This is a genomic window from Microcoleus sp. A6-C6 (assembly GCF_036705955.1).
Classification (GTDB): domain Bacteria; phylum Cyanobacteriota; class Cyanobacteriia; order Cyanobacteriales; family Microcoleaceae; genus Microcoleus.
The window spans coordinates 1-57,671 of sequence record NZ_JAUBVR010000028.1 but is presented as its reverse complement, the minus strand read 5'-3'; the positions used below and the strand labels follow the sequence as shown (position 1 = coordinate 57,671).

The 57,671-nt window shown below is 46.7% G+C and carries 48 protein-coding genes and 1 tRNA gene (1 of these 49 running past the window's edge); 23 read left to right on the top strand and 26 right to left on the bottom strand.

The annotated features are described in order from the left end of the window. Positions 1-242, bottom strand: partial view of a hypothetical protein gene (locus QUB52_RS13660; protein ID WP_332973388.1) — the 5' portion only. Its footprint begins 172 nt before the window's first position; the window shows 242 of its 414 coding nt (coding positions 1-242); the start codon lies at positions 240-242; the stop codon falls past the left edge of the window. A 306-nt stretch (positions 243-548) separates the two neighbouring features. Here QUB52_RS13660 and QUB52_RS13655 point away from each other — a divergent pair, with 306 nt between their 5' ends. From QUB52_RS13655 to QUB52_RS13620, 8 genes are all read left to right on the top strand, one after another. Further along, entirely contained in the window at positions 549-1,097 is a 549-nt protein-coding gene (locus tag QUB52_RS13655) for an excalibur calcium-binding domain-containing protein (protein ID WP_332966442.1), read from the top strand. 128 nt (positions 1,098-1,225) lie between these two features. Continuing rightward, a complete protein-coding gene (gene radC, locus QUB52_RS13650) occupies positions 1,226-1,957 on the top strand; it encodes a RadC family protein (RefSeq protein ID WP_265239449.1) in 732 nt (243 codons plus the stop codon). Between the two features lie 317 nt (positions 1,958-2,274). Continuing rightward, positions 2,275-2,619: a DUF1815 family protein gene (locus QUB52_RS13645; protein WP_106149494.1), complete on the top strand. Its 345-nt coding sequence runs from the start codon at positions 2,275-2,277 to the stop codon at positions 2,617-2,619. A gap of 1,121 nt (positions 2,620-3,740) precedes the next feature. Then, positions 3,741-4,220, top strand: a complete 480-nt coding sequence (locus QUB52_RS13640; protein ID WP_265239448.1) for a DUF4079 domain-containing protein — start codon at positions 3,741-3,743, stop codon at positions 4,218-4,220. 330 nt (positions 4,221-4,550) lie between these two features. Continuing rightward, positions 4,551-7,151, top strand: coding sequence for a ComEC/Rec2 family competence protein (locus QUB52_RS13635; protein WP_332973386.1), 2,601 nt, complete (start codon positions 4,551-4,553; stop codon positions 7,149-7,151). A 60-nt stretch (positions 7,152-7,211) separates the two neighbouring features. Next, positions 7,212-7,298, top strand: a tRNA-Ser gene (locus QUB52_RS13630). An 82-nt stretch (positions 7,299-7,380) separates the two neighbouring features. Further along, positions 7,381-7,596 (top strand): hypothetical protein, encoded by a 216-nt coding sequence (locus QUB52_RS13625; RefSeq protein ID WP_265239220.1) that lies wholly within the window; start codon positions 7,381-7,383, stop codon positions 7,594-7,596. Positions 7,597-8,095: 499 nt separating this feature from the next. After that, positions 8,096-9,469 carry an ABC transporter substrate-binding protein gene (locus QUB52_RS13620; protein ID WP_332973385.1) on the top strand — a complete coding sequence of 458 codons (1,374 nt, stop codon included), beginning with the start codon at positions 8,096-8,098 and terminating at the stop codon, positions 9,467-9,469. Positions 9,470-9,557: 88 nt separating this feature from the next. Here the strand turns inward: QUB52_RS13620 and QUB52_RS13615 are convergent, their stop codons facing one another. Then, positions 9,558-10,733, bottom strand: a complete 1,176-nt coding sequence (locus QUB52_RS13615; RefSeq protein WP_332973383.1) for an RNA-guided endonuclease InsQ/TnpB family protein — start codon at positions 10,731-10,733, stop codon at positions 9,558-9,560. Between the two features lie 369 nt (positions 10,734-11,102). Here QUB52_RS13615 and QUB52_RS13610 point away from each other — a divergent pair, with 369 nt between their 5' ends. After that, complete coding sequence (locus QUB52_RS13610) at positions 11,103-11,291, top strand: hypothetical protein (protein WP_332973381.1); 189 nt, start codon at positions 11,103-11,105, stop codon at positions 11,289-11,291. A 226-nt stretch (positions 11,292-11,517) separates the two neighbouring features. Here the strand turns inward: QUB52_RS13610 and QUB52_RS13605 are convergent, their stop codons facing one another. From QUB52_RS13605 to QUB52_RS13580, 6 genes are all read right to left on the bottom strand, one after another. After that, entirely contained in the window at positions 11,518-12,993 is a 1,476-nt protein-coding gene (locus tag QUB52_RS13605; RefSeq protein WP_332973380.1) for a dihydrolipoyl dehydrogenase family protein, read from the bottom strand. A 220-nt stretch (positions 12,994-13,213) separates the two neighbouring features. Continuing rightward, positions 13,214-14,347 carry a threonine-phosphate decarboxylase CobD gene (gene cobD / locus QUB52_RS13600; protein ID WP_332973378.1) on the bottom strand — a complete coding sequence of 378 codons (1,134 nt, stop codon included), beginning with the start codon at positions 14,345-14,347 and terminating at the stop codon, positions 13,214-13,216. Positions 14,348-14,362: 15 nt separating this feature from the next. Beyond that, positions 14,363-14,656 carry an HU family DNA-binding protein gene (locus QUB52_RS13595; RefSeq protein WP_265239215.1) on the bottom strand — a complete coding sequence of 98 codons (294 nt, stop codon included), beginning with the start codon at positions 14,654-14,656 and terminating at the stop codon, positions 14,363-14,365. Between the two features lie 907 nt (positions 14,657-15,563). After that, positions 15,564-18,020, bottom strand: coding sequence for an AMIN domain-containing protein (locus QUB52_RS13590; RefSeq protein WP_332973376.1), 2,457 nt, complete (start codon positions 18,018-18,020; stop codon positions 15,564-15,566). Positions 18,021-18,282: 262 nt separating this feature from the next. Then, positions 18,283-19,080 carry a pilus assembly protein PilO gene (locus tag QUB52_RS13585; protein ID WP_265239213.1) on the bottom strand — a complete coding sequence of 266 codons (798 nt, stop codon included), beginning with the start codon at positions 19,078-19,080 and terminating at the stop codon, positions 18,283-18,285. Next, positions 19,077-19,994 (bottom strand): PilN domain-containing protein, encoded by a 918-nt coding sequence (locus tag QUB52_RS13580; protein WP_265239212.1) that lies wholly within the window; start codon positions 19,992-19,994, stop codon positions 19,077-19,079. Before QUB52_RS13580 ends, QUB52_RS13585 begins: the two co-directional genes overlap by 4 nt. Here QUB52_RS13580 and QUB52_RS13575 point away from each other — a divergent pair. Next, on the top strand, positions 19,993-20,163 hold the full coding sequence (locus QUB52_RS13575; protein WP_265239211.1) for a hypothetical protein: 171 nt from the start codon (positions 19,993-19,995) through the stop codon (positions 20,161-20,163). The genes QUB52_RS13580 and QUB52_RS13575 overlap by 2 nt on opposite strands. 240 nt (positions 20,164-20,403) lie before the next feature. Here the strand turns inward: QUB52_RS13575 and pilM are convergent, their stop codons facing one another. Continuing rightward, positions 20,404-21,498, bottom strand: coding sequence for a type IV pilus assembly protein PilM (gene pilM, locus QUB52_RS13570; protein ID WP_265239210.1), 1,095 nt, complete (start codon positions 21,496-21,498; stop codon positions 20,404-20,406). Positions 21,499-21,553: 55 nt separating this feature from the next. Beyond that, the gene (locus tag QUB52_RS13565) at positions 21,554-21,691 is read right to left on the bottom strand and encodes a hypothetical protein (protein WP_265239209.1); all 138 of its coding nucleotides are present in this window, start codon (positions 21,689-21,691) and stop codon (positions 21,554-21,556) included. A gap of 187 nt (positions 21,692-21,878) precedes the next feature. Between QUB52_RS13565 and QUB52_RS13560 the strand changes: the two genes are divergently transcribed. Further along, the gene (locus QUB52_RS13560; protein WP_265239208.1) at positions 21,879-23,162 is read left to right on the top strand and encodes an ABC transporter substrate-binding protein; all 1,284 of its coding nucleotides are present in this window, start codon (positions 21,879-21,881) and stop codon (positions 23,160-23,162) included. A gap of 47 nt (positions 23,163-23,209) precedes the next feature. Here the strand turns inward: QUB52_RS13560 and QUB52_RS13555 are convergent, their stop codons facing one another. Continuing rightward, positions 23,210-23,641 carry a type II toxin-antitoxin system VapC family toxin gene (locus QUB52_RS13555; protein ID WP_332966421.1) on the bottom strand — a complete coding sequence of 144 codons (432 nt, stop codon included), beginning with the start codon at positions 23,639-23,641 and terminating at the stop codon, positions 23,210-23,212. Next, positions 23,638-24,366 (bottom strand): hypothetical protein, encoded by a 729-nt coding sequence (locus QUB52_RS13550; protein WP_265239206.1) that lies wholly within the window; start codon positions 24,364-24,366, stop codon positions 23,638-23,640. Before QUB52_RS13550 ends, QUB52_RS13555 begins: the two co-directional genes overlap by 4 nt. A gap of 440 nt (positions 24,367-24,806) precedes the next feature. On the opposite strand from QUB52_RS13550, the gene QUB52_RS13545 reads away from it, so the two are divergent. Beyond that, positions 24,807-25,382 (top strand): Uma2 family endonuclease, encoded by a 576-nt coding sequence (locus QUB52_RS13545; protein ID WP_332973374.1) that lies wholly within the window; start codon positions 24,807-24,809, stop codon positions 25,380-25,382. 58 nt (positions 25,383-25,440) lie between these two features. On the opposite strand, the gene QUB52_RS13540 is transcribed toward QUB52_RS13545, so the two are convergent. From QUB52_RS13540 to QUB52_RS13530, 3 genes are all read right to left on the bottom strand, one after another. Next, entirely contained in the window at positions 25,441-25,899 is a 459-nt protein-coding gene (locus QUB52_RS13540; RefSeq protein ID WP_332966417.1) for an Imm30 family immunity protein, read from the bottom strand. Continuing rightward, positions 25,899-26,186: a hypothetical protein gene (locus tag QUB52_RS13535; RefSeq protein ID WP_332973373.1), complete on the bottom strand. Its 288-nt coding sequence runs from the start codon at positions 26,184-26,186 to the stop codon at positions 25,899-25,901. Before QUB52_RS13535 ends, QUB52_RS13540 begins: the two co-directional genes overlap by 1 nt. Before the next feature lie 233 nt (positions 26,187-26,419). Then, entirely contained in the window at positions 26,420-27,706 is a 1,287-nt protein-coding gene (locus QUB52_RS13530) for a bifunctional folylpolyglutamate synthase/dihydrofolate synthase (RefSeq protein ID WP_332973372.1), read from the bottom strand. A 103-nt stretch (positions 27,707-27,809) separates the two neighbouring features. Here QUB52_RS13530 and QUB52_RS13525 point away from each other — a divergent pair, with 103 nt between their 5' ends. Further along, positions 27,810-28,790, top strand: a complete 981-nt coding sequence (locus QUB52_RS13525) for a DNA cytosine methyltransferase (RefSeq protein ID WP_332973370.1) — start codon at positions 27,810-27,812, stop codon at positions 28,788-28,790. 92 nt (positions 28,791-28,882) lie between these two features. Here the strand turns inward: QUB52_RS13525 and QUB52_RS13520 are convergent, their stop codons facing one another. The 4 genes from QUB52_RS13520 to rsmI form a co-directional block, all read right to left on the bottom strand. Beyond that, positions 28,883-29,467, bottom strand: coding sequence for a hypothetical protein (locus QUB52_RS13520; protein WP_265238588.1), 585 nt, complete (start codon positions 29,465-29,467; stop codon positions 28,883-28,885). After that, on the bottom strand, positions 29,464-29,961 hold the full coding sequence (locus QUB52_RS13515) for a DUF4365 domain-containing protein (protein WP_265238587.1): 498 nt from the start codon (positions 29,959-29,961) through the stop codon (positions 29,464-29,466). Before QUB52_RS13515 ends, QUB52_RS13520 begins: the two co-directional genes overlap by 4 nt. Before the next feature lie 56 nt (positions 29,962-30,017). Then, on the bottom strand, positions 30,018-31,235 hold the full coding sequence (locus tag QUB52_RS13510) for a glycosyltransferase (RefSeq protein ID WP_332973369.1): 1,218 nt from the start codon (positions 31,233-31,235) through the stop codon (positions 30,018-30,020). A gap of 81 nt (positions 31,236-31,316) precedes the next feature. Further along, positions 31,317-32,198, bottom strand: coding sequence for a 16S rRNA (cytidine(1402)-2'-O)-methyltransferase (rsmI, locus tag QUB52_RS13505; protein WP_332973367.1), 882 nt, complete (start codon positions 32,196-32,198; stop codon positions 31,317-31,319). 50 nt (positions 32,199-32,248) lie between these two features. Between rsmI and QUB52_RS13500 the strand changes: the two genes are divergently transcribed. After that, positions 32,249-33,112, top strand: coding sequence for a sugar kinase (locus QUB52_RS13500; RefSeq protein WP_332973366.1), 864 nt, complete (start codon positions 32,249-32,251; stop codon positions 33,110-33,112). Positions 33,113-33,337: 225 nt separating this feature from the next. Further along, positions 33,338-34,471, top strand: coding sequence for a cupin-like domain-containing protein (locus QUB52_RS13495; RefSeq protein ID WP_332973365.1), 1,134 nt, complete (start codon positions 33,338-33,340; stop codon positions 34,469-34,471). Between the two features lie 303 nt (positions 34,472-34,774). Here the strand turns inward: QUB52_RS13495 and QUB52_RS13490 are convergent, their stop codons facing one another. Continuing rightward, positions 34,775-35,746 carry an IS110 family transposase gene (locus tag QUB52_RS13490; protein WP_332973363.1) on the bottom strand — a complete coding sequence of 324 codons (972 nt, stop codon included), beginning with the start codon at positions 35,744-35,746 and terminating at the stop codon, positions 34,775-34,777. A 629-nt stretch (positions 35,747-36,375) separates the two neighbouring features. On the opposite strand from QUB52_RS13490, the gene QUB52_RS13485 reads away from it, so the two are divergent. The 4 genes from QUB52_RS13485 (at position 36,376) to QUB52_RS13470 (ending at position 45,854) form a co-directional block, all read left to right on the top strand. Continuing rightward, positions 36,376-37,254, top strand: a complete 879-nt coding sequence (locus QUB52_RS13485; RefSeq protein WP_332973362.1) for a 3'(2'),5'-bisphosphate nucleotidase CysQ family protein — start codon at positions 36,376-36,378, stop codon at positions 37,252-37,254. Between the two features lie 57 nt (positions 37,255-37,311). Continuing rightward, positions 37,312-37,509 carry a hypothetical protein gene (locus QUB52_RS13480; RefSeq protein ID WP_265238576.1) on the top strand — a complete coding sequence of 66 codons (198 nt, stop codon included), beginning with the start codon at positions 37,312-37,314 and terminating at the stop codon, positions 37,507-37,509. Continuing rightward, positions 37,506-37,775: a type II toxin-antitoxin system RelE family toxin gene (locus QUB52_RS13475; protein ID WP_332973360.1), complete on the top strand. Its 270-nt coding sequence runs from the start codon at positions 37,506-37,508 to the stop codon at positions 37,773-37,775. Before QUB52_RS13480 ends, QUB52_RS13475 begins: the two co-directional genes overlap by 4 nt. Before the next feature lie 396 nt (positions 37,776-38,171). Then, positions 38,172-45,854, top strand: a complete 7,683-nt coding sequence (locus tag QUB52_RS13470) for a DUF4347 domain-containing protein (RefSeq protein WP_332973359.1) — start codon at positions 38,172-38,174, stop codon at positions 45,852-45,854. A 432-nt stretch (positions 45,855-46,286) separates the two neighbouring features. On the opposite strand, the gene dprA is transcribed toward QUB52_RS13470, so the two are convergent. From dprA to QUB52_RS13455, 3 genes are all read right to left on the bottom strand, one after another. After that, on the bottom strand, positions 46,287-47,438 hold the full coding sequence (dprA, locus tag QUB52_RS13465) for a DNA-processing protein DprA (RefSeq protein WP_332973358.1): 1,152 nt from the start codon (positions 47,436-47,438) through the stop codon (positions 46,287-46,289). Positions 47,439-47,600: 162 nt separating this feature from the next. Beyond that, entirely contained in the window at positions 47,601-48,269 is a 669-nt protein-coding gene (locus QUB52_RS13460; RefSeq protein WP_332973357.1) for a YdcF family protein, read from the bottom strand. Between the two features lie 180 nt (positions 48,270-48,449). Continuing rightward, complete coding sequence (locus QUB52_RS13455; protein WP_332973355.1) at positions 48,450-49,100, bottom strand: DUF2301 domain-containing membrane protein; 651 nt, start codon at positions 49,098-49,100, stop codon at positions 48,450-48,452. Between the two features lie 84 nt (positions 49,101-49,184). Between QUB52_RS13455 and QUB52_RS13450 the strand changes: the two genes are divergently transcribed. Beyond that, the gene (locus QUB52_RS13450; RefSeq protein WP_265238566.1) at positions 49,185-49,847 is read left to right on the top strand and encodes a hypothetical protein; all 663 of its coding nucleotides are present in this window, start codon (positions 49,185-49,187) and stop codon (positions 49,845-49,847) included. On the opposite strand, the gene QUB52_RS13445 is transcribed toward QUB52_RS13450, so the two are convergent. Continuing rightward, positions 49,844-49,999 (bottom strand): hypothetical protein, encoded by a 156-nt coding sequence (locus QUB52_RS13445; RefSeq protein ID WP_332966396.1) that lies wholly within the window; start codon positions 49,997-49,999, stop codon positions 49,844-49,846. The genes QUB52_RS13450 and QUB52_RS13445 overlap by 4 nt on opposite strands. Positions 50,000-50,110: 111 nt before the next feature. After that, positions 50,111-50,866: a DUF561 domain-containing protein gene (locus QUB52_RS13440; RefSeq protein WP_332973354.1), complete on the bottom strand. Its 756-nt coding sequence runs from the start codon at positions 50,864-50,866 to the stop codon at positions 50,111-50,113. Between the two features lie 217 nt (positions 50,867-51,083). Between QUB52_RS13440 and QUB52_RS13430 the strand changes: the two genes are divergently transcribed. The 3 genes from QUB52_RS13430 (at position 51,084) to QUB52_RS13420 (ending at position 56,916) form a co-directional block, all read left to right on the top strand. Further along, positions 51,084-52,238, top strand: coding sequence for an AAA family ATPase (locus QUB52_RS13430; RefSeq protein ID WP_332966392.1), 1,155 nt, complete (start codon positions 51,084-51,086; stop codon positions 52,236-52,238). Beyond that, positions 52,235-52,840: a DUF4276 family protein gene (locus tag QUB52_RS13425; protein ID WP_332973353.1), complete on the top strand. Its 606-nt coding sequence runs from the start codon at positions 52,235-52,237 to the stop codon at positions 52,838-52,840. The genes QUB52_RS13430 and QUB52_RS13425 overlap by 4 nt, the downstream gene beginning before the upstream one ends. A 290-nt stretch (positions 52,841-53,130) precedes the next feature. After that, positions 53,131-56,916 (top strand): PAS domain S-box protein, encoded by a 3,786-nt coding sequence (locus tag QUB52_RS13420; RefSeq protein ID WP_332973351.1) that lies wholly within the window; start codon positions 53,131-53,133, stop codon positions 56,914-56,916. A gap of 180 nt (positions 56,917-57,096) precedes the next feature. On the opposite strand, the gene QUB52_RS13415 is transcribed toward QUB52_RS13420, so the two are convergent. Continuing rightward, the gene (locus QUB52_RS13415) at positions 57,097-57,417 is read right to left on the bottom strand and encodes a WGxxGxxG family protein (RefSeq protein ID WP_332973350.1); all 321 of its coding nucleotides are present in this window, start codon (positions 57,415-57,417) and stop codon (positions 57,097-57,099) included. Between the last annotated feature and the right edge of the window lie 254 nt (positions 57,418-57,671).

The following is a 57,671-nucleotide window of genomic DNA, read 5'->3' as shown; positions in this document are numbered from 1 at the left end:
GTTTTGATGGCAGTTTCGTTCGTTTTGGTGGGAGTGACAGCAGCTAAGCCGCCGCAGCCAGTAGCTTCGGTGTTGCCAGTCTCAACTGAATGGCAAGAATCTATGGTCAGCGAACCTTTGCGCTGAACGTAGCTGCGCGCGCACTTCACGTTTCTGGTAGCGTTACAAAGAATTTTACCAGGACTTACGTCCGAGGGGCGATAAATCGGGTTTTTTAAGGAAAATAACTTGGTTTTAGTCATTTACTGCCATTAAAAACCCTGATTTTTAGGGGTCAAAGTGCGATCGCGAACTTTAGGAAAAAATCGCTGCTTTAGTCAAGAGAAATACACTCAAAAACTGGGTTTCACCAGCGTCGGGTGTCGGGCGTCCTATATACTTTGTTTTGTAAATTATAGGGATTTGTGAGTTGGCCTGCCGATAGAGAAGGAAGTTAACTTCTCAGTCTTGGACGCGCACGAATTAAGGTCATTATGTTTAATTTTTTAATCTTAAGCTTTTTATTGTCGATCCCTGCCTTCTTTCTGGGCCTTGTTAATCCGAAATGGGTGGCCGCACCAACCCGCAAGCGATCGATCGCGATGTACGGCGGGTTGATGGCGTCTTCGTTTGTACTTGTGGGCGTCACCGCACCGAATCCACCTCAGCAAGTTTCGGTGGCGGATCGGGCCCCAACCACTCCGCTAATATCATCTCAAACGCCTAAGCCGTCAGTGATTTCGGCAGCGCCGACACCCCAGCCGGAGACTGTGAAAACGCTATTACCAGCACGGAAAGCTGCAATTTCTGCGGCGGCACCTGCACTTGTCAAACCAGAGATCGATCGCAAATTGCCATCTTCAGTCAAATCTGTTGAACGAACCGCAGAGATTGCTCTTGATGCACAGCAGCCAAAGAAAGATATCAAGAAAGTGAACTACGAGTCTTCTAAACCCAAGGTGAAAAGTGCGGATTTTCCCAGTTGCGTTAACTCGGATTGCAACTGTTCTGATTTTGCGACTCAAGCCCAAGCGCAGCGAGTGTTAGAGGCATATCCGGGCGATCCGTTTAAGCTCGATCGAGATAAAGACTCGATCGCTTGCGAAACGTTGGGTTAGATTTGCTGTGCCAAAACCCTCGGTTAATGCTGGGGATTTTTTCGGTGATTGTACTGATTTGAACCAGGAAATCGATCGGCTAAAATTATGTAATTGCTGAGCTTCCGCTGTATTAGTAAGGTGCATCTATGACTTACAGCTTGAGAATTGTCGATTTGCCTCCCGGTGAACGTCCACGGGAACGGCTGATGGCCGGTGGCCCGAAAAGTTTGGCGACGGCGGAATTGATTGCGATTCTGCTGGGTACCGGTCAGGGAAAAGGTAAACTTTCGGCCGTGGGGCTGGGACAGTATATTTTAAATCAGTTGAGCTTGCACCAGCGCGACCCTCTGGCTGTGCTGCGTGGCATTAGCGTCCAGGAGTTGACGCAGATTCACGGGATTGGGCCTGCTAAGGCAACGGGGATTTTGGCTGCGGTGGAGTTGGGGAAGCGGGTATTTCAGTCGCGGCCGCCGGAAATGGCGGTGGTTGACTCTCCCCAAGCAGCGGCGGATGCGCTAAGTCAGGATTTGATGTGGCAGTCTCAGGAACGTTTTGCTGTGGTGCTGCTGGATGTCAAGAATCGGCTGCTGGGAACTCAGGTAATTACGATCGGCACAGCTACGGAAACTTTAGCTCATCCCAGGGATATTTTTCGGGAGATCATCCGCCAAGGGGCGACACGGGCGATTATCTCGCACAATCACCCATCGGGGAGTGTGGAACCGAGCCCGGAGGATATTGCTTTGACGCGGCAGTTGCTGGCGGGAGCGCAGTTTTTGTCGATTCCGCTGCTGGATCACTTGATCTTGGGAAATGGCGACTTTCGGAGCTTGCGGCAGACGACAACCCTTTGGGAGGAGTATCCCCAGGGCGATTGAACTATTATACTTAACTAACTTCATTGCTATGATTAGTTATTTGTATCTTTGGGCTGTCCGAGGGCTGAATCAGCCGTGAGAGTAGGCGAATTTTCTGGCTGGAGTCCCGGATGACAGCGTGTTTTGGCTAAATGTCGCTGGTGATACTTAGTTTCGATCGCAACTCGGTTAGTCTAGTATAAGTAAGCTGAAGAGGTCGCTAATCCGATTTTTTTAAAGCATACTAAACGTATAATGAACCAGCACCTAAATACCCAATTATTAAGAAACCATGAAATTGGGTATAAAATACACGGCGTGGTGATAGGAGAACAACTGTGTTTCTGAGACTTGCAGAACAACACCGTAAATTCGTCCAAGATTTGGTAATGAACCTTCAGGCTTTGGCGATCGTGCTAGAGCGTCGGGGTTATCTGGCATCCTGCTACACTTGCGGGGGTCAGATGAACAGTGCCTCATTTATGGTCAGTTTGACGGACAACCATCTGATTCGGTTTTTGGTGTCAGATTACGGAATTACTTGGACTGAGATGCGGGACGATCGCGAATTGATGAAACTTGAAGGTGCAGAGGCGATTAGTCAGTTACAAGAACTGGCCAATCTCGTAAAGTATCATATCCAACCTTCGGAAGCTACTTTAGCGACGGCGCAGCGAGTTTAGCGATCGCACGCGCACGGTTCCGAGGAAGGGTAAGCGCGAAAGTTAGTCGATTTTAAATTTTAGATTTTAGATTGACTCCATAGATTAATCTGGGAGTTTGAACTATGGTCTAAAATTTGGTGGTCTTCACAACTTAAGTCGAAGGCTTGTACCTGTTTTTGGGCGCGATCAGACGGCATACTTTATAGAAAAATTCTGAGAGTTGAAACCTCTAGTTTTTTTGCAGTAGTTCATAGAAAAACTCGGTAAGTGGGAAACGAGCGAGACTTTAGTCCTGAGAGGAAAACGGCTCGGCGGTTTCAACCTCCTTGAATCTTTCCATTACCGCCTTGGGATTGCTTGGCTAGGGGTACTTTTGTGATGTACTTTCAATGGGACAATTGCCATTTCAAGCTTCGCAATCCTGTACGCATAATGTTTGCTCGCAAGCGAGCCTCCCTTTCGGGGTGATGTTAGCTTGTCGGTCAATGTTTTGAGAGCTTTTTAGACCTGCAACACTGTTTCAGTGACTTTAAAACTGTTTAATTGCAGATGACAGAGCAAGGAACTAGCTTCGTATTCCGGGGTGTCGTGACTCAAAAAACGTAGTCAGTTAAGACTTAGGCTGGTCAGAATAGCTTGGTTCAACTTTCGTCTTACAAGCTCAGTGTCTTTAGACCTGAGTTCCTGACTCTCCCTTGAGAGCGATTGGCAAAATCTGGAAGTGCCACTGCTCGTCAGCTCCAATGTTAGTTTCCCTCTTTGGCATTCCAAAGTCAAGGAATTGAAATTAACTTTGAGTAGGCAAGTAAAATTTAACATCCAGAGTGAGGATGAGGCTGTGAAGATTGGGTGAAAAGCACCTTCGGGGTGTGACGTGCCGACGAATTACGTTTGTTTTTTGCTTTTCGATTTAGCGGATCAAACTAACAACTAACTTGAAACAGCATCACTGCTGTAAAAATCTCACAGCCGGCTTTAGCCGGCTAAGTTTTGTGTAAATATAGACTTCTGGGCAATGTTTTGCGGTCTGGTTAAATTGTTCTTTGAAGTGTGCGATCGCAGTTGCCATACTAAGTATTTTATAATATTTTAATAATTAGTCCGAAAAATTTTATCGCCAAGCTGGGAATCAAAATCAAATGGTAAATGTAAGTGAAGTTCTAGAGCCCATCGCCAGCCAATTTCGCAGTCTGGGAATTCCCGAACCGATTACCCATTGGGGACATCCTGTCATGATGGGGATTGTGGTAGTGGCAATGGGCAGTTTCGTTGGGTATACGGGATGGCAGGGACGTTTGGCAGCCGATAAGGATGTCGCGCTTAAAAGTCGATCGGATCATCGTAAGCTAGCACCGTGGATGTTTTTATTTCTAGCTTTGGGCTACACTGGTGGCTTGCTGTCGCTGGTAATGCAGCACCAGCCTGTCATGGAAAGCCCGCACTTTTGGACTGGTTCGGGAGTGCTAGTTTTGCTGGCTGTTGGTAGCTTGATTTCGCTGACGGGTTTTGGGGGCAATAAGCTAGCCCTGCGCGCGGTTCATGCTTATTTGGGCACGACGGCTTTAGCACTTATGGTGTTGCACGCGGCTTTCGGTTTAAAATTGGGTTTGTCTATTTAAGCTAAGCTGTTGGGGATTTAAATTGCATATTCGGGGTGATGCTCAGAGCAACGCCCCACAAGAGTTTGATTATTTCTTGATATACAATTTAAATACTAGACCTCTTGCATAAATCTTTGATTGATAAGTCAACCGCAGATGCAAGGTAGATAAACGCAGATCAACGCAGATAATTTCAAGATAGTTTGCGAATGAGTGCAATCTTATCTGCTGAATAGGTTATCAAAGCGAATTTTTTTCTATTTTCTGAGCTTAATTTGTTAGGCTCTGGAAAGCAAAATAAACTCTATTTTTGACAGTAAAAATTGCTAATTACTAATTAATTAATTAATGAATCAAGCAACGGGTGTCATTTTCTGTATTGCCTACATTTTGGGATTGATTTCTACAGGGGTTTCTTGGGGTAGATACGGGATACTTGCTTTGGGAATAGCCGTCGCATTCGCTATGCCTAAATTGTTGTTAAAGTATGCTAGGAATTCTCTCAAAACCACTAAAAAAAGACGCAGCAGACAAAAAGAAAATACTGTTGAAGAACGCTTGGATGCGAGGGAAGAATTGAGTTTTCTGGAGATGCTGCCGAGAGCAAAATGGGTGTGGGCAGTGGCCGGTTTAGCAGCATTTCTCGCTAGCTTTTATTTGGCAGTTCGATCGCCCCAACCGACAATTAATGACATCAGCAAACTGATTCCGGCGGTTGGTAACACTCAAGAAGTGGCGGTGACAGTTCGCGGTAGACTCGCCAGTACGCCCCGATTGACTCGATCGGGTCGATCGCAATTTTGGCTAGACACTGATTTAGTGAGCGAAATCAACGGCGGTGAAGGAGGAGTAGTCGTCAACCGCGAAGTATCCGGCAAACTCTACGTGACAGTGCCTCTGCTGCAAGCAACGGGCTTGTACGCCGACAATACGATCGCAGTTGTAGGTTCGTTGTACAAACCGCAGCCACCGTCGAATCCGGGGGCTTTTGATTTTCAAGCATATTTAGCTAGAGAAGGGGCTTTTGCAGGGCTCAAAGGGCGTCAGATTGACTGGAAGAGAGAAAATGCGATCGCGGATGTGAATCGACTTAACAGCAAAACGGCTGCTTTCTGGGAGTCAACCGGGATGCAGCCGTCGCCAATTCAAGCGATGCGGATGCGGATCGTGCGATCGCAACTATCGCAGTTAAATGTTCCCGAAGGGCCGTTGATCAGTGCGATCGCCCTAGGCAAACAAGCGGTTGATTTACCTTACAACATCCGCGACTATTTTGTGCAAGCTGGGTTGGCTCACGCGATCGCAGCTTCCGGCACTCAAGTTTCGATGGTTTTGGCTTTAGTTTTGGCTTTAACTAGGCGTTTTTCCAAACAGTTACAATTTTGTTTTGGCGTGGGTGCTTTATTTTTGCTGGTGGGATTAACAGGCTTTGAAGCTTCAATCTGCCGCGCCGCTTTGATGGGATTTGGCACACTATTTGCTTTGGTACTAAGTCGCGAAGTTAAGCCGTTGGGATTGCTGTTAATCGCTGGGACTATTTTACTGCTAGTTAACCCTTTGTGGATTTGGGATTTAGGTTTTCAATTGAGTTTTTTGGCAACTTTGGGGTTAGTGGTGACAGCACCGCCACTGATGGCAAAATTGGATTGGATGCCACCTGCGATCGCTTCGATTGTTGTGATTCCCATCGCCGCTTCAGTTTGGGTGCTGCCACTACTACTTTATGTTTTTAGTGTGGTATCACCTTACAGTATTTTAGTCAATATTATTGCGGCTCCTTTGCTGTGGATTTTGAGTATTGGTGGGATGGTTAGCGCTTTAGCTGGATTGGTTTTTCCGCCGGCTGGTAGTGTTTTGGTGCAAGTGTTGGAGTATCCTGCAAGGTGGTTAATTGCGATCGCCCAATATTTCTCGCAATTGCCCGGTAATTCGGTAGCTGTAGGTCAAGTATCGGTGTTTCAGCTAATCGCGCTTTACGGTTTAATCTGCTGGGTTTGGCTGGGGGGAAGAAGGAAGAAGGAAGAGGGAAGAGGGAAGAAGGAAGAGGGAAGCAGGAAGAGGGAAGCAGGAAGCAGGAAGCAGGAAGCAGGGAGAGGGAAACAGGGGAAAAGCAGAGTTTTTGCACTGCGGATTTCTTCGGCTTGGATTTTACCGCTGGCGCTGGTGGCGGGAATTAGTATCATAGCTTTGCCAGGTTGGCACAGTCAGACATCTTTGTTTCAAGTTACTTTGCTAGCGACATCTGGCGAACCAGTTTTGGTAATTCAAGATCAGGGAAAAGTGACGCTAATTAATACCGGTGATGAAAATACTGTGCGGTTTACAGTGTTGCCTTTTTTGCAGCAGCAAGGAGTTAATTCTGTGAATTTTGCGATCGCCACTCACGGCCATTTAGGTTTAAGTGGCGGTTGGGGAAAATTACTAGGACGCTTGCCAATTAAAACATTTTATGATAATAAAGATTCCAAACAAATTCACCGTGGCAACGATGGGAAATTTATGACGGCTGTGCAATCGCAGCAAGGCGTTTACTTTCTTTTAGAAACTAACAGCACGATCGATCTGGGTTCGACGCGGTTGCAGTTCGTGGATGCGGAGATTCCGGTAGTAGAATTATTGGTGAGGGGGCGTACCTGGTTGATTGTCGGTGACATGACACCGGAAGCGCAAAGTATGTTATCAAAGAGATTAGCAGCCGCAGGAACATTGAAGCGGGCGCAAGTGCTGTTGTGGTCGGGAAAAACCCTGACAGCCGAGTTATTGGAGGCAGTTAGCCCGCAAGTGGCGATCGCATCTTCAGACGAAATCGACCCAGAAACCGCCGCCCAACTGCGCCAAAGCAAAACCCAGATTTTCTGGACTGGGCGCGACGGAGCCCTTCAGTGGACGCCAACAGGGGGATTTAAGACGACTCTGGAATCTGAAGAAAATCAAACTTCTTTTCTATAAAGATTTACAATGTGGCGCACTGTAGGGTAAGATACTTTTAGCTTACATCTCAAGTCAATTGGAGAGGTGGCAGAGCGGTTGAATGCGGTAGTCTCGAAAACTACTTTAGGAGCAATCTTAACGTGGGTTCAAATCCCACCCTCTCCGTACATCTAAACGTCAAATGCACCACAAGCACCTTATTAACCTAGGGTGCTTGTGCTGTATCTAACCCAACTTCCAACCTAGGGTGTGCAGTACACGCCTTATTTATACTGGGAAAGATCGATCGCCCAACTACGGTATTTTCGCACAGTATTGGGTAATTGACATACTCCCCGCCGTAGAACGGACGGGGATTCTTGACGGTTCATCGCAACTTGCTACCGAAGTTGTCTTACTGTCGCTCCCCGTCCGTTTAAAGTCTCCCCACGCCCTTCAGGGCGACTACAATCAAATAATTTGATTGTTGAAGTTATTCCTCCTGTACTTGAAAACTGTTGTATATCATGTCCTAAGAGAACGCTCAAACAGGTTTTATTACGGGTAATGTAACGGGCATGATGTGAGTATGGTGCATCTGAGTTTTGCATTTGTAGTGCGAATTATTAAGCTCGCACCGTAAAAAAAAAATCTTTTTACGAAAATGAGATGCTCCCTGCGACTCATTGAAACTAAACTACACAAATATGACTTTTATGAACTCAAGAATATGACTTTTATGAACTCAAGAATATGACTTTTATGATTTGACTTTAACCAAGCTTTTATGTATAATTAATACATCAACGTATCACAGCACTGAGCAACAATCATAAAAGTCGATCGAAATCCAAGATACTAGATATTTCTATAGATTGACAACCGGAGCATTTTCATACCATAGCCGATTTACTCCACTCTGCCAGGGAATGCTTACCCGAAATCAAAGCCTCAAAACAATATTAAACTCAGGAGAACTAATCATGTATCAAAATCCTCAAAAAATAAAAGGGCCGCCACCAATTGTTTTTATTGTTGCATTTGCTTTAATTGCTATTGGTGCATTCAAGTTTATTCCCAGCTTATTTAATGGTGGCAATTCAGATACATCTGCTAGCGATACTCGGATGAGTTTGGGAAACAAAATATTGGTGCAATCGCAAACCACAGCAGGAAAACAAGCAGGTATCAAAGCTTTTGCTGAGGGAAATTACAAAGAAGCTGTCAAAAAATTTCAGGCATCACTGCAACAAAATCGCAATGATCCAGAGACCGTAATTTATTTGAATAATGCCAAAGTAAATAATGACAATCCTCTGAAAATTGCCGTCAGCGTTCCCATTGGCAACAACCCGAATGTAGCGCAAGAAATTCTGCGAGGAGTAGCTCAAGCTCAAGACGAAGTTAATTCTAGAGGAGGCATTAATGGTGCGGGTTTGCAAGTTTTGATTACGAATGATGACAACAATCCAGATATTGTTAAAGAAGTTGCAACCGGATTCGTAAATGACCCGAAAATTTTAGCAGTCATTGGACATAATGCCAGCAACGCTTCTCTAGCTGCTGCTCCCATCTATCAAGAAAAAAAATTGGTGATGGTGACACCAACTAGCTTTGCTAACAATTTATCAGGTTTTGGCAGCTACATTTTTCGGACAGTCCCCGCGATTCAATCGATGGCGGCTCCTTTAGCAGAATATATGGTTAAGAAAGCTGGCAAAACTACTGTTGCTATCTGCTATGACTCTCAAGCTCCCGATAACATATCGTTTAAGGATGAATTTGTAGCGTCGTTTTCAGCTTTGGGTGGCAAGGTAGTGCCTACGGTTTGTGACTTTTCAACGCCGACTTTTAATTCCAGCGCTAGCGTTGCTGATGCTGTTAGCAAAGGTGCACAAGCGTTAATGATAGCGCCTCATGTCGATCGCATCGATCGCGCGATCGACCTAGCCCGCGCCAATCAAGGCAAATTACCACTCTACGGCAGCACTACGATGTACACATTTGAAACGATAAAAAACGGGCAGAAAGACATTGACGGGCTGGTTTTGCCCGTGCCGTGGCATCCTGACACCAATCCTAATAACCCATTTTCTAAGAATGCGAGTCAGCGGTGGGGAGGCGTGGTGAATTGGCGCACTGCAATGAGTTTTGATGCGGCTCAAGCTATTATCGGCGGTTTGCTCAAAAGCAATACGCGGGAAGGATTGCAACAAGCACTCAGGAATCCGAATTTTTCCGCCATCGGTGCGAGTGAAGATGTGAGGTTTTTGCCAACGGGCGATCGATCGGGCAAACCGATTTTAGTACAAGTTCAGCCCCAAGGAAATGATTACAAGTTTGTGGCGCTGCCGTGATTGGGTTGATAGAGCAACCGCAGATTTGAGGCAGATTAACACAGATTAACGCAGATAATTACCAGATAGGACAGTAAACTACCCGCCACTAAGCTAACGCTATAGTGAGGGCTTTTGGTAGCCCTTGAGCGATTGCACAAGACAACAACTCAGAACCTCTAGGACGGCTTACACTCGCCCCCAATAATGCAATCATCTTCGAGCCATTTTCGTCTGCATCACCAATCCAACCACAGACTTTATTGCTGCACTTAAATTTCTTCTCGGTTCTGACACCGATATGCAAACAACAATGGCAACTTTGGCTCGTATAGGCTGGATTGACGGCAACTACCTCAATCCCTTCCTTTATTCCTTTGTATTCGAGAAACGTTCTTAACTGATAAAAAGCCCAAGAATTAGACCTTCTTCTTTCAGTCTTGTTTCTGGGTTTAGAGTTAGTGCGTTCGCGAATCCCTGTTAAATCTTCGATTGAAACAAAGGATTGAGTCTGTTTTGCATCATTAATAATGGCTTTTGAGATGTTATGATTTAGCCATGCTTGGTATCTTCTTTCACGACCTCCTAACCGTTTCAAAATCTGTCTAGCTCTACGTCTAGATGACCTTGTGCCTTGAGATGCTTTTTTTTGCAAAGAAGCCCGAACACGGCTATACTTATCTCTAGTTTTTTGAATCTCCTTACCTGACCACGATTTACCTGTGCTAGTTACAGCTATATCACGCCTTCCGAAATCGACACCAATTACGTTAGTTGTTTTTTGAGGTTTCGGAGTTTCCGATTTGAGCTGAATATGGACGTACCAGCAACCATCTTTGTGCAAACAAACTTGAGCCGAAGTAGGATTATGACCTGTTAGCTTGCCCTTATGGTAGTTACTAGCTCTCAAAGAAACTGTTAACCGCTTGAGAGTTGTAGAAATGCTCACCGTCCAATTTGACTCAACGAAACGAAAAGTCCTAGCATCACAATCAAAGCTAGTGGGCTTAAAGCTCTTGACCTTTTTCCCTTTCTGTTTTGCCGTTAGACGATTGGCTCCTACTCTGGCACAAGCTCTAACAACATGGTTAGCTGTTAGTCCAAACTGTTCTTTCACATCTTTGTAACAGACAGCTTGGATTGAGTTTCTGTTAGTTAGGTTATGATTAACATTTTGATTAATCCAGTTACAAGCTGACGCAAAAGCATAAGCTGTCTCGGACAACAATTGTTGCTGTTCGATACTAGCTTGAAGCTTTACAACTAAAGTCAGGACTTGTTCCATCTCACCAAAAAACTCACTACTATGAGTATAGCTTAATTATTGCCGTTGTGCTGTCGCACGTTTATACTGGTTGCAATTCCTCTCGCCGCTAAACTTCGTTATAGCGGGAGCCTCCTTGCAACATTAAGGTGAATGGGAATTCAAGTTTATTTTGGATTGCTGTCCACGGAAATGCCCGATCGCCCTATAATGAGAATTGTTATCATTCGTAATTTAGCGATTCTCCATGCAAGCGGACTCAGTAGCCAATTCGCAATTTGATTTAGCTTGAATCAGCGCCGGGCCCCACGCCCTGATTCTCATATCATATATATCGCAAAAATGCAACAGTCTGCGGGATAAACTTTTAGGATTCGATCCGAGTGGCGAATGGCTGAGTGGCGGAGGCAATTTGCAGCTTTAGAAATTGGGCATTTGCGATCGCCCGCTGTGCGCCACCGAGATCCCAACCCTTACGAAGCTCTGAGTATCGCCCCGAATATGCAATGTAGAAGTTGGAGAATCATAAGGGTGCTATTTGGAATTTTATTCATGACTACAATTACCAAATCCGATTAGCAATGCTGAAGACTCAACCGCCTCAATCTTCTCCATCCTTTACATAAAAGCACTACCGTTTTAACAAATAATGTATCTCTGTTTACCAATTACAAATAACTACTAACCAATTACCAATTACCAATGCCCAATCCCTCCGCTTCGCTTCGCCCAATCCCTCCGCTTCGCTTCGCCCAATCCCTCCGCTTCGCTTCGCCCAATGCCCAATGCCCAATGCCCAATTTGTTCATTTCCAATACCTGCGCCAGTGAAACAAATTCTCCCATAAATTCTGGATCAAAGTATTGCTGCGGAGGCGCTGCGACTCCCAAACAGCAGCAGTTTGACCGTTAATTGCCGAAAAACTTGACCAAATATAAGGAAGTTCCGCGATCGCCTCAACCTTCATCCCGTGACGGACAGCAAGGGCGATCACATGAATCAACTCAGCAGCTTGTGGCCCCACAATACTCGCTCCCAAAATCTCCCCATTGCGCCGCCCGACAATCTTGCAAAAACCCGTTGTATCCCCGGACATTTGAGCTCTTTCAACATTCTTGAAATATTCCCGACCAACAATCAAATCGTCTCCAAAACGTCGTCTTGCTTGCGCTTCAGTCAAGCCAACCCTCGCCAACTGCGGGTCAGAAAAAATCGCCCAAGGAATCCCGCGATAATCTATTTGATACATCGGCAAAAACAAAGCATTTTTCACAGCAATCGCAGCTTCGCAATTAGCAATGTGAGGGAACGAATAACCCCCAGCAACATCACCGATCGCATAAATCCGCGAATTAGTTGTTTGCAGCTTTTCATTTAAAATCAACCCGCGATCGCTAAATTTAACTCTAGCCGCTTCCAGATTTAATGATGCAAAATTATGCTGGCGGCCCGCGGCGAGAAAAATCTCCTCAGTCTCGATCGCCCTTGGCCCAGCTTGAATCCACTTTTTACCATCAATCACCCTAGCTTGAGTCACCTCAGTAGCAGTCAGAATCCGCACTCCTTCGGCTTCCATTGCAGCTTGAACCAAGCCAGCAGCCTCTCGGTCTTCTTTCGTCAAAATGTGGGAACCCTTCACCACAAGCGTCACAGCCACCCCTAATCGAGCAAAAGTTTGAGCGACTTCGACACCGCTGGGATCTGCGCCGATTACAGCCAAACTTTTAGGTAACTTTGGAAGTTTTGCTAATTCCCCGACAGTTTCCGAAGTAAAAAAGCCGACAGACGAAAGTCCTTCAATATTGGGAATTGCAGGCATTGTTGGACAAGCTAGCAAATAACAGCGCGATCGCAATTTCCTGTCACCCACAATCAAAGCCAAATGCGGTTTGGTAACAAACTCGCAGCTACCAAAAATAATATCGACCCCGCGAGCAGCCAAAACGCCGAGATCATCAATTTCTTCTAAATTAGCAACAACACCCTCGGCCCACTTCTGAACCCCATCAAACCGCAATTCGATCGGCATTTCCGAATTAGCCACTTCCCACCGAGCCCCGAACTGTTGGCGGCTAATCTGCTGGGCAAAACGAGCAGCCTCGCTCAAAGTTTGGCTGTATCTTAAACCAAGGTCGATCGACTCTTTCCCACCAGTCGGCAAATCTTGCGAATTACTTAGCGGTTCCACCAAAGCAACGCGGGCCGGGAAATTAGTTGCCATCAAAGCAGCATAGCGTCCGGCCGGAGTTCCACCAATAATCACTAAATCATAGTCAAGCATAAATAAAGAAGTCAATAGTAGATAGGACGGCGGTTGAAACCGCGCCTATACAAACGATGTCCACCTCCGCGGACTGAAGAAAATAACGTAATTTTAATGACCCACTCTTCAACCCGCGGAGGCGGGTTTTGTCTGTGTAGGCGCGAATTCCATTCGCCCGCTCTTCTGGCATTAATCTCACGCCAAAATAAAAGATTAAGACGTGAGATAAATTTCCGAGTTAACGACTAATGACATCGGCAAGTCCAGCAATCAATCGCAGATTGTCCGCCCTCGATCGCACGGCTACCCGAAAATATCGATCGCCCAACTCAGGAAAACTCAAACAATCGCGAATCAAAATCCGGTGTCGTTGCAACAGACTTTTTTGAATCGCAGCCACCGACACCGACGACTCAACCAACAAGAAATTAGCCGCCCCAGCCATTGGCCGCAAACCTGGTAAATCAGCCAAACCCTCAAATAGCTCTCGGCGGGCCACAGGCAGCCAATCCCAAGTTTGCCGCTCAAAAACAGCATCTCGCACCACAGCGGCAGCCGCCGCCGCAGCCAAGGCATTCACAGGCCAAGGATCGCGCAGCAACTGCCAGCGGCGGAGGATATCGGGATGGGCGATCGCACATCCCATCCGCAGTCCCGGCAGAGAATAGAATTTGGTGAGCGATCGTAAAATCACCAAATTCGGAAACTCCTCAACCTGAGCGATCGAACTTTCCTGCTCCGCAGGCGGTAGAAAGTCCATAAAGGCCTCATCCACCACCACCAAAGCCAAATGCTCCAAATAAGGCCGAATCGCCTCCCTAGCGAACAGCAAACCCGTCGGATTGTGCGGGTTGTTCAGTAGCAAACCTCGATCGGCATCCAGAGCAAGAGGAACCGGGATAGCCAGAGAAGGGGAGACAAGGGAACCATTAGAAACCGACAAATCATCCGTTACCAACCCGCTGCCAGTCTCCCAGTCCAACGATTTGAGATTCAAAGTACAATCCAGCACCTGCGCCCCGAAAGCCTTCAGAGCCCGCAAGTAATCGCCAAAAGCCGGAGTCACCAAATAAGTCGCCTCCAGCTTCGACAAATCCCAAGCAGCCCAAGTCAACAATTCCGCCGAACCATTCCCCGGCAAAATCCAATCCGGGTCAACATTAAACGCCTCACCCAAAGCAGTCCTCAGCACTCCATAATCCGGGTCTGGGTAAGCCGTGAGACTGCTCAAATGAGCTTGAATCGCAGCCAGGGCAGACTCAGGAGGGCCCAAAGGACTGATACTGGCAGAAAAATCGAGAATAGCAGAGGGAGGGCAGCCAGCCAGTGCGGCTGCCCAAGCTAAATTCCCACCGTGTACAGGTCTAATCAAGACTCAGTTCACCAATTAAATTTTGGGTTCTTTCGGCGGTGCAACTCTGTCCTTAAACAACTTGCCGGCAGAAAATGCAGGAACTCTGGTTGCCGGGATTTCCATCTTGTCACCAGTTTTGGGATTGCGACCCTCACGGGCCTTACGTTCCCGCGACTCAAACGAGCCAAAACCGACCAGTGTCACCTTGTCGCCTTCGGAGACAGCTTTCATGATTGCTTCCAACGCTGCACTCAAAACGGCATCTGCCTGTTTTTTAGTGACACTAGCATTTTCCGCGACTGCATCAACCAATTCACCTTTGTTCATTCCGAACTCCTCTTCTGGATTTGCAAAATTACGTTAAACAGAGTTCAACTATTAGTTGTGAGTTTTAACTGCATTGAAGTTTCGGTTGGGAGCGTTTGGGTAGTCCCCATTGCTCCAGCCCGCTTCCCCAATTAACAACTCCTGCTGAATACTAATTACCCTAGGATAATTGGTCACAAAAGGAATTTTTGTTTTTAGTTGCTGAAAACCCGACAGCATCTAATTTTCACTGCATTATTCTAAAGTCTTGCCGACCGTTATGGATCGGTGGAACCTTTAATTTATATGGAACTTGCCAACTTTTTAGAATTAATACCCAAATTTAGGTAAAAAAATACCACTTTGGACACAAGATTTTTCGCCGGGAGTGGATTTGAAATTGGAAAATAAGTAAAAATAGAAAGAATAAAATGTCATTTGTCAAGAGTTAAACAAAATTTTTTTCCTTCTTGCTTGTTCCTTCTGAGGGAAAGAAGGTGAAACAAAAGGGAAAAAGTGTGATTTGTCAAGGGGAAACGAAATTTTTCTTTTCCTCGAACCTCTTCCTTCTTTCGATTGGTGTCAACAATCGCCTAAAAATCTTTGTATCTCTCGTTTATAGACGAGGCCAGATCCCCCTAAATCCCCCTTAAAAAGGGGGACTTTGAGAAGAATCCTGTCCCTCTCCCCGGATAGTCGGGGGACTTAGACGACGCTCTTGTCTCCCGGATAGTCGGGGGACTTGGACGACGCTCTTGTCTCCCGGATAGTCGGGGGACTTGGACGACGCTCTTGTCCCCCCCCTTCTTAAGGGGTGTGCCAGGGAGATCGAGACTCTGCCAATCATCAGACAGCAGACCTGCACTACTTTTGACCTTAAGTTGACACATCTTCCTTCTTCCTTCTTCCTTCTTCCTTCGTCCGAGGCCTACTGTCTGGGCTGGACGGGCTGACTGCGCTGCAACAGTTGGCGGGCGTCGGGACTGATGTTGTTTTGGTAGCCAAAGTTCGATCGATCGCTATCATCCAAAATCTGCGGAGTCAGCAACACAATCAACTCCGCCCGCTGGTTGCTCTTAGTGGTTCTCCTGAAGAGGGAACCGATAATCGGCAAATCTCCCAAAATCGGAATTTTGTTCGCTTGCACCCGTTCTTCATCGCGGATAATCCCCGAAAGAATCAAAGTCTGACCATCCCGCAGGCGAATTAGCCCCGATTGCAAAGAGCGCTCGCCCAGCAGAGTGATCTGATTGGTGCTCCCGGGCGTGGACAAGTCTACAGGCGGGGATGGTGTCCTGATAATCGGGTTCACCCGCAGAGAGACAAAGCCATTATCGTCAACCCGATCGATCGCCACCCCTAACTGTAAACCTGCGCGATCCTTAACGGCCGTTGTTGTTGTGGTACTTGTATTGCCGGTAGTCTGCGTTTGCTGTGTGATGTTAGAGATCACCTCATCAGTAATATTCACATTCGCCGTTTCTCCTTCTTGAACCACCAGAGTCGGATCAGTCAAGATTTTGGCATTCCGAGTCTCAATAGTTGCCTGTAACGCCGACAGGAACCTCCTCGGATATTGCAACAGCGGGAACAGGGCGAAAGTCGCAGCGCCGCCAGCGGTAGCCGTTCCAGGCTCGTAAGTGTCAACCCCAATTCGTCCGGGGTCTCCAGTAATTGCTGTCGGGCGGAGGAACGCCCCGCCACTGTTAGCCACGTTGATTAAATTGCCATTCCGATCGTAGGTAGGAGTCCCTGTTAGAGGCACGTTGATTAAATTGCCCCTCTGATCGTAGATAGGAGCTACGGCTCCTATGGGGTTGGTGACGATCGGCGGAGTCGATCGATTGTTAGCATTATTGACATCATTAGCTGTAGCCGGCCGCAAGCCACCAAAATTCAGACTTGCTACTCCGTTTTCATTCACAAAGAAATTGTTATTAATTCCGAAAGAGAAACTGCTGCTACTGTTGTTGGCTCCCAACAAGTTGATATCGATCACCTTGACGTTGACAGCCACTTGACGGCGGCGCAAATCTAGCTGAGTCAAGAAAGCCACGGCAATATCAACTTTGCGCGGATCGCCCACCAAAGTGATCGAATTGAGCCTCGCATCTGCCAGCACCGACAGTCCCCTCAGCAAGAGCGGCCCGTTGCCGTCCTTAGCGCCGATCGCCTTAATGTCCGGTTCCCGAATTTCCACATCCCGTGCCGAATTTCCCTGGCCCACGGTTTGGATAGTTACCCGAGTAATCGGCAGTTGAGTTTCTGCACCTTGAGCGCTCAAAAAGTTAGCTGCATCCGTAGATCTGACTTGATTGAGTCGCAGAGTCCGAACGATAATATTGCGCGAGTCCAGAGGCAAATTAGAACCGACAAAAATCGTGCGCCCGACGCGGTTCGCTTGCAGTCCGCTGATCCGCAGCACGTAATTAAAAACATCTTGCACCGACTCATTTTCGATGTCCAAGGAAATCTTCGGTCCTTCATCGGAGCCTCCTGCCGCTCCCGGTGCGGCCGGAGCGGCTTGGCCCGGTTGACCGGGGGCTCCACCGCCTGTAAAAGCAATGTTCAATCCGGCAGCCCGGGCCAGCAGAGCTAAAACGTCGCGGACTGGGGCATCCCGCAGCACCAAGCGGGGGATGCGTTCTCCCGAACTTAGTTCTATATTTGCCGCAGCCGGAGCGATGTTAGATACGGAGATGTCTCCCAGGGGCGGTGCTATAGCTCGCGGCTGGAAAGGCGGAGCTTGATTGCTCTGAGATTGTATTTCGCTGGGGAGGGGCGGGCGATCGTTCCTAGTCACAGTAACTTCGGGATTTGGCAGCATCACGTTCGGGTTTTGCGACGTGCGGACGGGGGCCGGCCGGGAAGTTGTTGGGTTCAGCGGCAGTCCGGGAGGTGGCGGGGGTGCACTTTGGGCTTGGTTGAGCGAGGGCAATCCAGGCTGTGTAGCTTGGGTAGATTGCACAGTCCCGCCCTGTCCGGCAACGCTGAGGACGATGTTTTGGCCTTGTCCGGGCATAACTTGTCCGTTGGGAACTCCGTTGGTGCCTGCTACCACAACGCGGATGCTGTTAGCCTCTACCTGGGTGATTTCTACTGAGGAAATGCCTGGAGCTGGGTTATCTTGCCGGAAGCTGTTGCCTTGGGGCAGGCGGAGCTGGGTGTTGATGATTGTGGCTTGGTAAGTATTCCCGTTGTTGATGGCGAAAACTTGCGGGCGATCGCCCTTTTCCGTAGCTAGGACAATATTTACCCCATTATTCGCTTGACTTACTTGCACTCCTGTGACTTGAGTCGGCGCGGCCGAGACGGGCGCTTGGGCGATCAGAACTCCGGCAACACTGCTCAAAAGTCCTCCACTTAACCGTAGATGCTGTTTCACGTTCTCTCCTCAACTACAACTTTGTTATTTGCTTATTTGTTCCAGTCTTGAGTTTCGAGCCTCTCACGCTGACTGAAACATTCTTTATTTGACACTTTATTGAAGGAAGAAGTTAGAATAAATTAGGCAGAAAATTATCTTATATTGCCATACGAAAAAATATTTTTATGGCATTTATATATTAAATTCTACCTTCTACCTTCTCGCTTCTACCTTCTGCTGAAACAGCGACTGGGAATACCTAATATCCGCTTAAGTACCGCTACTTAGCAGCAGGACTCGGAGCCGGAGTTGGTAGTTTTTCTTCTTGCTTTAACGGCAGCAGCGCGTGCAAGTCAAAAGCCGTTTTAATCTTAGTTTGTGGCTGCTCCACAGGAACTATTCTTCCTTTCAAAAAATCTATTTGCATTGACTGAGTTGATGTTAGCAATTCAGACTTCAAATTCCTCACTACCAACAGCGACTGCATCAACTCCAAGTTACGCATAAAATTGCGGGTTTGAGCGAAACTGCCTTCAAACTCTACCTTATATTTTTTGCGTCTGAGCTTGCCAGCCAGGGACGGCCCGAAGGACGTATCGCTGAGAATATCTGGGTCGCGAGCTCCCGGCACCGGTGCTGCTCCTGCTGGTGGCACATCCGGCTCAAATTTGGTAATTTTAGCCTTGAGGTCGTCCCCTTGCACGCCGACGTTGATTCGATTAACCAGTTGGGTCATGTCAAGCAGCAACGTGGTAGCGCCCGCATCGCTGGCAAACATTGCCGTCACTTGGGCGCGGCGCTGTTTTGCTTCTTCTTGCTTTGCTTCTGCTTCTGACTTTTTTTGAATTTGAGCTTGCAATTGCAGTTGCGTTTGCTTGCTTTCGCTAAGTTTTTGCTTGAATTCGCCGCCTTTTTGGAATTCTGGCAGTACAAACTGGTAGCAAAGGCCACCGGCAATGACTAGGCCGAGAACTGCGACGCCTATTGCTTGGACTTGGGGTGTCAGCTTAATGCCGAATATTTCCTGAGTCCCGGCTTCTTCTGCTTGTGCCCCGCTGGGAAGAAACTCTGCTGTCATGGTTTTTTAACCTCTGTTTTTTCTGGTTCTAGCACTCCTTTTTCTTGAAGTGTTTCTATCCGTATTGCTAGCCCGTCTGCTTGCTTGCTCCGCAGCTCGGGGAGCAACTCGGTGGCGCCAGTCGGGCTGAGCGTTGTTTCAATTTTATATTCCACCACGGGCCGCAGTTTGGGAAGTTCTGCTGCTGCTGCGCTTGGGTTGCGCACTTGTAATTGTGTGGGGTTGCTTTTTAGTGTGGCTGCTACCAGTTTGGTATCGGTGTCGAGGAAGAAAGGAGAGCGCTGGACTAGGAGCATAAAGTCGTTAACTTGAGCAAAGGTACTGGCTATCCCTGAAATTTGTACTTTTGCCGCCTGCGGCGGGGCGACTGGGACGGGAGCAGCCACCGGGGTGGGACTCGCTGGGGAGGGACTCGCCCCCGGAGACGGACTCGCCCCCGGGGAGGCGGCGGGAGTTGCTGCGGGGGGTGGCGGTGCTGCTGCAACTGGGGATGGACTGGGCTCGATTTGCTCGATTTTGGAAATTTGCACTCCGGCGGGAGTGCGGACACTCAGGTCTTGCAGCATCGCCGACCAAGGTTTAATTTGGTCGAATACTCCGGCTAATGCTTTGTATTCTGCGGTAACTTTGTCGGTTTCGGCGTTGATGGCTTTGATGGCGTTGGCTTGAGTGTTTAACTTTGCCAGTTCTTGGTCGATGGTTGCTTGTTCTGTGGCCAAGCCGGTATTTTCGTTAGTCGCCCACCACCAGGTGCCCATGACTGCGGCGTTGATGCCGAAGGCAAACAGCGCCGCCCCAATTAGGGGCAGTTGGTCTTTGACTCCCCCGGAACTTTTTTTACTTGAGCTTTTGGCTGCTGTGACTGGTTTGTAGTCGGGGCGGTCGTTGAGAAAATTAATATCTAGGCTGTACATGGCTTCACTCGATTTTATAGCAGAAGGAAGAAGGAAGAAGGAAGAAGGAAGAAGGAAGAAGGAAGAAGGAATAAATCCGATGGCAGGTGCAATCGACCGCATGGTTTCAGCAATTAAGAACGTCCCAACCGTCTTGGCTGTTGCTATAGATTTTAATTTGAAATTTTAGATTTTAGACACAGCGCCAGATTGCCGGTATAAGTGAAGGATTTATTTAGGGAAGAAAGAAACAAAGAACTTTCTGCCTTCTACCGCAGGAAGTGGTTGCTTCTACCTCCGATATTCTACCTTTTACCTTTTACCTTTTACCTCCAATATTCTACCTTCTGTATCAGGGGTCTTCTTTTTTCGGAAGAAGCTTTTTCCGAAAATTCTCAAATCTGTTTTTCTATTATCTAAAAGTTTGAGGTCACATCACCTCCCTCAGTCCTAAACCTAGGGCGACTCCTAAGCCTGCTCGCTGTTCTGGGCTAATTTCTTGGCTGATTTCGAGTCCTAGGGTTTCGATTGGGTCTACTTGAGATGCCGGCAAGCTTAATCTTTGCATGAAAAATTCGTCAAGTTTGCCGATCGCAGCTCCTGGGCCCGCTAGCAACAGTTGCGCTACTTCGAGTTCTTCGCTCTGGTTCAGGTAAAAGTCTACTGAACGACGCAATTCGTCTGCTAGTTCTCCCAATACTTTAATCATCGCATTGGTGCCGGGATTGGCGTCTCCAGATGCGCCCATTGTATCTGTGACTGGCAGGGTCATGCCTTGCAATTCGCTGGTGTCTCTGGTTGGCGGCAGGTTCATGGCTTGGTTGAGGGCGGTCTGGATTTGGTATGTGCCGATCGGGATGGTACGGTTAAATTGCGGTATGCCGTCCACTACTATAGCTAATTCGGTACTGTCAAATTCTATGTCGGTGAGGACTGCGGCTTCTTGGGAGGAAAATTGTTGCAGTTGGTCTTTGAGGGTGCGAATCAGGGCAAAGCTGGTTACTTCTAGCACGTCTATAATCAGTCCGGCTTCTTTGAAGGTTTCGATGTAGGTGTCGGTAACTTCTCTGCGGGTTGCCACTAATACTACTTGCACTTTTTCTACGCCATCGTCATCTACAAACAGGCCGATTTTTTGATAGTCTACGTCGGCGTCTTCTCTGGGAAACGGCAAGTAGAGCCCTGCTTCTGCATTCATGTAATCCCGCAGTTCTTCTTGGTTGAGTTCTGCAGGAACTGGAATGAGGCGGATCACAGCTTCGCGGCCGGGAATGGCTGTGGCTACTCGCTTGGCTTTGATTTTGTTTTCTGCGAGGACGGTACGTATTAGTTCTGCCATTCCCGGCGGATCGACTATTTGTCCTTCTTGTATATAGTCTTCTGGTACTTCTATTGAGGCGATGAGGCCTAATTTTAAAGCCTGAGCTTTCTTTTCGAGCTGAATGATGTTGATGCGGTCTGGGGCTATTTCGATCCCGATTCCTGGCTGGCGTTGGGAAAGTAGACCTTTGAAAAAGTTAACCATAGGATTGGGTCGCTGGTAGTTGCTATTTTTTTATTTTGTAGTTGGCCAGCCTGATTCAGCCGTTGGCTGTTGGAGATTCGGTTTCCAATTGCCACTGATACTGTAATCTCGGTATCCCGCCTGCTTCTGCGCTGCACAGTCTTTGTGGCGCGATCGCCAGTTCCGATTTTATGCTATCCAATTTACTTGACAATAGCTATTCTGCTGCGAATGTCAACAAATTTCAGCTCGATCGACCGAAAACCGATAGATTCGGCAGCAAAACCGACTCTCTCCCTCTCGGGGCTAGGGCACAAAACTCTCGCGCTTGACTCTGGCGCACTCTCTCCGGGCGATGCTTGTTTTCTCGTTGGCGAACCATGATTCTCAATTTTATTTCTATGAAACGTAAATCTTGGCAACTGTTTGCTGTTTTTGGGCTGGTGGGGCTGCTGCTGGCTGCGGTGGTAAGTTGCGGCAAGCCGGCTGTGAATTCCCAGACTAAGAATGCCAACGAAATCGAGTTCTGGACTATGCAGCTTCAACCTCAGTTTACTGACTATTTCAATCAGACGATCGCCGATTTTGAAGCCAAAAATCCGGGCGTGAAGGTGCGTTGGGTGGATGTCCCTTGGTCGGCGATGGAAAGTAAGATTTTGGGTGCTGTTTCGGCGAAAACTGCGCCGGATGTGGTGAACCTGAATCCCGATTTTGCTTCACTATTGGCGGGGCGCAATGCTTGGCTGGATTTGGACTCTCGAATTTCTGAGCAAGTGCGATCGCTCTATCTCCCGAATATCTGGAAAGCTAGCGTACTCGATGGCAAGACTTTTGGGATTCCTTGGTATCTGACAACTGGGGTAACTATTTACAATACGGAGTTGTTTAAAAAAGCTGGAATTGCTAAGCCTCCCGCTACCTATACCGAGTTGGCTGCTGTGGCGAAACAGGTGAAGGAGAAGACTGGTAAATTTGCTTTTTTTGCGACTTTTGTACCGGAAGATTCGTCGGAGGTGTTGCAATCTTTTGTGCAGATGGGTGTGCCTTTGGTTGATGCTAAAGGTAAGGCTGCTTTTAATACTGATAAGGGGAAGGCTGTTTTTGAGTATTGGGTGGATTTGTACAAGGGCGGATTTTTGCCGCAGGATGTTTTGGTGCAGGGACATCGCAGGGCGATCGAGCTTTATCAAGCTGGAGAAACTGCTTTGTTGGGTTCGGGGCCGCAGTTTTTAAAGGCGATCGCTGAGAATGCTCCGAATATTGGTGCTGTCTCGGCTGCTGCGCCTCAAATTACGGGGGAAACCGGCAAGAAGACTGTGGCGGTGATGAATTTGGTTGTACCTCGCGACAGCAAGCGCCCTGATGATGCTGTGAAGTTTGCTTTGTTCGTGACTAATTCTCAAAATCAGTTGGCTTTTGCGAAGGTTGCTAATGTTTTGCCTTCTACGGTTGAGGCTTTGCAGGACTCTTATTTTAAGAGTGTTCCGGCTGATGCTGCTCCGAGCGATCGAGCTAGGATTGTGAGTGCTTCTGGCTTGGCAAAAGCTGAGTTGTTAATTCCGCCTCTCAAGGATGTTAAGAAGTTGCAAAAGGCGATTTATGACAATTTGCAGGCGGCGATGTTGGAGGAAAAATCGGTGGAACAAGCTGTGACTGATGCGGCGACAGCTTGGGATCAAAGGTAGTTTTTTCTGGAAGCTGGGGCAGATTATTTTGCGATCGCCCCTTGCTTTTAAGGTTGAATTGTCCAATCTTCCTGCACTAAATCAGGCACTTGCGAAAAATGTTGGTTGTTCCGCGTAACGAGGATAGCATTATTAGCAAGTACAATAGCAGCAATCCGCAAATCTTGCGTGCCGATACCTCTTATTTGACGAGGGAACTCGGTGTAAATAGTGAAAGCATTCTGGTCAAATTTCAGAATGTTGAGATTTTTGAAATCATCTAATGTATCCCCTAAGCTGGTGTAAGCCCATACTAATTTGTTCGCTTGCGAAGGTGTCGAAGCCTGTCTGATAACATTGAACCAGCCGCGAATTACTTCCTCTACGGTTACGATAGTTACAGCAAGGTTTTCTGCGTTAACCTCGACCCGCTGCACCATCATTGGATGATTCTTTTGCCAAAGGGAGAAACAATCCGTATCAAGTATGTATCGGCTCATTTTGTCTCAACCGCAGCGTCAATTTGACTATAATAAGCTTCGGTTTCTGCATCGAGTTCGCGGCGATATTCTTCTATGTGTGCCAATACCTCATCGTATTGCGGATCGTTTTCATACTTACCAGCTAACCTCACCCAAGGATTGTTCGATCGACTAGAAGTGAGTTTGACAGAGACGATTTCTGCTTCGGCTAGCTGGGTATTTACTAAATCGTGAAGGTTTTGCAGTGCTTGCGATCGCGTCTGGCCAAAAGCTTTACATTCGGGCCATCCCAGCAACGCTGCACTGACTGTTCTGTCTGATTCGTTTTTAATGATTATGTGAGCAGTTGAGCTGTCGAAGTCGCCCCCAAAGTTAGTGCGATCGGCTGCGCGAATGTCGCAGGTAGCGTTACCTGTTAAGAGTGTTTTTGTCTTGACTATCTGCTTGGTGTTTTCCTGGCGCGGATTTTCTATTTTTCCAAAGATAATCGGGTCTGCTTCTTGAAGCGCGGCAAAAAATTTGACCATGTTTACTCTATGCTTGGTGTTTTCCGGGCCTAACTTTTCTAGTGCTTGCCCGATCGCCGACTCACCAGCTACCTTGACTGTAGAAGAATCGATGTTTTCCTGACGCTGCTTGATGATGTTTCGTCTGAAAAGCTCGTCAAATAGTAAAGTTTGCTCTTGGGCTGGCAAAGCTTCTATATATTCAATTAGCGTTTGCACCGATATAAGGCTGCTCATAAACTTCTATCTCTAAATTTTTCTAAACTCACTTGTATTGTAACAAAAATTGGGCATGGGGCATTGGGCATTAGGCATTAATTTTTTTTACTCTCGCCCCTTGTTTTTTGCTGCCAGTTGACGTATTATTAAATAATGGGAATGTGTGCCGCCATATATATAAGCTTTTAAGTTATTATCGAATGATGAAATTACCGCATCTTCACAAGGCGGAGTCGGAGGAAAAGTCTGGATAAGTCAATCTCGACTATTTTAGAGGTCAATGTTTGTTGATCAGAACGATCGCTCATCCCAGAATCCGGGTTTATTTATTCCGTGCGATCGCCTTTATCAATGCAGATTGATTGATGATTTGTACGAATATAGCCTGAATTAATAAAATATTCAGAAATTTGACTTGTGTTAAAATCAAAGTTCAGCCTAGAATAGGAGCAAGTTTTATGACAGCAATGACAGTCAAAGATTTAAACCAAGTTCAAACTCTTTTTTCCGAAGCGGGTTTAGATTACAAAATTGAACTAGAAGACGGGAGACTTTCAGTTATGGGGCCATCAGACATCGTATCCAGTGAAATCAGTAGCCGTCTCATCGCCTTTCTTTTCGTTTGGGTAAATCCCCGTCGGTTGGGGAGAGTGTTTGACTCCGCAGGCGGTTTCATCATGCCGAATACAAACATCAAAGCGCCGGATGTTTCGTTTGTGCGCGCGGCCCGCTTGCGCCAAAGTCCGCGTTATTTTGGTGAACTTGTCCCGGATTTGGTGGTTGAGATTAAATCTCAAAGCGATCGCATTAAGCCTATAGAAACCAAGGTTTTGAAGTTTATCGAGTTGGGGGCGGTTGTCGGACTTCTGATCGATCCTGATGAAGAAACAGTGACTATTTATCGATCGACTGGCGAACCGACTATTTTAGGAAATGGCGATATTTTAACAATACCAGAGCTTGTTCCCGGTTGGGAATTGCCCATTTCGGAATTGTGGCCTCCTATTTTTACTGAGGAAGAAACACAAGGTTAAGGAAAAAAGAGCGATTCCCTACGGGATAGCTTCGCTCGCGCGTACTTCTAAATATTCATCAGCGGTAATTAACTTGTACAGCTAGCTCAATCGGTGAATCTTGATGCGTCAATTGATAGGTAGCACTTTCTTCGAGCAATTGTCGAATAAAATGGGGACTGTGAGTGTTAATTGAATGTAACAAATTTCTATACAAACGACAGGCAGCCTCATCATTCAGAATGCGACTGTGGAGTATTCTTGTCCAATCAGAGGCAAAAATAATTAATTGTGGGATGACACTGATAAATGCTTGTAACTGCTGTTCCATTTCAAAAGATTCTAAAAAATGAATTAGGCTAAACATGACCTCTGGCTGTTGGCAGCGATCATCTAAAATCAGATGTAAATCTGGTAATTGTTCGCTCTCATGATGCTTAGCGACTTCCGCTAAAGCATTTTCAAAAGCTGTTACTTCTTCAGTCGATCGCATTAATTTATTAGCGTCCAAAATGCTAATCCAGCTATTTTCCTTCATCAGCTATTTCCTCTCTTTTTAAAAACGCCTAACCAACCTAACTTATTTAACTGGATAACTTGCTGTAAGCTGCGCCTAATTTGTGGCGTATAAAGTCCCTGACGGCGATAAATTACTCGTGCATCGCTAATTTCTCTAGCTAGTGCTTCTCTTGGTAACAAGCTGAGATTGGGGGATTGTCCGTAAGAGATAGTCTGGCGATGACGACCTCCTTTACCGGGCAAGGGGTGTTCCATCATTATAGCAATACCCATTTCTCTCGTGTAACCAGGAACTTTTGCTGCCATGAATCCATTAGAAGGAATGTGATGTGGTGTCAGATTATCGCCTCTGCATCCAGCTTTAAGCAGGTCTCCGTAACACCCAACTGCGCCTTCCCCTGGGAGAAGTCTGTTTGTATAATTAGCTATTTCTATTCTCCTATTCCGCGATCGGGGACATGATATTATGACAATAAATCCAGTTTCTATGAATTACCATTCCCAGTTTACTCGAAAATTAATCTTCAGGCAGAATGAGTTTAAAATTGAGATTGTTGTTGCAGGAAGTAGCCGACTAGATAAAGGGAACCGCAGAGCACTGTTAAATTGTCATCTGCAACGGCAGCATCTAAACCTGTTGTTAAGTCTGGGAAGGCTTGACAAATTGTTAATTTGGGGCAGATATTTTCAGCAATGGCTGCTAATTCTGCGGGGGATGCGGAGTTTTGATCGGGTACGGGTACTAGGTAAAGCCGATCGCCCTTTTTGAGTAATGCTTGTAAAATATCATCGCAGTCTTTCGTCGCCAAAATGCCGATTACCCAGTTAATCGGTGACGGGTGATTGTTCAGGCGATCGACATATTCACGCAACGCAATAGCTGCGGCAGGGTTGTGCGCGCCGTCAATTAATATTTTGCGGTTTTTCCAAGTTGTCTGCTGGAGTCTTCCGGGCCATTGGGTTTTGGCGATACCGTCGGCGATGGCGGTGGGGGAGATTTGCCATCCTAGGTTTTTGAGGGTGTGGAGAGTCGCAAGTGCGATCGCCGAATTCATTAATTGAATTTTGCCCAACAATGGCAATTGATATCTTATTTTAACCGCAGATGGACGCGAATTAACGCTGATTTCGGGATTGGGATCGTATTCTGCAAATCCTTCTCCTAAATCTACCGCTGGTTTTACCCAAATTGCCGGACAGTCTAAATCTTGAATGCGTTTTTCTACTACTCTTCTAGCAGATTCTGGCAATTCTCCGACAACTACCGGACACTTTGATTTAATAATTCCGGCTTTTTCCCCAGCAATATCGGCGACAGTAGGGCCGAGGATTTGCCAGTGTTCGAGACTGATAGAAGTAATCACACTAACAAGGGGAGTTTCGCAAACATTAGTCGCATCTAATCTACCGCCCAATCCGGTTTCTATGACAGCAATATCTGCTTTTTGTTCTGCAAAATACAGCCAAGCTGCAGCGGTGATTATTTCAAATTGAGTGGGTGTTTCGGTATTACCTTCAGCAGCGCTGACAACTTTTTCTAAACACTGCTGCAATGCTGTTGTAGAAATCGGTTGTTGGTTGATGCAAATTCTTTCTGTCCAATCGATTAAGTGCGGGGATGTGTAGCGCCCGACTCGATAGCCTGCTGCTGTTAGTACGGAAGAAAGATAGGCGCAAACGGAACCTTTGCCATTTGTGCCGGCAATGTGGATAATGGGTACTTTTTGGTGGGGGTTGTCGAGTTTTTCGAGGAGTTGCTGAATTCTTTCTAAGCCGAGGTGTACGCCGAAGTGTTGATAAGATTGGAGGATGAAGTTTGCATTCATTGAGGATGATCAGTGTTATATTTGTTTTCGAGTTAGATTTTTTTTAACGAACCGCGAAGGCGCAAAGGCCGCGAAGGAAGAAAAGAGATAGATGTTGATAAATATGAATATTATTTCTTTGTTTTCGGGTTGCGGTGGATTGGATTTGGGTTTTCGCTTGGCTGGATTTAATCCGGTTTGGGCGAATGAATATGATAAGTCTATTTGGGATACCTATCAATTTAACCATTCTGAAACTCTGTTAGATAAAAGAGATATCAGAAAAATTAATTCTGATGAAATTCCCGACTGTATTGGGATTATCGGTGGGCCTCCGTGTCAAAGTTGGAGTGCGGCGGGTGCAAAACGCGGGATTGATGATTCTCGCGGTCAGCTTTTTTGGGAGTATATCAGAATTGTGCGGGACAAGCAGCCTTTGTTTTTCTTGGCTGAGAATGTTAGGGGTATTTTAGCGCCCAGAAATAAGGATGCTTTCAGTTATATATTATCGCAGTTTGAGGAAATTGGGTATCGGGTTTCGTTCCAGTTGGTGAATGCTAAAAGCTTTGGTGTGCCGCAAGATAGACAAAGGGTGATTGTTATCGGTTATCGGGATGATCTGGGTTTGGGTTTTGAGTTTCCCGAACCTGGAACCGATTTTTTGACGCTGCAAGATGCGATTTTTGATTTACAGGCTGAACCAATTCTAGTTCATGGTAAACTAGATAAGTATCACGATTCTGTCGCGAATCACGAATGTGCAGATTTGGGTTTTTCCAGCATTTATATGTCGCGGAATCGAGTCAGAAGTTGGGGTGAACCTTCGTTTACAATTCAGGCAAGCGGCAGACACGCACCTCTGCACCCTCAAGCTAGTAAAATGATTTTAGTTGGCAAGGACAAACGCATTTTTGACCCTAATTCGCCTCAGCCTTACCGTCGGCTTTCTGTGCGAGAGTGTGCGAGAGTTCAGACTTTCCCGGATGACTTTATTTTTAAGTACAAATATATTGCTGACGGCTATAAAATGGTTGGGAATGCCGTACCTGTTAATTTGGCTAGGATGTTGGCAAAAAAGATTTATGCGGATATTTCTGCCTTCTAAAATAGATAAGACGGCGGTTGAAACCGCGTCTACAAAAACGAAGTCCGCCGACGCGGACTGATGAAAATAACTTGATTTTAAGCGCCCGTTCTTCAACCCGCGGAGGCGGGTTTTGTTTGTGTAGACGCGGTTTCAACCGCCCGGTCTTCTATGATAAAGTTGTGGGGATTTTTGAGAATAAAGGTTTGATTTTTTTTGATTAAATCTCCCGTACAGACGAAAGGTAAGCGTTCTTGATAAGCTTTGATGGCGAGGATATAATCTTTGTCTGCTAGTTCGGTTTGAATCTTCCGCAGTTTGTCCGCAATCACGCCGAGTAAGGTAATTTCGCCACTTAATTTGTCGGCGTTGGGCGTGTGAATTTGCATTACGACTCCCTGAATAGTTGTATTGGGAAGCCCAGTAATTAAGTCTGCTAAAATTTCAATTTGAGTGCGATTTTCTACGATTTCTAAGATTTGAATTGCCTCGCGGATGCGGGCGGCATAATCTCCGAGAGTTTGTTGGTTGGGGAGTAATATTTCAAAGTCCTCTCCGGCGGCTGGTTTGTGCCAAAGAGTGGCATTTTCTAAGAAAGGTTGGTCTTCATGCCACCCGTGAATTTGCAGGTAATTTCTAAGTTGATTTAGGTTTACTGTTTCGACGGGGATTTCGCTATCTTTTACGGTGACTTTCATGGTTGAACTCCTTGGCTAATCCCCTCCATAATTGACTGAAGGGCGATGACTGTAAATTGATTTTTTCTGGGTATCGTGACTGTGACAGCGGTGGTGTTTTGTGTTTCTGGCATTCCCCGCAGAGATATCCAATATCCGCATTCCTTCATGCAGATTTCTGTTTCCGACTGGGTTAACCAGTCTTCTATTGTTTCGGGGATTAAAACGACAACTAAAATTCGTGGAATGGCGAAGTCATCCATTCTTAAGTCATCGTAGTTTTTCAGTTTGAGGGGGTAGCGGATCAAGTTATTTTCTCGAACATCTCTTGATGTCGATTTTAACTGCAATTCTAAGCGCGGTGCTCGGATGCGACCTGTTCCTCCTTTGGCTGCTATTCCCCAGTCTACGCTGTCGTCGTCTACGGAGGGTTTGTAAATAGAATAGCCTGCAACGGTGGCGATGGCTTGCAGGTAGGTGTTACTAAATTGTTCTTTTTGTTGGCTGATATCCACGCTTGCCTGTATTTCCTGTATGATAACTCGATCTAGTTTTGCAATATGTCATCTTCTCATAAAAATTTTGTCAACTCGCCCAGATTTTGCCGAATCGTATTTATGCCGCGAATATGAGACAATGAAGAACCTCCATACAAAAAACTATCCAAACTAATTTGATAATTTTGCTGTACCGCCAAATCCAGCCAAAAATTCTTAAATGCTGCTCCCGGTTTGTAGTCGGGAATGTTATGCTGGTAGTAAGGAAAACTGTCTATACAAGTGTTAAAAAAGTTCTTGCGGCCGCAATGCTTTAAATACTGATATCGCGGCTTAAATTCGGTTTGATTTTCCAATACTGTATAAATAGTATCGGCTAAGGATTCCGGGTCGAATTTGGCGTAAAGTCCCGCACCTTCTGGGAAAACAGGTGAGTTTCCTCTGGCGTACTGATTGAATTCTTCAAAACAAATTACTGGTACGTTGCAACTCATTGCTTCGGTAATTCCTCGGTTTTTGCCTTCGAGAAGGGAACCGAGGACGAAAGCTTGGGCGCGCGAATAATATACAGACATTTCGCTGTAGTAGTCAACTCTCGGCAGTAAATTAATATAGTCGAAGGGATTGCCTAAAATTTGCTCTACTTGGTGCCATTCTTTTAAGGCGAGTTCGTCGAGAGTATTTAGGTTATTAATATCAAATTCGTGGCCGCTGACTACTGTTAATTTTATTGGTTTTTGCGGATATTTTTGGCGGTAAATTTTTAATGCTTTGGCAATTATTGGCAAATTTTTTTCTTCGGAAATGCGGGCGACGGCGAGGAGGTCGATGTCTTTGGCGGGGACGTTGCGGGGAGAAATTAAGTATTCGTTGATGAAGTCTGTGTCTTGCAGTGGTATGATCGGTTTGTTGGCGCGATCGGCATAAGTCTCGCGAAACCACTTATCTCGCTGCGGGTTTTTGTATAAACTGGAATAAGCATCGGCTACCGGTGCCCAGGAATAGGAAGTTCCGGGCGAATAGGTGAAGGAGAAAAATGCTGAGGAGAGTTGAGGAAATAGTTTGTTGATGAGTTCGACTCCTTCGCTGAAATATATCCCTTTGATGAATTTTCCTTCGTAAAATAGCGGGGGAAGCAAGACGTAGAAACTGACGGTATCGAAGCGGTGGGGTTGGTCTTCAAATATCTCCCAGGTAAAGGCGTCTAAGTCTGCATAGATTTCGGCGATTGGTTTGTTGATGTGGGGGTTGCGTAAATAGGGTTTTTGTCGATCGTAGTTTCCGCGTACCATAGAATTATTAGTATGATTATTGAGTTTCTTTTTTAACCGCAGAGGGCGCAGAGGGCGCAGAGGAGGAGAAGAGGGAGTTATTCACGAGTCATTTAATGGTTGTTCGAGTGATTCATTGTCGCCAATTGTGAGGGCGAGTTGATAGATTTGGCGGCGGGGGAGGGATGTTTGTTGGGCTAGTTGGCGGCTGGCTTGGGAACGGCTGATGCCTTCTGCTATTAATGTTTGTAATTCCGCTTTGATGGCGTCTTCGGAGAAAATTGGTGCGTCTGTTTGCAGACCTGCAATTATTAGGGTAAATTCTCCTTGGGGTTCGCGACTGGTGTAAAGTTCGATCGCACTTTCGATACTACCACGCCAAAACTCCTCGTGCATTTTTGTCAATTCCCTCGCTAGCACAATCTGTCTGTCGGTTCCCAAGGTGTTTGCTAAATCTTGTAAAGTTTGCCGCAATCGGTGCGGAGATTCGTATAAGATAATAGTGCGGGATTCTATTTGCAAATTTTCTAAACTCCGCTGGCGTTCTTGACCTTTGACGGGTAAAAATCCTTCAAATACAAATCTGTCTGTAGGTAATCCCGATGCACTTATCCCAACAATGCAGGCGCTGGGGCCGGGAATCGGAATAATGTTAATGTTAGCATCGGCGCAGGCTTTGACTAATTCGTATCCGGGGTCAGAAATTCCCGGCATTCCAGCGTCGGTTACTATGGCGATACTTTTTCCTAACTGCAGTTTTTCGATTAATTCGGGGAGTCGCTGCTGTTGGTTGTGTTCGTGATAGCTGATTTGGGGTGTTTTGATTTGAAAGTGGTGTAAAAGTTTCCCTGTGTGGCGGGTGTCTTCGGCTGCGATGAAGTCTACTGTTTGTAAAATTCGGATGGCGCGATATGTCATGTCTTCGAGGTTGCCGATCGGGGTTCCGACAATGTAAAGTGTTCCTGTGTTAGGATTTGGCTGCATTTTGATAATTTGGAGTTTTTAACCGCAGATGTACGCGGATTAATGCGGATATGAAAACTGGATTGTTTTTGGGATTGGCGACTTTGGATTTAATTTATTTGGCCGAGAAGCCTCCGGGTGAAAATCAGAAGGTTGTTGCTGTTGATTCTACCATTGTGGCGGGCGGGCCGGCGACAAATGCTGCGGTTGCTTTTAGCTGTTTGGGGAATGCGGCGGTGTTGGCGGGGGTTTTGGGCACTGGCGCGATCGCCCAATTGATTCGTGCAGACTTAGCGGAGTATGATATCAGGATAGTCGATTTGCAGCCAGGGCGATCGCACTCTCCGCCAGTCTCTTCGATTATTGTAACTGAACAAACGGGCGATCGGGCAGTAATCTCGATTAACGCGACTAAATCCCAGGTTGACAGCCAAGCAATTAATCCCGACATTTTAACCTCAGTTAATATCATACTGTTTGACGGACACCAAATTCCAGCCACCCAAAAAATCGCTCAATTCGCCCAATCAAAAAACATTCCCATCCTCCTAGATGGCGGGAGTTGGAAACCCGGATTAGCAGAAATTTTGCCCTTCGTTAAATGGGCCGTATGTTCCGATAACTTTCATCCCCCCGACTGCAACAATTCCCAACAAGTCTTTGCTTATCTCTCAGCATCCGGAATTCCCCACATTGCCATCACAGGCGGCGAAAAACCGATTAAATACCTCAGCAATGGCAGTTTCGGCAGTTTAGAAGTGCCTCAAATTCAAGCCGCAGACACATTAGGCGCAGGCGACATTTTTCACGGCGCTTTCTGTCACTATATTTTACAAGACAACTTTACAAATGCCCTCACCGCAGCCGCCAAAATAGCTTCCGATTCCTGCAAAACTTTCGGAACCCGCCAATGGATAAAAAACATTCAACCTTAACCTTAAAATAACGCAAATATCCGGAAAAAAGCGATCGCACATAGAAAACAGAAACAGACAACACTTGTTAAGCTAAAATAGTCATATCAACTCTCTCCTTTCTTCCTTCGTGCCCTTTGCGTCTTCGCGGTTCGCCCAAAAAATCCACAAATACAAACAAGATTGCTATATTAGTCAAACACCTGCAAGCCAAACAAAACTACCCCAAAACAAAACCCTCGAATCATGCCTGACACCCAACCCCTAACCATCACACTTCCCCCCTTGCGGATTACCCTAACAGAACAACAACAGGTTAATCTAGAATGGCTGACGCAAAACTTACCCAACCTACTCGCAACAGCGCCAAGCAAACCAGAAGTTCCCGACAACTTGAAACAGTGGGTAGCGGCCAACAAATTATTAAATCTACCAGATACAGACATCATTCAAGGCTTAATAAATACAGGTATTGATGCCGAAACAGCAACCGCAGAAGTGACGGCCATATCATCTCATCCTTACTTCCAAGCAGGCAGTCAATACGTACAGTTGCTGCAAAAACTGGAATCGCAACTCAACATCAACAATCAATTAGCCGCACTATCTTCCAAGTTTGGCACAATCGAACGCAAAAGCAGCCTTTCCAGAGAGTATTTCTTAGAGAATTACTACGCCAAAAATACTCCAGTAATTATTACCAATATCATGCACAACTGGAAAGCATTGCAGTTGTGGACACCGGAGTATTTGCAGCAAAAATACGGAGATGCAGAGGTAGAAATTCAAGCCAACCGCAACTCTGACCCGGATTACGAAATTAAGGTACACAACCATAAAAAAACTGTTTTATTCCGCGAGTATATAGATATGGTCGTCAACGGTGGCCCCAGCAACGACTGCTACATGGTTGCGAACAATCAAACTCTGGAAAGAGAAGAATTTAAATCGCTATTTAACGACTTTGAAATTTTCCCAGAATACCTGACTCCCGGCGATACAAAAGGCAGAGTTTTCTTTTGGTTCGGCCCGAAGGGTACAATTACGCCGCTGCATCACGACCCAGTTAACTTAGTTTTAGCACAGGTATCGGGACGCAAGTTGATTAAATTGATTTCTCCGCAACAAACACCTCTGCTTTACAATCATGTCGGAGTTTTTAGCAAGGTGGACGGCGAAAATCCTGACTATGACAAATATCCGCTTTACAGAGATGCAAAAATCATTGAGGTAATTTTGGAACCGGGAGAAGTTATATTTATTCCTGTCGGTTGGTGGCATCATGTAAAATCACTGGAGGTGAGTATTTCGGTTTCGTTTACTAATTTTGTGTTTCCCAATTATTATGAATGGAAATATCCTCATATTAATTGGTCGTAGGATGGGGTTCTGTTCACAAAAAATATCCCAAAATTCGTAGGCGCGGGTTCGCCGATATCTATAAAAATCACAAATAATCTCATAAACCCGCCCCATCCCCCACCCTGATTTATATCAACACTTTACCAATCAATTCACGGTACATTTTTATTGTTGGTGGGGGAGGGCGGGTTTATGAAGTTATTCATTTTCATCATAAATTGTTGGTGAACCCGCCCTACAAATTTCGCCTTTTTCTGTTTTGATTGGCGATATAGCCTCACAAAAAATATCCCAAAATTCCGTAGATACTGTCTTGATCTGTCAAGGGGTAGCAAGTAAATAAGTTGGATCGAAAGGCTTTTGGGACTTTAAAATCCCAAAAGCCAAATGTAGCAGCTTCCTCATAAGCGCACCAATTACCTGCATTTTGACCTTCCCACGACCCAATAATCGCTCACTCACGGCTTTGAGCAAAGGATTACAACGCATTGCCACCACGGCAGGCATATACAATGCCTTTCGCAGCCGGACATTTCCCGTACATGACAAACGAGTTTTGCCACGCACAGAAGTTCCTGAACTGCGCTCACAGGGGGTTAAACCTGCATAAGCGGCTAATTGACGGGCATTTTTGTAATCTTCAATCCGACCAACTTCAGCTAACAACACAGCAGCCGTCTGTTCTCCAATTCCCGGAATCGAAGTCAATAGCTCGCGCTGCTGTTTTAAATGCGGATGTTGGTCAAAATGATCGCTAATCATTTTTTTGATTTCTGCTTGTTGTTCTTTGATGTAATCCAAGTGAGCTCTCGTAAGTTTAGCCACAGTTTCTGTAGCTGTTTCCAAACGATTCTCTTCCTGTTGATACATCTCGGTTAAAGATTCTAGTCGTCGCAATAAAGCTTGTAAATCCTTGACTTCGAGCGGGGTTGGCTTCCAAAGTGACGGTTTGATGGCTGCACAAAAACGAGCAATTAATGCTGCATCTACCGAGTCAGTTTTGGTACGAAACAGTTCACTTTTAGCAAACCCTTTAATCCGAGCCGGATTAACCACACTCACCTGGTAGCCGGTTTCATACAGGAATTCAGCTAGGGCATCCCCGTAAATGCTCGTGGCTTCCATGCAAGCATGAAGTTCTTCGACACCTTGCTTTTTGAGCCACTGGTTTAAGCTCTCAAATCCTGCGGTATCATTCGTGAACTTTTTGGGTTTTGAGGCACGCTCTTCTTTCAGTAAAACGACATGAAAGTCTTTTTTACTGATATCTATGCCTAAAAATGTCGGTGTCATTGTTTGCTCCAAGCTCCCTATTTGTATGAAAGAACATGACAGGCAATTTAACTAACCTTATAAATGCAGGCTGTCCCGTTAAAACGAGCGCCTAAGATACCGCCTGTGCTTTTTTGTATGCGCCTGTCATCAGTAATGGGAGCTTATCTACACAGCAGACTTGTCAAGCGTCTAAGGGGCGGGCCAACTTCACCGATTACTGATGTCCGATCACAACACTTTTTACTGTCATATGTACCTTAAGCAAGAAACTTTAATGGTTTCTTTATTTTTACTCGTGTTACAATTCAACGACAACCGTGTCTGCGGTTTGATTACAACCGTGTCTGCGGTTCTATAGCCTGTGGTCTACGGTTTGATCGCCTGACTCTTTTAAGATACAAGGGGCGGGTTCGCCGATATCTATGAAAATCACAAATAATCTCATAAACCCGCCCCATCCCAACCCGGATTTACATCAACACTTTACCAATAAAATCACCGTACATTTTTATTGTTAGTGGGGGAGGGCGGGTTTATGAGATTATTCATTTTCATCATAAATGGTTGGTGAACCCGCCCCTACAAATTGGGTTGATTATAATTAATGGTTTCTTTGTATGTACATCAGTTCATCTGCGGTTTAAAAAATGAAAAATCTTGAAAAATTAAGCGAAATTGCGCGGGCGGTGGCTTGGGGTTCAGCAGATATTTTGCAATCCTACTATCACCCTGATGTCAATACTCCAAACCTGGACATTCAAGAGAAAAAAGACGGCCCAGTTACTGCGGCCGATGTCGCTGTTAATTCTTACATCTTAGATGAATTGCAGTCGGCTTTAGGGAATGCAGAATTTGGCTATCTCAGCGAAGAAACTTATAAGTCTTATTTAGATAGTTGCGGTCAAGTTTCTTTACCTCAATCTTGGGTTTGGATTATTGACCCTTTGGATGGAACGCGCGATTTTATTGACAAGACGGGGGAATTTGCCGTTCACATTGCTTTAGCGTTTGAGGGAAGACCGGTATTAGCGGTTGTGGCTTGGCCGGAACAACAAAAGATTTATTACGCAATTCGGGATGCTGGTACTTTTGGGGAAAGTCGCGGGGGTTCTGCGGTGAAATTGCAGGTTTCTGCGCGCAATATGGTGGCAGATTTATCTATAGTAACAAGTCGCAGTCACCGGGACGATCGCCTAAATCAACTATTGCACAAATTTCCCTGTCAAAATCAACTGGCTGTGGGCAGTATCGGCTGTAAGATTGCGACGATTGTTGAACAAAAAGCTGATGTTTATATTGCGCTTTCCGGCAAGTCTGCGCCGAAGGATTGGGATTTGGCGGCGCCGGAATTGATTTTAACGGAGGCGGGCGGCCGATTTACTCGTTTTGATGGTTCTGCTTTGCAATATAACCGGGGAGATGTCAGTCAGTGGGGGGGATTGTTGGCGAGTAATGGTTGCTGTCACGATGCTTTGTGCGGGGATGCCCAGAGGCTTTTAGGGGAGATAGATTCGGGTTTGAAATAAGTGCGATCGCCCTTAAATAATTTGGTATACTGATCGTATAATGATGTGGCAAAATGTATGAGCGTCAAAGAACTTGAAACAGCAATTATGAATTTGTCGGTTAAGGAATTATCGGAGTTAACTACTTGGCTGATAGAGTATCGCCAACAAGCCTGGGATCGGCAAATTGAAGAGGATTTGGAGGATGGGCGGTTGGATGCGCTACTTGATGAAGTTGATGCAGAGTATGAAGCTGGATTGGCTAAAGTGTTATGAAGCATCTGACTTTACCGCGTTTTTGGCACTGCTATCACCAGCTACCTAAAGAAATACAAGCCTTAGCCGACAAAAATTATGAATTACTCAAAGTCGATCCATATCACCCTTCGCTGCATTTAAAAAAAGTTGGTAGGCGAAAGCAATTGCAATCGGTGCGAGTAGGCGATATTTACCGAGTTCTGGAAGTTGAAAAACCTGAAGGTAAGGTATGGTTTTGGATAGGGACTCATGGCGATTATGATGCTATATTAGCTCAGAAATAAAGCCCCGATCGCACATACAGCAGATTCCACGTTTATGAAGTACACGCCACATCGATAGATCCCGTAGGGACAGGGCATTGCCGTGTCCCTACTACTTCATATACTTACGATTAATGTTTGATTATATTAATCCATTAACCTCATAATCAATTTTCCGTAATATTACTTAATAATTTGCCCTATCTTTATCAAAGCTTTAATTAATCAGCTATTTATAAAGAAAACTTTATATATATTCTCTAAAAAAACTGTTAGTGTTGCTACAACAGATGTTTCCTCACCGAATTTTTACGCAGAGATGCTGTGTCTCTGTCAATCAAAATTGATAGATTGTTTCGGACGAGAGTCACGAAATTGGGGAAATTGCTGTCTTTTTTTACCCCTGTCAGGTGTATTATGCCAAATTTAAATATTCCAGTTTCAGTAAGTGCGATCACCTTTATCGACACTCAAGTACCAAATTATCAAAGTTTGGTAGCCGGGGTAACACCGGGCACGGAAGTAGTGGTGTTAGATGGGAATGAGGATGCGATCGACCAAATTACTGATATTTTAGCCGATCGCACGAATATTGAGAGCATCCACATCATTTCTCACGGCACTCCGGGAAGCTTGCAACTCGGCGGCGGTAGCTTGAGTTTAGACAATCTAGAAGCTTATTCCGAGAAATTGCGGCAGTGGCGGAGTGCTTTGTCTCTGGGCGCGGACATTCTGATTTATGGTTGTAATGTCGCATTAAGTGCGATCGCATTCATCCAGCGCATCGCCCAACTCACAAATACTAATGTTGCCGCTTCCAAAAACCTCACTGGAAGTGTAGCAAAAGGCGGCGATTGGAAACTCGCAGCAACAACCGGGGAAATTAACACACCGCTGGTATTTGCACCCGAAGTGTTAGCGGGTTACGAGTACGTTTTGAATAGTTTTAGTACGGCAAATAACTTGCCTGTGGGGACAAATTCCTACGGTATTGCTGTAGGGGATTTTAATATCGACGGCAAACTAGATTTAGCTGTAGCGAGTTCTGGATCAGGCGTTTCAATACTGTTAGGGAATGGCACTGGTGGCTTTAGCCCTGGCACTACATTAGCAGTGTCGAATGCCCAATCAATCGCCGTCGGTAATTTTAATAACGACTCTTTCCCTGACTTGGCAGTAGTGGGAAGTGGTACCGGAAGCGCCCTCTCTATTCTGTTAGGAAATGGCCTCGGTGGCTTTGGTAGTCCCACTCCATATCCCACAGGAATATCTCCTATATCCGTCGCAGTTGGGAAATTTAATGCAGACAACTTTTCTGACGTAGCAGTAGTTAATGCAAGCCCTGGCAGTACCTCTAGTACCGTCACAATTTTGCTGGCAGATAGCAGTGGCAACGGCAGCTTAACCTTCAACACCAACTTAACCGCACAGTCAATTCCCGCTTTCATGGCAGTCGGCGATTTTAACGGAGATACTTTTTCCGATTTAGCTGTGCCGAACAGTCTTTCTGGCGGTGTTTCCATCTTTTTAGCGAATGGCACGGGCGGATTTAGCGCTGCCACTAATATTGCTGCTGGGACCAATCCTAATTCGATCGCCCAAGGGGACTTTAACGGAGACGGCAAAGTTGACCTAGCCGCAGTTAACAACGGCTCTAACGATGTCTCAATTCTGCTAGGAAATGGCACTGGCGGCTTCAGCGCAGGCGACAACTTTAACGTCGGGACAAGTCCGCAAGGGATTGTCGCCAGCGACTTTAACGGAGACGGCAAGCTTGATCTAGCAGTAGGAAGCAGCAGCGGCGCTTCAATTTTATTAGGAAATGGGGCTGGCAGTTTTAGCACTGCGATCAACTTTGCTGCGGGGACAGATCCAATTTCTCTTGTGGCGGGCAATTTTAACGCTGATACTCTCCCCGACTTAGCAGTAGTCAACAATGGTTCAGATGATGTTTCAATTCTACTGAATACACCAAATACAGTCAATTTTGGTGCGGCAACTTATAGCGGTACAGAAGGAGCAACAGACACAGTAGTTAATATCCCTGTCACCCTCAGCGGTGGCACTCCCATTAGCGATGTAGTTGTACCAATTGCGATCGACCCCAGCAGCACAGCCACCCAAAATTCAGACTACACCTTTTCGCCTAATACTGTTACTTTCCTCGCCGGGACTACTACTCTCACCCAGAATGTTGCAGTTACTATCAAACCTGACAATCTCCCTGAAAACGCCGAAACCGCAATTCTCAACTTCGGTACAATCACCGGAGGCATTGCAGGTACAACCAAAGAAACAACACTAACTATTGCAGCTAACGGTACTGTTTCTTACGCTGTCGCCGCCGATATTGCCAGCATTTCCGAAGGCGATAGCGGCACAAAACCTCTAACTTTCACTGTGACTCGCAGCGGCACGGGTGTAGCGAGTAGCGTCAATTATGCAATTGGAGGAACTGCTACTAACGCCAGCGACTACAACAGTATCGGTGGCACTTCTGGGGCAACTGGTATTAGCGGCACGATCAATTTTGCGGCGGCGGAAACATCGAAAACTATCACCTTAAATGTGTTAGGCGATGGAGTAGTTGAATCTGACGAAACTGTTGCAATTACGCTATCAAATCCTGTTTCACCGGGTGGCGCGCCGACAATTACTACTGCAACTGCGACAACTACCATAACAAATGATGACACTGCCGGCTTCACCGTTGCACCTACGAACATCACTGCTACAGAGGGCGGTGCAACTGGCAGTTACAAAATCAAGCTAACTGCACAACCCACGGCACCGGTTAACATTAGCTTTAATCCTGGCACTCAAATTAGCCCGATCGCCCAAATTACCTTTGACAGCACTAACTGGAATGTTGAAAAGACTATCACTGCTACTGCGATCGACGACACTGTAGCACAAGGAACGCACACAGGGACGATCGCCCATACAGTTACCAGTACCGATGCGAGTTATAGCGCCAAAGCGATGCCCGATGTGACGGCATCGATTACTGATAACGATAGTCCCGGTGTGTCGATCGTGCAATCTGCCGGTAGTACAAATATTGCTGAAGGCGGTGCAACGGCTACCTACGGCGTGCTTCTGACTAGCGCGCCTACTGCACCCGTGACGATTAATTTTGACCCTGGTACTCAAATTAGCCCGATCGCACCTCTGACTTTCACGCCCAATAATTGGAATGTTGCTCAAAATGTGACTGTAAGTGCGATCGATGACAGCATAGCCCAAGGAACCCACAGCGGCACGATTACTCACCAGTCGGTCAGCACGGATACTAAGTATAACAATCTGACAATTTCTCCTGTGACGGCCACGATTGCTGACAATGATACGGCAGGTGTGACTATTTCACCGACGAGTACAACTGCTACGGAAGGCGGTGCTACAGGGACGTACAGCGTTCAGTTAAAATCCCAGCCCACCGCGCCTGTGACGGTTAGTTTTGCGAATGGCGATCAAATTAATGCGATCGCTGCTGTTACTTTTGACTCTACTAACTGGAGTGTGGCGAAGTCAGTCACAGTAACCGCTACAGACGATGCAGTCGTGGAAGGAAATCATACGGGCAGTATTTCTCATACGGCTACTGGTGATACTAAGTATAACGGGATTGTGATTCCGGGTGTGACAGTGGCGATTACTGATAACGATGTAGCGCCGACTCCGACTCCGACTCCCACACCGACGGGAACGCCGACTCCGACACCTACGGGAACGCCGACTCCGACACCTACGGGAACGCCGACTCCGACGGGAACGCCGACTCCGACGGGAACGCCGACTCCGACACCGACGGGAACGCCGACTCCGACTCCGACGGGAACGCCGACTCCAGGAGGAGCACCGCTACCGCCTGATTCAGATGCGCCTACTCCGACACCGGCACCGACTCCGACACCACTTACGCCGACGCCGACGCCAACGCCATCAATTACGCCGACACCGACACCAGTCACACTGACACCAACACCACCAATTACACCAAGACCGATACCAGTCACACTGACACCAACACCGACACCGCCACCGACACCCACACTGACACCAACGTCCGAATCCGCAGGCATTACAGTCTCCCCCACCAGTGGATTAATCACCACGACAGCAGGCGGTGAATCAACTTTTAGCGTCAAACTAAATACTCAACCGCGTGATGGGGTTAGCATTGGCTTGACGGTTAACCCGAACCTAGGAACAGTTTCCACACAGAGGCTGACTTTCTCGCCCGATAACTGGAATCAACCTCAAACTGTAACCGTAAGAGGTGGAGGTGGCCCAATAGAAAACCAATACGGCAACATACCTTACACTATCTTCACCGAACCCGTTCAAAGTAGAGATCCTAACTACTCAGGCCTTGATGCTGCAGATGTCAGCCTTACCAATATCTTAATCATTCAGCAGAATTTACGCCCGGGCATTGTGGTTTATCCCACCAGCGAGTTAACTACAACCGAAGCAGGAGGTACTGCTAATTTCAGCGTTTTACTCAATACTCAACCGCAATCGGTAGTTACAATTCCCATGAGGGTTGACAACCCAGCCGAGGGCAAAATTTCTCGATCGGAACTGACATTTACTCCCGACAATTGGAACACAGCCCAAACCGTCACTGTTACCGGAGTAGACGATGCCATCACAGACGGCGATCGCACTTATACCATCAAACTCGATCCTCCCGCAACCAATGATTTTGACTACAAGTTTCTCTCTCCCAACAACGTAACTGTAACCAACACTGACAATGAAACTCCAGCCCCGCTGTTTGCGAAATTTCCTACAGAAATATCGCAGGGACTCGGGCAAGTCAAGGGAATTTGGGGAGACTACAATAACGATGGCAAACTTGATGTTTTAGCATCAGGAAATCGTCCGATCCTGACGGGAACAATACCGACCGGCGGTACTTGGCTGTATCGCAACGCAGGCAGTACCCTGACTTGGGATGGCAAGGCTCTTCCCGTTACTTCATCTGCTGCTTGGGGAGATGCTGACAATGATGATCGGATCGAGTTCGCGGCCAACAAGTTGGATAATCCACGCGGACGTGGCACCGGCAGCAATTATATCCCCTCCTACACAATCTCAGTCTACAAAAATACCGGCACCTCTTGGACGAACTACGATCTTGGCCACAATGAAGATTTTGGTTCCGCTCGCCCGTCAGGTTCTCTTAGTTGGGGAGATTACAACAACGATGGCAAACTAGATATCCTAGATGCGAACATCCGAAAAATTGCTCTCAATCCTGACTCTGGGGAATATCAACTCGCCAGCCTGCTGTACCGCAATACTGGCAGCGGCCACGTACCAGATATCAATGCCAGCGCTAATTTGCCCGCTGTCTCCAATGGTGCTGCTGCTTGGGGAGACTATGACAGCGATGGGAAACAGGATATTTTGGTAATTGGCAACACCAATGCGGGCAAAATCGCCAAGGTGTTCCGCAATACTGGCACCACCTTTACCGAAGCTTTCGTCTTACCCGGTGTTTCTGATGGTTCAGCAGCTTGGGGAGATTACAACAATGATGGCCAACTCGATATTCTGCTGGCGGGCGATACCGGTTCGGGCAAAATAGCGAAAGTGTTCCGCAATATTGGCACCACTTTTACCGAAGACACCAATGCCGCATTGCCCGGAGGCAGTTTTGCAGCTTGGGGAGACTACGACAATGATGGTAAATTGGATGTCTTGTTAGACAGCAAAGTATACCGCAACACTGGTAACGGCTTTAGGGAAGACACAAATGCCGTACTCAGTGACAGCGGTGCCGCAGCTTGGGGAGACTATAACAATGACGGCAAACTTGACATCTTGATCGGCAACCAAGTCTACCGCAGCAATACAGCTAATGCGAACACTCCACCCACTGCACCCACAGGGCTGTCGGCTGCACCGAATGGCAACAAAGTCACTTTCAACTGGAATAAAGCGACTGATGCTCAAACTCCTACCGATGGTTTAAGCTACAACCTGCGAGTTGGCAGCACTCCCGGTGGCAAGGATATTCTCGCCCCCACATCTCTCGACGATGGAACTCGACAAATTGTTGGGTTAGGCAATACCAGCCAAAACACCAGTTGGCAACTCAATAACTTGTCTCCACAGAAATATTACTGGAGTGTGCAATCCATTGATAATGCTTGGGCCGGTTCACCTTTCGCCACAGAAGGCAGTTTTACAGTAGACAATACAGCCACCAACCGATCGCCAAGGGTTAACAATCCCATCATCGAGCAGAATCGCGGGATTTTCCGCAGCGACTACCGTTTGACTCTTGCTGCCAATACTTTTATTGACGACGATCCAGGTGACAGTCTCACTTATTCCTACTCAATAATTCCAGAGCCAAAACCCGGCTTCGGCCCCTTAATACCGAACTCTCTCGATTGGCTTAGCGTCAACCCGAATACTGGCAGTTTCATTCCGCCGGATTGGCTTAAATTTGATCCGAATACACTCACCTTCAGCGTGAATTTAAATGCTGGGAATATCCCCTCATTATTCTATTTGCCAATTGAGGTGACAGCAACGGACAATGCAGGTGCCACTGCCACAGACTTCTTCCACATATACCGTTCTGGCTTTTCTGGTATCGCAATTGATGGTTATATCGCGGGAGCTACTCTATTTTTTGATACCAACAAAAACGGCATTAAAGATATCAATGAACCATCTACTATCACTAACAGCAACGGTGAATTCAATCTCGACGTTCCCTTCGACATCTTCGACAAAAACAAAAACGGAGAAATCGACCCCGAAGAAGGCAATCTAGTCGCAATTGGAGGCACTGACACCGCCACCGGTTTACCCCTGGAAACACCACTTACTGCACCACCAGATTCCAGTGTAGTCACCCTCCTAACCAGCTTGATAGCCGACTTAACCGACAAAGGAACTACACCAGAATCAGCCCAATCTTTAGTCAAAGCCGCCCTTTCGCTCCCCGCTGAATTTGATCTGACTAGGTTAGACCCTATTGCTGCCACAAACAAGAATTTACCGGGCGGAATCCAAGTCTTAGCGGCAATGGTGAAAGTCCAAAACGTCATCACTCAAACAGCCGCTTTGATTGACGGCGCATCCAGTGCAGCAAATCACGATCTTGTCAAAGCTGTTGTCAGTTCAATCACGGATAAAATTCAATCCGGTTCAGTCTTAAATCTCAGCAATCCAGCCGCCTTAGAACCAATCATTCAGCAATCCGCTGCTAAAATCCAGCAGATTGACCCCAGTTTCAACATTCAAAAAGTCACCCAAATTACCTCGCAATCCGCGATAGTAATGGCAACAGCAAATCAGCGCATCGATAGCGCTGTCACCAACCAAACAGCAACATCAATTCCCCAAGCCGTTGCCCGCGTCCAACAAGTATCTTTGGGAACAACCACCCAAGACTTCAAAGCAGTTGGTGCCGGAAGCAAGCCAATTTCCCAGTTAGTTACTGACAATACTGGTGCTGCTTTAGATAGCAAAATTCAAGCCGTAATCTTACCTGTTGGGATTGCAACTCCTGTACTCACAGGCGATGCAGATTTAGGCAGCAATTCGCCGGATGCAATTATCGGTACAAATGCCGACGACATCCTCACCGGCACCAGTGGCAATGATGTGTTGATGGCTATGAAGGGCAATGATGCGATCGATGGTAGCTTGGAAAATGACACTATTTTCGGTGGCAAAGGTAGCGATACTTTGCTAGGAAATAGCGGTGATGATATCTTGTTTGGCAACCGAGGTGCTGATATTTTGAACGGCAGCGATGGTAATGATATCTTGCTTGGAGGCAAGGGAGATGATTTACTAGATGGCGGTTTGGGAGATGATACTTTGACAGGAGGAATGGGAGTCGATAAATTCCTACTCTCCACCAATTCCGGTACTGATACTGTTACCAATTTTGAAATTGGTGAAGACTTGTTAGTATTGGGTAACGGGCTGACTTTCTCCCAATTGGCAATTAGTGAAGATAGCGGTTCAACATTAATTCGGTTTGCCCAAACTGGCGAGATTTTAGCTTCTCTCAGCGGAGTTTCTCCTAGCAGTATTAGCGCAGGAAGTTTCGGATTGATTTAAGAAAACCCGGCGGTTGAAACCGCGTCGATACAGACAAAACCTGCCTCCGCAGGTTGAAGAATAGGCGGTTAAAATTGCGTCTTATCTTCAGTCCGCGGAGGCGGACATTGTTTTTGTAGGCGCGGTTTCAACCGCCGTCTGATCTGATCGTTTGTAGAGACGCGAATTCCATTCGCCCTCTTATCTTCTTATCTTCAGTCCCTCTGAGCTCGGACATTATTTGTGTAGGATTGATTTGAAGAAAACCCGGCGGTTGAAACCGCGTCGATACAGGCAAAACCTGCCTCCGCAGGTTGAAGAATAGGCGGTTAAAATTGCGTCTTATCTTCAGTCCGCGGAGGCGGACATTGTTTTTGTAGGCGCGGTTTCAACCGCCGTCTGATCTTGATGTTTGTGTAGGCGCGGTTTCAACCGTACGTCCGATCTTACAAATCAACACCGCTGATAACGCATACCAGGCAACTGCGAAACCAATCCCAACAATTCCAACTGCAAAAGAATACCAGAAACCGTTCCCGCTGGCAATCCCGCAGCCTCCACAATTGTATCAAGAGAATTCGGCCCAGAGCCCAGAGCTTTTAACACCACAGCCAACTCCGCATCCAACGGCGGGCCTTGCTTTTCAGGGGCTGGATTTGTCGGAAACAAGGACAACTGCTGCGCGCTATCCAATTTTGGCATAGCTCCGAGCATTTCCAGCAACCGGTCTTCGCTTAACAGTCGATCGCTATTCGGGAGAATCGGATGAGCACCTTTACTCAGCAACTCCAAACATCCAAACGATCGCTCATCATCCAATCTGGCCGTCAAAACATACACATCGCGACAAAAATCATTAGCTTGATAAGCAGTAATTAACGCCCCCGACTTCTGCGGAGCTTCAATCACAATTGTAGCGCGACTCAAGCCAGCAATTATCCGATTGCGGCGCGGAAAATTAGTTCTATTCGGTTGAGTCCCCGCCGGATATTCGCTAATTGCCAATCCCTGCTGCACGAGGCGATCGCACAACCGCTCATTTGGCTTAGGATAAACAACATCAACCCCAGTCCCAAAAATAGCAAAAGTCCGGCCGCCCGCCTCCAAACAGCTTGTATGAGCCTCCGTATCAATACCCGCAGCAAATCCAGAAACAACAGTAAAACCGTTCGTAGCCAAAGCCGTGCTAAATTTACGAGTCCAACGGCGGCCGTATTCCGAAGGACTACGAGTTCCAACAATTGCCACCGTCGGCGTAATTCCGTGATTCTCTTTTAAGTCAACTAAACCGCGATAATACAACACAGGCGGCGGACTCGGAATTTCCAATAATAAGCTGGGATAATCCTTATCTGCTGGTGTCCAGAAACAGGGATTTTTAATCAAATGTTTTTCAATAAATTCTTCAGGATTGAGTTTAGATCGTTCTTGCACAGTTGTATCAATTACCTGCTTGCCAAATCCTTCTACTCGCATTAAATCTACTGGTTTCGCCATCCAAGCTTCTGCCAAAGTAGGGAAATGTTGGTGTAATCTTTGCAACAAAATCGGCCCGATACCATTAATCTGCGACCATGCTAACCAATAAGCGCGTTCTTCTAGCAACGACTTGCCCTCAATTTATCTGAGAATGATTTTATCATTTTGGGTTGATATAAAACTTCGATTTTCAGAAGACCGGACGGTTTAAATTATATTGTTTTATTCAGTCCCTATGAGCTCGGACATCGTTTTTGTAGACGCGGTTTCAACCGTCGTCTGCTGCATCTAAGTTTTCCAATCGACAAAACGGGCATAAATATAAGCAATAATTTCTCCTGTCACAGTCCGAAAACCTTCGCTCGATTTCCACCATTCCTGCGGGTTGTAATCTTGCGGAACCGCAGCTATAATCCCGACTTCAATCTCAGGATTCAGCACTTCTTTGAAGACAATCCAACTTCTGCGGGCGTGAGGGCCAAAGGAATAAAGATTAATTGAGTCAACTTTGAGGGCAGAAGTAGCTAGCCAATCTCGAAGGGCGATCGCAGATGCAGCAGTCCGGTGTTTCACAACACTCGCAGCGGGTACGGCTACCACTTTATCCCGATCAAATCCTAGCGCAATACAAGTCGCTGCGGTCAGTTCAGCATAATTTTTATATTCAGCGAGGTAATAGCCTTTAGCTAAAGGAAGTCCGGTTGTCACCAATTGGCGATATCCGCCTTTTTTGAATTCGGCGATCGCACTTTCGATCGCATAATCCGGCAACCACCCTTCGACAACCAATATATCTGCTTTCAGTGGCGAATTGACCGCCAAAAATGGATGGATACTTGTGATAATTAAGACCATTGCAATGATTAATCCCACGATCGCAATTACCCAACCTTCCCAGGTAATTGCCCACATTTCTCGGCGGCGAATTAGGCTAATTTTGATTTTAGGTTTTCGCATTTTGGTAAAATTCCGCTCGATAAAATTCTTATCGTGCGAGCGTCCCCGCTCGCCTATTGTACTCGCGAGCGGGGACGATCACACTATAAATGCAAAACACCAGATCCTCCCATTTGCCAGTGCAAAATTAAATCCGTTAAATCCGTTAAATCCGCTACAAAATCCGCTGCCGAACCTTCTCTACTGTTTTTGTTTTAGATACTCAAAAACACTCTTATCCCCAATATCCTGCGGTATCGCTTGAAAGAACTTACGCACGGCAAAAATGATAAACAAAACCGCCCAAAGCCCCAGCAACAACTGTTCATTTTCCGGTGACAAAAATCCGAAGATATGCCCTAAAAGTAACAGCGGAACTCCCGGAGTCAAAAACTTAGTTTCTAGGCGGTTAAAACAGAAAGCTTCTTTAAAAAAGATGCCATTTAATGCCGCAAAAGTAAAGCCAATTCCCCACAAAGTCGCTGGATTTTCGTACACTGCTAAAGCTAAAGGTTCGCTGCTTTGTAGGGCGACAAATACTGCTGCCGCGCCGCCGATCGCCCAAAACGCCTGTAATGTGCGGTGCAGCGGAATCATGTAAATGTGAATAGTTGCTAAACTAACGCCTAAAGCGATCCAAAAACACGCAAAAACAGGCGTTAAAGCTTGGATTGCTGTTGGGTTGTCGCCCTGTTGCAACACCAGAGTAGCGCCCACCGCCCAACATAGCGCCGCCACTCCCAACCCGGCGCGGTAGATCAGCACTCCCGTGCGATCGCCTTGAGTAATCGTAAACTCGCCGAATTGCCCTTGATATACTTCCGATTCATCAGGCGATTTCAGTAATTGCATCACAGCTTCCTCCTATCCATCAGACACGAATGTACTTCTGCCAAGATATACTTTATTGATAAACCAGTACAGCGGAACCGAGCGATGCCTAAATTTAACAAACCTCAACTTAACAAATCTAAAGTTAACAAGTCTAAATTTGACGATCGCCCAAATCAAACCAAATCTCTGCTTTCAGAATCAGAACTTCCTCCAGTTCAGCTTGATGAAACCATTGTAGCAGGCAGAAGACCGAAACCGTTCAACGACTTGCAGCGCTTGCTTGCCGAAATACCGGAATTGACAGGGGGGTTCAATCCAGAAATGTTCGCCAATATCGTTGAAAATAACCCATTTAATGACAACCAATTTGAAAGCAAAATTAGGAAAATTCTAGGAACTAAAAATATTAATTCCAACCTCAAAAATTCAATCAAATATCTGGAATACATCAAGCAAAATATGCAATTTCCATGCCAGGTTACGGGTAGAGAAGAGTTTGAATGGGAAGAAGAGTATATAATGGGTTTGGGTAGCAAAAAAGAATATGCAAAGCTTAAGAAAACTCAACCTTCTTATACTGATAACTTCACAATTAACCGAGTGGAGGATTTTGTTGTTCATGAAGACGGCATATTTGCCGAAGTGGAGCGCGTCGGCGATCGCAAAAAGTTTAGCTTGCTTTTAGTAGAGCTAGCATCAGTTGATGCGATATCCCCAAACAATCAGTTATTGCATGATTATTCTGTGTGGTATATCCACTATTAAGGAAGAGTGGGAGAGGGGGGAGATGGGGAGAGAGGGAGAGAGGGAATAGAAAAAATCTTCCCTTTTTCCTCTTCCTTCGCCTTCTTGATTACCAGAGAAAATTGGTTTAAAGCCTCTCCCTGATCGGGATAAATTAAAATCAGACGATTCATTACTCCAATCCTCTTCCTTCTTTTGTCAACTGTTAACTGTTAACTGTTAACTGTTAACTGTTAACTGTTAACTGTTAACTGTTAACTGTCAACTGTTAACAGTTAACTGAATTAAATTGAAGCAGCAAAGTGCGATCGCTCTACTTTTGCCAAAGCTTCAACCAAACTGCGAACAACCGCAATCATCGCCACTTCGCTGTTAAGTTGGCTGACAGCAGAACCGACACCAACACCCGCAGCACCGGCACCAATAGCAAGCGGTGCGGTGACGCTGGAGATGCCCGAAGCGCAGAGTACGGGGACTTGTACGGCGCGGGAAATTTCAAAGGCGGCGGCCAAAGTAGGCGCTGCTTTTTCAATTAATCCTAAAGTTCCGGCGTGAATTGGTTGGGCGCTAGTGCCGCCTTCGGTTTGAATGATATTCGCGCCAGCTTTAACTAATTCTGTTGCTAACTGCACTTGTTTGTCCAGTGTCAGAATGTGGGGAACTGTGACAGAAAGCGTGATGTTCGGAAATAGCGATCGCGTTTGGCGAGTCAACTCCAAAACTTCCTCAGCTTCAAAGCGGCGGCCTAGTGCGTAGAAAGCATCAAAGTTGCCAATTTCAATCAAATCAGCGCCAGCTTCTACCGCAGCCACAAACTTTTGCGGTTCCACAGCCGATACACAAATTGGCAAATTTGTCAACTGTTTTGCCATCAATACCAAATCGCGATCGCAAGCAATATCGACAAATGTTGCACCGCCGAGATCCGCTGCTTTGACAACAGCCGCAACGTTGGCCGCATCAAAATTATTTAAACCGCTGATAATTTTCAAGGCGCGGCCTTGCTCAAATGCGCGCTGCAATTTAGGATTTACACTCATCGTTAGTTTTCCAACTCAAAAAAATTGTTAATATCATTTTGACACGGATTGGAACATTTTTTGATTTTTAGTTCTTAATTTTTAATAACGCGCTGAAAAACAGTATTTTCCTTGTCCGACATCGACTGAATTTCTGTCCGAGTCAGATATGGAAAAAAGCGCAATTCTGGAATAAAATTGTGCATATTACGATTCTATAAGCTCAAGAGCAAAAGTTATGAACACATTTGAGCGCCTAAAGATCGAGGGGTTTCGCCGTTTGTTTTCGGCAGAGGTAGAAATGCGACCTCTGACAGTGATGATTGGTGCTAACGGTGTTGGGAAAAGTTCTTTCTTAGAAATATTCTCACTTTTAGCAGCATCAGCCAACGGTCAGTTACAGTCCAAAATTTCCGAGTTGGGCGGTCTAACTCAGATGGTAACATTAGACCGGGCTGATAGCGTGTCAATCTCCTTATCGATGCCTATAGAGAATCAGGAACCGCTAAACTATTCTCTGAAACTTGCAACCAAAGGTCAATTCTATGAAATTGGTTCAGAAACTCTAATCCAACAGCGCAATCGCCATGCTTCTCAACCTTTTAAGTATATTGAATCTCGCGGTTTAGATGTCAAGTATTTCAGTCCAGAGGATGAAAAGCTACTACGCCCAAACTGGCAGTACAATCCTTTGGAAAGCTCACTTGCTCAGGTTCCTAAGATGTATCGGGAACCAGAAACATTGAGGCAGCACTTAGCTTCATGTAGCTTTTATAAGGCTGGGGAGTTGAATCTTTCCCCTCAAAGTCCGATCCGTTTACCTCAATCTATGCGGCCTGCAACTTTGCCCGGTAGTAAGGGAGAAGATTTAGTTTCATGCCTCTATTATCTGCGAGAAACAGATCCGAATCGATTTGAAATTATCCAAGATACACTGGCTGCGGCTTTTCCTGATTTTGAAAGGTTGAGTTTTCCGCCAGTAGCAGCCGGAACTTTAGCAATGACTTGGAAAGATAGAAATTTTTCTCATCCTTTTTATATGCACCAACTATCAGAAGGGACGCTCAGGTTTCTCTGGTTAATCACCCTGCTGCAAAGCCGAGATTTGAGTGCTGTCACGCTGATTGATGAGCCGGAAGTTAGTTTACATCCAGAGTTGTTACAACTGTTAGCGAATGCCATGAGAGAAGCTGCTCAAAGAACTCAACTAATTGTAGCAACTCATTCCGATAGACTGATCCGATTTTTAAAGCCTCACGAGGTGCTAGTTTGTGATGCTGAAGATGGTCTCACAACTTTAACTTGGGCTGACTCTATAGACTTAGAACACTGGTTAGAAGATTATAGCTTGGATCAGCTTTGGGCAATGAACATTTTTGGAGGCAGACCGTGAAGATTGCTATTTTGGTTGAAGGAGCAACGGAAATGGCATTTAAGGCTAAGTTGCAAGAATTTCTTAAGTCACGCCTGGGACAGCAGATGCCCAAATTAAAGTTTATATCTTGTGAAGGTCGCATTTACAAAGAAGAAAAACTCAGGCGAGTTGTCGAAAATTTATTGACTGGTAGAGATGCCTATGATGCTGTAATTGCACTAACAGATGTTTATACGGGTACTAAAGATTTTAAAGATGCAGCGGATGCTAAGGCTCAAATGAAAAAATGGGTGGGGGACAATCCTAAATTTTATCCCCATGCAGCTTCCCATGACTTTGAAGCTTGGCTGTTACCTTTTTGGTCAAAAATTCAGCAAATATCAGGAGGCAATAGAGCGGTTCCTAGCGGTTCTCCTGAACTGGTCAATCACAATAATCCACCTTCTTATCGGATTAAAGAAATATTTGAACATGGGAAACGTCGGAGCTACGATAAAGCGCGGGATGCCAAAAGAATATTAGACGGACAAAATCTCATGGATGCTGCGGTAGTCTGTCCTGAATTAAAGGCTTTTCTGAATACTATTTTATCTCTTTGTGGGGGCGAATTGATTCCTTGATTTGCCCAAAAACGATACAAGCTCGCGACTCGTGTCGTGGAGGAATCACACATTTTAGACTGCTGTTCAAGCTCCCAGATTTATCTGGGGAGTAAATCTGAAATCCTCCGACGATCGCGATCGCGCCGAAGTCTAAAATCTAAAATCGACGGCTCCCAATCATCTAGCCGAAAAACTTAAAAGTAATTCCAAAGATAGATAACTGTTTCTGTCTGTGGGTAGATAATACAATAGCAGATGCTTTAATTGCGCGCCCGCTCAGACCGAAAGACATCAAGACGACTAAATAGATGGAACCTTGGCAAACCCCACAAACTAATTTAACCGACATTTCGATCGCCCAGGAACTGTCGCGCCGCACCCCTCGATCGGCCGATCTGCAAGCAGAAAACCTAGCGCTGCAAACGCTGGCGCGACAATTGGCAACCTCGCCGCACACGCTGCTCAAAACACTGGTGGCGATCGCCCAAGATTTGTGCGGCGCAGGCAGCGTCGGAGTCTGTTTGTTAGCACAAAATGCCACATCAGAACAAATTTTATATTGGGAAGCCTTGGCGGGCGCTTGGGAAGCCGCAGAACAAACAAATAAACCCCAGACGTTGCGTTTGTCAGGAGCAGGTCTAGACTTGCAAACTCCCCAGCTTTACTTGCATCCAGAACAATACTTTACTCAGTTGCAGCAGCTAGGAATGCCGATCGCCGAAGCCTTAGTCGTGCCGCTGTACGCCGTAAATCAACCGCTGGGAGCAATCTGGATAGTCTCTCACGATTCCCGGCAGTTCGATAGCGAAGACTTGCGGATCGCGATCGCCCTAGCAGACTTTGCCGTTGCCGCCCTAAAAATCGATCGCGCTGATCGCACCACAGAAGCTTTGCGCGATCGCGAAACGCACCTCCAGTTGATACTCGACAGCGCCAAAGACTACGCCATCTTCACCCTCGACACCGGTGGACACCTTACCAGTTGGAACGCAGGCGCAGAGAGATTGCTGGGCTATGCCGAAGCAGAAATCGTCGGCCAGCACGGACGAATCATCTTCACCCCAGAAGACTCAGCAGCCAGAAAGCCGGAATTAGAAATGCACTTGGCGCTGACTGAGGGAAAAGCAGAAAACGAGCGCTGGCACCTCCGCAAAGACGGCAGCCGCTTTTGGGGCAGCGGGCTGGTGATGCCCCTGCGCGACGCAGCAGGCGACGTGCAAGGTTTCCTGAAAATCATGCAAGACAAAACCGAACGCCGGCAAATAGAAGAGGCACTGCGCCAAAGCGAAAATCGCTACCGCACCCTCGCCGATGCCGTCCCGCAATTAATGTGGATCAACACCGCCGACGGCAGGTTAGAGTTTTGCAACCAGCACTGGCAAAGCTACACGGGCATGATTCCAGAATTGCCTCTGACAGTGCCTGTGCTGGAATTATTTCATCATGAGGATTTGCCCGCAGTTGTCGCCACCCGCACTCAGGGGATTCAAGCAGGGGAATCCTACGAATTTGAATGTCGGGTACGCAGGTTTGACGGCACCTACCGCTGGCATTTGGCGCGACTTGTGCCCGTCAAAGACAGGGAGGGACAGGTGCTGCAATGGGTGGGGATCGGGATTGATATTGACGATCGCAAACAAGCCGAAGAAAGCTTAGCAGAAAGCGACCGCCGCTTCCGCTTCCTGGCTGAGTCGCTGCCCCACCTGATTTGGAATGTAGACACCGCCGGAGAACTTCGCTTTGCCAATCAAAAATGGTCGGAATATCTGGGAATGTCTTACGAGGAAGCCGCTCAAAACCATTGGGAGTCCCTAGTGCCGCCGTGGGAGTTGGCAGAAGCTTTTGCCCGCTGGCAAGAGTGTCAAATTACCGGAGAATTTTATCAAGTTGAGTTCCGCCTGCTGCGGGCAGCAGACCAAATGGAACGCTGGCATTTGTCCCGCGCCATCCCCATTCGCGACGGAGGCGGCCGGATTGTCGAGTGGATCGGCACAAATACAGACATTCACGATCGCAAAAAAGACCAACTCAACGAGCAGTTTCTCTCGGGCCTCGAACTCCGCTTGCGCCAGCGCTCCAACCCCACAGAAATGTTGTGGGAAGCCACGAGCAGTCTGGGAGAATATTTAAATGTCGATCGCTGCATCTGGCACGAAATCGATCTAGAAGCCGATCGGGCAATTGTCGATCGAGACTGGCACGAGTCCGGGCTTCCCAGCATCGCCAGCACCTATCAAATCTCAGACTTTAAGACCCCAGAACTGAAAGCTGTCTCTATGGCAGGTCAAACACTGGCGATCTCAGATATAGCTAATGACCAGCATACAGCGCATTTTTTCGATAACTACGATGCCCTTGGCATTCGCGCTTTGGTCGATGTTCCCTGCCTTCAGGAAGGGCGCTGGGTGGCTCTTTTGCTGGTGGCATCAAAGACGGTGCGGCACTGGCGGGCCGATGAAGTTTCGCTGATGCAAGAAATGGTGGCTCGCCTCTGGGCGGTGATCCTGCACGCGCGAGCCTTGCAGGACTTGCACGAAAGCGAGGATCGGTTCCGCGCTCTAGCTGACAACATCGCCCAGTTGGCTTGGATGACAGATGCCACAGGCTGGATTTTCTGGTACAACCAGCGCTGGTTTGACTACACGGGCACAACGCTAGAGGAAATGCAAGGCTGGGGCTGGCAGCAGGTTCACCACCCGGAACACGTCGATCGCGTTGTCGCAAACTTTAGGCGCTGCTGTGAAACAGGCGAACTCTGGGAAGATACTTTCCCCCTGCGCGGCAAAGACGGATCGTACCGCTGGTTTCTCTCCCGCGCCGTGCCGATTCGCGACGAGCCAGGTAATGTGCTGCGCTGGTGCGGCACCAACACCGACATTACCGATCGCCTCAATGCAGAAGATGAACGGGAACGCCTGCTAGCCCTCGAAAAGGCCGCCAGGGAGGAAGCAGAACGCGCTAACCGCGTCAAAGACGAATTTTTGGCTGTTTTGTCCCACGAATTGCGGACTCCCTTAAACCCGATTCTGGGCTGGGCAAAGCTGTTGCAATCGAACTGTCTGACACCGGAAAAGCAGCGCTACGCCCTAGAGACGATCGAGCGCAACGCCAAATTGCAAACCCAGCTAATCGAAGATTTGCTCGACGTGTCGGGGATTCTGCAAGGCAAAGTCAGCTTGAATATTGTACCTGTGGATTTAGCCGGGGCGATCGGCGCGGCGATTGAAACGGTGCGTCTGTCAGCGGAAGTTAAATCGATTCAAATCTGCACTGAATTTGCACTAAATATCGGGCTGGTGTTGGGCGATGCAGGCCGACTTCAGCAGGTAATGTGGAATTTGCTGTCAAATGCCGTCAAGTTCACCCCGCCGTCCGGCAAAATCGCAGTCAAGCTCGATCAAATTGATAACGACGCTCAAATTAGTGTAACTGATACGGGCAAAGGCATTGTTTCTGATTTTCTGCCCTACGTGTTCGACTATTTCCGGCAAGCAGACAGCACGTTTACGCGCAAGTTTGGCGGATTGGGTTTAGGATTGGCGATCGTCCGCCATCTCGTCGAACTCCACGGTGGCACAGTCAAATCCGACAGTCCCGGCGAAGGACAAGGCGCGACATTTACCGTCAGGATACCCCTGATGCCCGTGCAACCTCCGAAAATTCCCGCACCGACAATGGCGGAAACATCCTTCGATTTGAGCGGTATCCGGGTGTTAGCCGTGGATGATGATGCTGATGCGCGAGATTTGGTGGTTTTTCTGCTGGAGGATTGTGGCGCAAGCGTGACAGCAGTTGCTAGCGCCGCCGATGCCTTGGCGGTTTTAACTCAGTCTCTGCCGGATCTGCTGTTGAGCGATATTGGAATGCCCGACACCGACGGTTATATGTTGCTGCGGCAGGTGCGGGCTCTGCCGCCAGAGCAAGGCGGACTCGTACCGGCGATCGCCCTCACGGCTTATGCTGGAGAAATTGACTATCAGCAAGCCATGGCTGCGGGGTTCCAGCGGCACATTTCTAAGCCTTTAGATCCCGATAAGTTGGTGCAGGTGATGTTGGATTTGCTCGTGGATCGATCGGGCGAAAATATTGTTTAAAGTCTTAGATAGGTTCGATCGCTCGGACTAAAGTCCTCACTACAAACATATAGATCGCAGCATACAATACCTAACAAAAAAACCTCACAGATGGAGGTTTTTTGAGGATTATTCGCGATCGTCCGACAGGTTAAAACATCTTGTTCATGTATCATGATCACAGTCCGTTATACTCGATCATTAGCGGAAGTCGGTGCGAACTGCGGGCTCGCGATCGCCCGTTGTGGTAGTGTAGCGGACATTTTCTTCGCGTTTGCGGGGCATCAAACCGAACAAACCCGACAAGCCGAGCAAGCCCAACCATCCCCAATCAAAATCGCGATTGGTATCAGCACTGTATACATCGGAGCGAGGAGTTGTGGTGGTGGTGGTGGTGGTTCTGCTGTTAGTACCGGGCGCTGTATTTGTCTGAGCCGCAGCAGGCAGATGAGCTGGTGCAATGGCTAAACCAGCAGCGATAATACCTGCACCGATTGCTTTGGATAAGTCAGAACGTTTCATAATTCAAATGCTCTCTGTTGGCAAAAATCTTTAACTATCACCACTATATCGATCGGCTCTGAAAGCTAAATCCATCTGTAGCAGTAAACATTAATCGATTCCACCTATTACTACAGATTGATCTGAGATTTTTACCATGCCCAGGAAATTAAATATTGCTCGCGCCTGCCACTCCGGTAGGGTGCATCTCACTTTGGCAAATACATCAAATTGAAAGTTGACCGTTGAGATAAGCACAGCGAAGAGAAAGGATA

Coding starts and splice junctions, on each gene's coding strand:
- QUB52_RS13440 (WP_332973354.1), bottom strand. CDS start 50,866: ATGAGTGTAAATCCTAAATTGCAGCGCGCATTTGAGCAAGGCCGCGCC.
- QUB52_RS13485 (WP_332973362.1), top strand. CDS start 36,376: ATGAAAAATCTTGAAAAATTAAGCGAAATTGCGCGGGCGGTGGCTTGG.
- QUB52_RS13470 (WP_332973359.1), top strand. CDS start 38,172: ATGCCAAATTTAAATATTCCAGTTTCAGTAAGTGCGATCACCTTTATC.
- QUB52_RS13450 (WP_265238566.1), top strand. CDS start 49,185: ATGCCTAAATTTAACAAACCTCAACTTAACAAATCTAAAGTTAACAAG.
- QUB52_RS13560 (WP_265239208.1), top strand. CDS start 21,879: ATGAAACGTAAATCTTGGCAACTGTTTGCTGTTTTTGGGCTGGTGGGG.
- QUB52_RS13585 (WP_265239213.1), bottom strand. CDS start 19,080: ATGACAGCAGAGTTTCTTCCCAGCGGGGCACAAGCAGAAGAAGCCGGG.
- QUB52_RS13495 (WP_332973365.1), top strand. CDS start 33,338: ATGCCTGACACCCAACCCCTAACCATCACACTTCCCCCCTTGCGGATT.
- QUB52_RS13525 (WP_332973370.1), top strand. CDS start 27,810: ATGAATATTATTTCTTTGTTTTCGGGTTGCGGTGGATTGGATTTGGGT.
- QUB52_RS13615 (WP_332973383.1), bottom strand. CDS start 10,733: ATGGAACAAGTCCTGACTTTAGTTGTAAAGCTTCAAGCTAGTATCGAA.
- rsmI (WP_332973367.1), bottom strand. CDS start 32,198: ATGCAGCCAAATCCTAACACAGGAACACTTTACATTGTCGGAACCCCG.
- QUB52_RS13460 (WP_332973357.1), bottom strand. CDS start 48,269: ATGCGAAAACCTAAAATCAAAATTAGCCTAATTCGCCGCCGAGAAATG.
- QUB52_RS13635 (WP_332973386.1), top strand. CDS start 4,551: ATGAATCAAGCAACGGGTGTCATTTTCTGTATTGCCTACATTTTGGGA.
- QUB52_RS13415 (WP_332973350.1), bottom strand. CDS start 57,417: ATGAAACGTTCTGACTTATCCAAAGCAATCGGTGCAGGTATTATCGCT.
- QUB52_RS13535 (WP_332973373.1), bottom strand. CDS start 26,186: ATGGCAGCAAAAGTTCCTGGTTACACGAGAGAAATGGGTATTGCTATA.
- QUB52_RS13580 (WP_265239212.1), bottom strand. CDS start 19,994: ATGTACAGCCTAGATATTAATTTTCTCAACGACCGCCCCGACTACAAA.
- QUB52_RS13610 (WP_332973381.1), top strand. CDS start 11,103: ATGGCTGAGTGGCGGAGGCAATTTGCAGCTTTAGAAATTGGGCATTTG.
- QUB52_RS13475 (WP_332973360.1), top strand. CDS start 37,506: ATGAAGCATCTGACTTTACCGCGTTTTTGGCACTGCTATCACCAGCTA.
- radC (WP_265239449.1), top strand. CDS start 1,226: ATGACTTACAGCTTGAGAATTGTCGATTTGCCTCCCGGTGAACGTCCA.
- QUB52_RS13620 (WP_332973385.1), top strand. CDS start 8,096: ATGTATCAAAATCCTCAAAAAATAAAAGGGCCGCCACCAATTGTTTTT.
- QUB52_RS13540 (WP_332966417.1), bottom strand. CDS start 25,899: ATGAAGGAAAATAGCTGGATTAGCATTTTGGACGCTAATAAATTAATG.
- pilM (WP_265239210.1), bottom strand. CDS start 21,498: ATGGTTAACTTTTTCAAAGGTCTACTTTCCCAACGCCAGCCAGGAATC.
- QUB52_RS13445 (WP_332966396.1), bottom strand. CDS start 49,999: ATGAATCGTCTGATTTTAATTTATCCCGATCAGGGAGAGGCTTTAAAC.
- QUB52_RS13490 (WP_332973363.1), bottom strand. CDS start 35,746: ATGACACCGACATTTTTAGGCATAGATATCAGTAAAAAAGACTTTCAT.
- QUB52_RS13480 (WP_265238576.1), top strand. CDS start 37,312: ATGAGCGTCAAAGAACTTGAAACAGCAATTATGAATTTGTCGGTTAAG.
- QUB52_RS13575 (WP_265239211.1), top strand. CDS start 19,993: ATGGCTTCACTCGATTTTATAGCAGAAGGAAGAAGGAAGAAGGAAGAA.
- QUB52_RS13595 (WP_265239215.1), bottom strand. CDS start 14,656: ATGAACAAAGGTGAATTGGTTGATGCAGTCGCGGAAAATGCTAGTGTC.
- QUB52_RS13545 (WP_332973374.1), top strand. CDS start 24,807: ATGACAGCAATGACAGTCAAAGATTTAAACCAAGTTCAAACTCTTTTT.
- QUB52_RS13510 (WP_332973369.1), bottom strand. CDS start 31,235: ATGGTACGCGGAAACTACGATCGACAAAAACCCTATTTACGCAACCCC.
- QUB52_RS13605 (WP_332973380.1), bottom strand. CDS start 12,993: ATGCTTGACTATGATTTAGTGATTATTGGTGGAACTCCGGCCGGACGC.
- QUB52_RS13500 (WP_332973366.1), top strand. CDS start 32,249: ATGAAAACTGGATTGTTTTTGGGATTGGCGACTTTGGATTTAATTTAT.
- QUB52_RS13550 (WP_265239206.1), bottom strand. CDS start 24,366: ATGAGCAGCCTTATATCGGTGCAAACGCTAATTGAATATATAGAAGCT.
- QUB52_RS13555 (WP_332966421.1), bottom strand. CDS start 23,641: ATGAGCCGATACATACTTGATACGGATTGTTTCTCCCTTTGGCAAAAG.
- QUB52_RS13520 (WP_265238588.1), bottom strand. CDS start 29,467: ATGAAAGTCACCGTAAAAGATAGCGAAATCCCCGTCGAAACAGTAAAC.
- QUB52_RS13455 (WP_332973355.1), bottom strand. CDS start 49,100: ATGCAATTACTGAAATCGCCTGATGAATCGGAAGTATATCAAGGGCAA.
- QUB52_RS13430 (WP_332966392.1), top strand. CDS start 51,084: ATGAACACATTTGAGCGCCTAAAGATCGAGGGGTTTCGCCGTTTGTTT.
- QUB52_RS13640 (WP_265239448.1), top strand. CDS start 3,741: ATGGTAAATGTAAGTGAAGTTCTAGAGCCCATCGCCAGCCAATTTCGC.
- QUB52_RS13420 (WP_332973351.1), top strand. CDS start 53,131: ATGGAACCTTGGCAAACCCCACAAACTAATTTAACCGACATTTCGATC.
- QUB52_RS13530 (WP_332973372.1), bottom strand. CDS start 27,706: ATGAATGCAAACTTCATCCTCCAATCTTATCAACACTTCGGCGTACAC.